The sequence below is a fragment of the Streptomyces sp. NPDC004435 genome, assembly GCF_042873895.1.
In the GTDB taxonomy this organism is placed as follows: Bacteria; Actinomycetota; Actinomycetes; order Streptomycetales; family Streptomycetaceae; genus Streptomyces.
This window is the reverse complement of sequence record NZ_JBIAMB010000022.1, coordinates 73,212-128,726: the sequence shown is the minus strand read 5'-3', so window position 1 is coordinate 128,726 and position 55,515 is coordinate 73,212. Positions and strand designations below refer to the sequence as shown.

General features: G+C 73.2%; 53 protein-coding genes, 1 tRNA gene and 1 riboswitch (1 of these 55 cut by a window edge). Of the genes, 23 read left to right on the top strand and 31 right to left on the bottom strand.

Annotation, left to right across the window (positions count from 1 at the left end; all coding sequences use genetic code 11):
• On the bottom strand, positions 1-229 hold the 5' portion of the coding sequence (locus ACFYT9_RS32180) for a MauE/DoxX family redox-associated membrane protein (RefSeq protein WP_389169293.1). Its footprint begins 347 nt before the window's first position; the window shows 229 of its 576 coding nt (coding positions 1-229); its start codon is at positions 227-229; its stop codon lies off the left edge, out of view.
• A gap of 98 nt (positions 230-327) precedes the next feature.
• Positions 328-528 carry a hypothetical protein gene (locus ACFYT9_RS32175; protein ID WP_321193488.1) on the bottom strand — a complete coding sequence of 67 codons (201 nt, stop codon included), beginning with the start codon at positions 526-528 and terminating at the stop codon, positions 328-330.
• A 399-nt stretch (positions 529-927) separates the two neighbouring features.
• Between ACFYT9_RS32175 and ACFYT9_RS32170 the strand changes: the two genes are divergently transcribed.
• Both ACFYT9_RS32170 and ACFYT9_RS32165 read left to right on the top strand, forming a co-directional pair.
• On the top strand, positions 928-1,323 hold the full coding sequence (locus tag ACFYT9_RS32170) for a hypothetical protein (RefSeq protein ID WP_389169291.1): 396 nt from the start codon (positions 928-930) through the stop codon (positions 1,321-1,323).
• 21 nt (positions 1,324-1,344) lie between these two features.
• Entirely contained in the window at positions 1,345-2,070 is a 726-nt protein-coding gene (locus tag ACFYT9_RS32165; protein ID WP_387278140.1) for a transporter substrate-binding domain-containing protein, read from the top strand.
• Positions 2,071-2,089: 19 nt separating this feature from the next.
• On the opposite strand, the gene ACFYT9_RS32160 is transcribed toward ACFYT9_RS32165, so the two are convergent.
• A complete protein-coding gene (locus ACFYT9_RS32160; RefSeq protein ID WP_389169289.1) occupies positions 2,090-3,079 on the bottom strand; it encodes an NAD-dependent epimerase/dehydratase family protein in 990 nt (329 codons plus the stop codon).
• A 111-nt stretch (positions 3,080-3,190) separates the two neighbouring features.
• The gene (locus tag ACFYT9_RS32155; protein ID WP_389169287.1) at positions 3,191-6,274 is read right to left on the bottom strand and encodes an FG-GAP-like repeat-containing protein; all 3,084 of its coding nucleotides are present in this window, start codon (positions 6,272-6,274) and stop codon (positions 3,191-3,193) included.
• Positions 6,275-6,504: 230 nt separating this feature from the next.
• On the opposite strand from ACFYT9_RS32155, the gene ACFYT9_RS32150 reads away from it, so the two are divergent.
• Positions 6,505-6,837, top strand: coding sequence for a deoxyxylulose-5-phosphate synthase (locus tag ACFYT9_RS32150; RefSeq protein WP_387278136.1), 333 nt, complete (start codon positions 6,505-6,507; stop codon positions 6,835-6,837).
• Between the two features lie 117 nt (positions 6,838-6,954).
• On the opposite strand, the gene groL is transcribed toward ACFYT9_RS32150, so the two are convergent.
• The 4 genes from groL to thrC form a co-directional block, all read right to left on the bottom strand.
• Positions 6,955-8,577 carry a chaperonin GroEL gene (groL, locus tag ACFYT9_RS32145; protein WP_389169285.1) on the bottom strand — a complete coding sequence of 541 codons (1,623 nt, stop codon included), beginning with the start codon at positions 8,575-8,577 and terminating at the stop codon, positions 6,955-6,957.
• Positions 8,578-8,889: 312 nt separating this feature from the next.
• Positions 8,890-9,093 carry a cold-shock protein gene (locus ACFYT9_RS32140; protein WP_030498267.1) on the bottom strand — a complete coding sequence of 68 codons (204 nt, stop codon included), beginning with the start codon at positions 9,091-9,093 and terminating at the stop codon, positions 8,890-8,892.
• Between the two features lie 424 nt (positions 9,094-9,517).
• A complete protein-coding gene (locus ACFYT9_RS32135) occupies positions 9,518-9,796 on the bottom strand; it encodes a MoaD/ThiS family protein (RefSeq protein ID WP_376603830.1) in 279 nt (92 codons plus the stop codon).
• A gap of 17 nt (positions 9,797-9,813) precedes the next feature.
• Positions 9,814-11,133 carry a threonine synthase gene (gene thrC / locus ACFYT9_RS32130; protein ID WP_376603832.1) on the bottom strand — a complete coding sequence of 440 codons (1,320 nt, stop codon included), beginning with the start codon at positions 11,131-11,133 and terminating at the stop codon, positions 9,814-9,816.
• Positions 11,118-11,260, bottom strand: a riboswitch (SAM riboswitch). It overlaps the preceding gene by 16 nt.
• Before the next feature lie 121 nt (positions 11,261-11,381).
• On the opposite strand from thrC, the gene ACFYT9_RS32125 reads away from it, so the two are divergent.
• From ACFYT9_RS32125 to ACFYT9_RS32115, 3 genes are all read left to right on the top strand, one after another.
• Positions 11,382-12,323: a glucosyl-3-phosphoglycerate synthase gene (locus tag ACFYT9_RS32125; protein WP_389169326.1), complete on the top strand. Its 942-nt coding sequence runs from the start codon at positions 11,382-11,384 to the stop codon at positions 12,321-12,323.
• Between the two features lie 38 nt (positions 12,324-12,361).
• Complete coding sequence (locus tag ACFYT9_RS32120; protein WP_389169282.1) at positions 12,362-14,299, top strand: hypothetical protein; 1,938 nt, start codon at positions 12,362-12,364, stop codon at positions 14,297-14,299.
• A gap of 83 nt (positions 14,300-14,382) precedes the next feature.
• A complete protein-coding gene (locus tag ACFYT9_RS32115) occupies positions 14,383-15,831 on the top strand; it encodes a trehalose-6-phosphate synthase (RefSeq protein WP_389169280.1) in 1,449 nt (482 codons plus the stop codon).
• A 191-nt stretch (positions 15,832-16,022) separates the two neighbouring features.
• On the opposite strand, the gene ACFYT9_RS32110 is transcribed toward ACFYT9_RS32115, so the two are convergent.
• Positions 16,023-16,379, bottom strand: a complete 357-nt coding sequence (locus tag ACFYT9_RS32110) for a winged helix-turn-helix transcriptional regulator (RefSeq protein ID WP_389169279.1) — start codon at positions 16,377-16,379, stop codon at positions 16,023-16,025.
• Positions 16,380-16,474: 95 nt separating this feature from the next.
• Here ACFYT9_RS32110 and ACFYT9_RS32105 point away from each other — a divergent pair, with 95 nt between their 5' ends.
• Entirely contained in the window at positions 16,475-17,368 is an 894-nt protein-coding gene (locus tag ACFYT9_RS32105) for an NAD(P)-dependent oxidoreductase (protein WP_389169277.1), read from the top strand.
• Between the two features lie 112 nt (positions 17,369-17,480).
• Here the strand turns inward: ACFYT9_RS32105 and otsB are convergent, their stop codons facing one another.
• The 3 genes from otsB to ACFYT9_RS32090 form a co-directional block, all read right to left on the bottom strand.
• On the bottom strand, positions 17,481-18,329 hold the full coding sequence (gene otsB / locus ACFYT9_RS32100) for a trehalose-phosphatase (protein ID WP_389169275.1): 849 nt from the start codon (positions 18,327-18,329) through the stop codon (positions 17,481-17,483).
• 75 nt (positions 18,330-18,404) lie between these two features.
• Positions 18,405-18,767, bottom strand: coding sequence for a DUF3263 domain-containing protein (locus tag ACFYT9_RS32095; protein WP_389169273.1), 363 nt, complete (start codon positions 18,765-18,767; stop codon positions 18,405-18,407).
• A gap of 12 nt (positions 18,768-18,779) precedes the next feature.
• Positions 18,780-20,063 (bottom strand): extracellular solute-binding protein, encoded by a 1,284-nt coding sequence (locus tag ACFYT9_RS32090; RefSeq protein ID WP_389169271.1) that lies wholly within the window; start codon positions 20,061-20,063, stop codon positions 18,780-18,782.
• 230 nt (positions 20,064-20,293) lie between these two features.
• Between ACFYT9_RS32090 and ACFYT9_RS32085 the strand changes: the two genes are divergently transcribed.
• From ACFYT9_RS32085 to ACFYT9_RS32075, 3 genes are all read left to right on the top strand, one after another.
• Positions 20,294-21,244: an ROK family protein gene (locus ACFYT9_RS32085; RefSeq protein WP_389169269.1), complete on the top strand. Its 951-nt coding sequence runs from the start codon at positions 20,294-20,296 to the stop codon at positions 21,242-21,244.
• Complete coding sequence (gene nagA / locus ACFYT9_RS32080) at positions 21,244-22,413, top strand: N-acetylglucosamine-6-phosphate deacetylase (protein ID WP_376603059.1); 1,170 nt, start codon at positions 21,244-21,246, stop codon at positions 22,411-22,413. Before ACFYT9_RS32085 ends, nagA begins: the two co-directional genes overlap by 1 nt.
• 109 nt (positions 22,414-22,522) lie before the next feature.
• Entirely contained in the window at positions 22,523-23,431 is a 909-nt protein-coding gene (locus ACFYT9_RS32075) for a 1-phosphofructokinase family hexose kinase (protein WP_389169267.1), read from the top strand.
• Positions 23,432-23,447: 16 nt separating this feature from the next.
• Here the strand turns inward: ACFYT9_RS32075 and ACFYT9_RS32070 are convergent, their stop codons facing one another.
• The gene (locus tag ACFYT9_RS32070; protein WP_389169265.1) at positions 23,448-24,416 is read right to left on the bottom strand and encodes a CBM35 domain-containing protein; all 969 of its coding nucleotides are present in this window, start codon (positions 24,414-24,416) and stop codon (positions 23,448-23,450) included.
• 84 nt (positions 24,417-24,500) lie between these two features.
• Complete coding sequence (gene cdgB, locus ACFYT9_RS32065; protein ID WP_389169264.1) at positions 24,501-26,216, bottom strand: diguanylate cyclase CdgB; 1,716 nt, start codon at positions 26,214-26,216, stop codon at positions 24,501-24,503.
• A gap of 324 nt (positions 26,217-26,540) precedes the next feature.
• Here cdgB and ACFYT9_RS32060 point away from each other — a divergent pair, with 324 nt between their 5' ends.
• Positions 26,541-27,104, top strand: coding sequence for a flavin reductase family protein (locus tag ACFYT9_RS32060; protein ID WP_389169262.1), 564 nt, complete (start codon positions 26,541-26,543; stop codon positions 27,102-27,104).
• A gap of 99 nt (positions 27,105-27,203) precedes the next feature.
• On the opposite strand, the gene arfB is transcribed toward ACFYT9_RS32060, so the two are convergent.
• Entirely contained in the window at positions 27,204-27,632 is a 429-nt protein-coding gene (gene arfB / locus ACFYT9_RS32055; protein WP_389169260.1) for an alternative ribosome rescue aminoacyl-tRNA hydrolase ArfB, read from the bottom strand.
• A gap of 126 nt (positions 27,633-27,758) precedes the next feature.
• Between arfB and ACFYT9_RS32050 the strand changes: the two genes are divergently transcribed.
• A complete protein-coding gene (locus ACFYT9_RS32050) occupies positions 27,759-28,334 on the top strand; it encodes a TerD family protein (protein ID WP_043226150.1) in 576 nt (191 codons plus the stop codon).
• A gap of 65 nt (positions 28,335-28,399) precedes the next feature.
• Positions 28,400-28,924 (top strand): GNAT family N-acetyltransferase, encoded by a 525-nt coding sequence (locus ACFYT9_RS32045; RefSeq protein WP_389169258.1) that lies wholly within the window; start codon positions 28,400-28,402, stop codon positions 28,922-28,924.
• Positions 28,925-28,952: 28 nt separating this feature from the next.
• Here the strand turns inward: ACFYT9_RS32045 and ACFYT9_RS32040 are convergent, their stop codons facing one another.
• The 3 genes from ACFYT9_RS32040 to ACFYT9_RS32030 form a co-directional block, all read right to left on the bottom strand.
• Positions 28,953-30,275 carry an FG-GAP repeat domain-containing protein gene (locus ACFYT9_RS32040; protein ID WP_389169256.1) on the bottom strand — a complete coding sequence of 441 codons (1,323 nt, stop codon included), beginning with the start codon at positions 30,273-30,275 and terminating at the stop codon, positions 28,953-28,955.
• Between the two features lie 113 nt (positions 30,276-30,388).
• Positions 30,389-31,816 (bottom strand): M1 family metallopeptidase, encoded by a 1,428-nt coding sequence (locus ACFYT9_RS32035; protein ID WP_389169324.1) that lies wholly within the window; start codon positions 31,814-31,816, stop codon positions 30,389-30,391.
• Between the two features lie 186 nt (positions 31,817-32,002).
• Positions 32,003-32,545, bottom strand: coding sequence for a heme-binding protein (locus ACFYT9_RS32030; protein WP_389169254.1), 543 nt, complete (start codon positions 32,543-32,545; stop codon positions 32,003-32,005).
• A gap of 529 nt (positions 32,546-33,074) precedes the next feature.
• Here ACFYT9_RS32030 and ACFYT9_RS32025 point away from each other — a divergent pair.
• The 4 genes from ACFYT9_RS32025 to ACFYT9_RS32010 all read left to right on the top strand — a co-directional run bounded on the left by ACFYT9_RS32025 (position 33,075) and on the right by ACFYT9_RS32010 (position 36,720).
• Positions 33,075-34,205 (top strand): sensor histidine kinase, encoded by a 1,131-nt coding sequence (locus ACFYT9_RS32025; RefSeq protein ID WP_376599671.1) that lies wholly within the window; start codon positions 33,075-33,077, stop codon positions 34,203-34,205.
• Entirely contained in the window at positions 34,202-34,822 is a 621-nt protein-coding gene (locus ACFYT9_RS32020) for a response regulator transcription factor (protein WP_150230132.1), read from the top strand. Before ACFYT9_RS32025 ends, ACFYT9_RS32020 begins: the two co-directional genes overlap by 4 nt.
• A gap of 57 nt (positions 34,823-34,879) precedes the next feature.
• The gene (locus ACFYT9_RS32015; RefSeq protein WP_376599665.1) at positions 34,880-36,094 is read left to right on the top strand and encodes an FAD-dependent monooxygenase; all 1,215 of its coding nucleotides are present in this window, start codon (positions 34,880-34,882) and stop codon (positions 36,092-36,094) included.
• Between the two features lie 125 nt (positions 36,095-36,219).
• Positions 36,220-36,720, top strand: coding sequence for a hypothetical protein (locus tag ACFYT9_RS32010; RefSeq protein WP_376599663.1), 501 nt, complete (start codon positions 36,220-36,222; stop codon positions 36,718-36,720).
• 21 nt (positions 36,721-36,741) lie between these two features.
• Here the strand turns inward: ACFYT9_RS32010 and ACFYT9_RS32005 are convergent, their stop codons facing one another.
• Entirely contained in the window at positions 36,742-37,398 is a 657-nt protein-coding gene (locus ACFYT9_RS32005) for a pentapeptide repeat-containing protein (protein WP_389169252.1), read from the bottom strand.
• Between the two features lie 116 nt (positions 37,399-37,514).
• On the opposite strand from ACFYT9_RS32005, the gene ACFYT9_RS32000 reads away from it, so the two are divergent.
• Entirely contained in the window at positions 37,515-38,513 is a 999-nt protein-coding gene (locus ACFYT9_RS32000) for a zinc-binding dehydrogenase (RefSeq protein ID WP_387272467.1), read from the top strand.
• A 10-nt stretch (positions 38,514-38,523) separates the two neighbouring features.
• Here the strand turns inward: ACFYT9_RS32000 and ACFYT9_RS31995 are convergent, their stop codons facing one another.
• From ACFYT9_RS31995 to ACFYT9_RS31980, 4 genes are read right to left on the bottom strand one after another with little or no spacing between them, the layout of a single operon-like run.
• Positions 38,524-38,886, bottom strand: a complete 363-nt coding sequence (locus tag ACFYT9_RS31995) for a hypothetical protein (protein ID WP_376599657.1) — start codon at positions 38,884-38,886, stop codon at positions 38,524-38,526.
• Between the two features lie 9 nt (positions 38,887-38,895).
• Positions 38,896-39,378 carry a GNAT family N-acetyltransferase gene (locus ACFYT9_RS31990; protein WP_376599655.1) on the bottom strand — a complete coding sequence of 161 codons (483 nt, stop codon included), beginning with the start codon at positions 39,376-39,378 and terminating at the stop codon, positions 38,896-38,898.
• A 4-nt stretch (positions 39,379-39,382) separates the two neighbouring features.
• The gene (locus ACFYT9_RS31985) at positions 39,383-40,267 is read right to left on the bottom strand and encodes an aminoglycoside phosphotransferase family protein (RefSeq protein ID WP_389169322.1); all 885 of its coding nucleotides are present in this window, start codon (positions 40,265-40,267) and stop codon (positions 39,383-39,385) included.
• A 42-nt stretch (positions 40,268-40,309) separates the two neighbouring features.
• Entirely contained in the window at positions 40,310-41,035 is a 726-nt protein-coding gene (locus tag ACFYT9_RS31980) for a DsbA family protein (protein WP_389169250.1), read from the bottom strand.
• 141 nt (positions 41,036-41,176) lie between these two features.
• Between ACFYT9_RS31980 and ACFYT9_RS31975 the strand changes: the two genes are divergently transcribed.
• Positions 41,177-42,610: an NAD(P)/FAD-dependent oxidoreductase gene (locus ACFYT9_RS31975; protein ID WP_389169249.1), complete on the top strand. Its 1,434-nt coding sequence runs from the start codon at positions 41,177-41,179 to the stop codon at positions 42,608-42,610.
• 89 nt (positions 42,611-42,699) lie between these two features.
• Here ACFYT9_RS31975 and ACFYT9_RS31970 read toward each other — a convergent pair whose 3' ends face one another.
• On the bottom strand, positions 42,700-44,754 hold the full coding sequence (locus ACFYT9_RS31970; RefSeq protein WP_387272474.1) for a restriction endonuclease: 2,055 nt from the start codon (positions 44,752-44,754) through the stop codon (positions 42,700-42,702).
• Between the two features lie 95 nt (positions 44,755-44,849).
• A tRNA-Thr gene (locus ACFYT9_RS31965) sits at positions 44,850-44,924 on the bottom strand.
• A gap of 253 nt (positions 44,925-45,177) precedes the next feature.
• Here ACFYT9_RS31965 and ACFYT9_RS31960 point away from each other — a divergent pair.
• The 3 genes from ACFYT9_RS31960 to ACFYT9_RS31950 all read left to right on the top strand — a co-directional run bounded on the left by ACFYT9_RS31960 (position 45,178) and on the right by ACFYT9_RS31950 (position 47,666).
• A complete protein-coding gene (locus ACFYT9_RS31960; RefSeq protein WP_376599648.1) occupies positions 45,178-46,275 on the top strand; it encodes an ABC transporter ATP-binding protein in 1,098 nt (365 codons plus the stop codon).
• Positions 46,276-46,486: 211 nt separating this feature from the next.
• Positions 46,487-46,903 (top strand): hypothetical protein, encoded by a 417-nt coding sequence (locus ACFYT9_RS31955; RefSeq protein WP_376599646.1) that lies wholly within the window; start codon positions 46,487-46,489, stop codon positions 46,901-46,903.
• A gap of 46 nt (positions 46,904-46,949) precedes the next feature.
• On the top strand, positions 46,950-47,666 hold the full coding sequence (locus ACFYT9_RS31950; RefSeq protein WP_376599644.1) for an NDP-sugar synthase: 717 nt from the start codon (positions 46,950-46,952) through the stop codon (positions 47,664-47,666).
• Between the two features lie 248 nt (positions 47,667-47,914).
• Here the strand turns inward: ACFYT9_RS31950 and ACFYT9_RS31945 are convergent, their stop codons facing one another.
• From ACFYT9_RS31945 to ACFYT9_RS31920, 6 genes are all read right to left on the bottom strand, one after another.
• Positions 47,915-49,501, bottom strand: a complete 1,587-nt coding sequence (locus ACFYT9_RS31945; RefSeq protein ID WP_389169246.1) for a DoxX family protein — start codon at positions 49,499-49,501, stop codon at positions 47,915-47,917.
• 118 nt (positions 49,502-49,619) lie between these two features.
• A complete protein-coding gene (rlmB, locus tag ACFYT9_RS31940; RefSeq protein ID WP_376603036.1) occupies positions 49,620-50,576 on the bottom strand; it encodes a 23S rRNA (guanosine(2251)-2'-O)-methyltransferase RlmB in 957 nt (318 codons plus the stop codon).
• Between the two features lie 90 nt (positions 50,577-50,666).
• The gene (gene cysS / locus ACFYT9_RS31935) at positions 50,667-52,064 is read right to left on the bottom strand and encodes a cysteine--tRNA ligase (RefSeq protein ID WP_376603037.1); all 1,398 of its coding nucleotides are present in this window, start codon (positions 52,062-52,064) and stop codon (positions 50,667-50,669) included.
• A 74-nt stretch (positions 52,065-52,138) separates the two neighbouring features.
• On the bottom strand, positions 52,139-52,636 hold the full coding sequence (gene ispF, locus ACFYT9_RS31930; protein ID WP_387272479.1) for a 2-C-methyl-D-erythritol 2,4-cyclodiphosphate synthase: 498 nt from the start codon (positions 52,634-52,636) through the stop codon (positions 52,139-52,141).
• Entirely contained in the window at positions 52,626-53,375 is a 750-nt protein-coding gene (ispD, locus tag ACFYT9_RS31925) for a 2-C-methyl-D-erythritol 4-phosphate cytidylyltransferase (RefSeq protein ID WP_387272481.1), read from the bottom strand. Before ispD ends, ispF begins: the two co-directional genes overlap by 11 nt.
• Before the next feature lie 279 nt (positions 53,376-53,654).
• Positions 53,655-54,137: a CarD family transcriptional regulator gene (locus tag ACFYT9_RS31920; RefSeq protein WP_003953493.1), complete on the bottom strand. Its 483-nt coding sequence runs from the start codon at positions 54,135-54,137 to the stop codon at positions 53,655-53,657.
• Positions 54,138-54,766: 629 nt separating this feature from the next.
• Between ACFYT9_RS31920 and ACFYT9_RS31915 the strand changes: the two genes are divergently transcribed.
• The gene (locus tag ACFYT9_RS31915) at positions 54,767-55,408 is read left to right on the top strand and encodes a DUF461 domain-containing protein (protein WP_389169243.1); all 642 of its coding nucleotides are present in this window, start codon (positions 54,767-54,769) and stop codon (positions 55,406-55,408) included.
• Positions 55,409-55,515: the final 107 nt, after the last annotated feature.

The window sequence follows — 55,515 nt, the reverse complement described above, 5'->3', positions numbered from 1 at the left end:
AGAGGGCGAAGGCCCAGGTGGTGAGGGCCGGGAACCAGACGGCGACGGCGAGCGCCGCCTCCAGGACGGGCACCGCCACGGCGATCGCGCCGACCGTGCCCAGCGGCACGATCCGCATCTCCCGGACGGTCGCGCGGAACTCCCGGGGGGCGCGCGCCTTGCCCAGCGCGGAGGCGGCGAGGACGACGGCCACGACGCACCGGAAGGCGAGGATCAGGGAATCGGTCACGGGCTCTCCTCCGTCGGACGGTCCGGGCCGGGAGCCTCCCCGGGCCGCGCGGGGCGGCACCGGGGAGGGCGCTTCACGGAAGGGTGCGGAAAGCGGTGTCAGCAGTCGCCCGGGTAGGACTTGGTGACGCAGGTGGGCGCCGCCGCGCAGTTCCAGGAACAGCAGACCTTGACGTAGAGCGTGGAGCCGGAGCACCAGCTGCTGCCGCCCGCGGGGCAGGCGCAGTACGCCTCGGCGCTCTCCTCGCGGAGAACGCGACCGAGCACGCGGTCCGCCATGCCGACAATTGCCTTGACCATAGGATCCCTCACAAACTGAAGACGGATTTCGGGTCGTGCAAACGTTCACGAGAACTCGCGTTCCGCAACCTACCCGCCTTCCGGAATAAATGTCTAGACCAACTCTGATCTTCATGTCCTCTATATGAGAAACCCAAGGTCAGGCCGGATAAAATGCCATCCGGAAGGATCACCGCCGAATGGAATTAATACCTCCGAAAGCACGTGCACATGGCTGAAAACATGCGGACGGGGACCCATGAAATTCGGCCACACCCGGCCATTCCTCCGCGTAGGCTCCCGCTCATGCGCCCTCGCACCCACCACCCCGCGGCCCGGAAACGCGTCACGCGCGGGCCCCGTGGCTTCCGTTAGCCCGCCAGGACCTCCCCGGCGGTGACCGACGGACGGAGCCCTTCCGTGACCCGCACCGCACACCACCTCTCCCACCCGCGACACGACCGATGGGACACACCCGGAGGGGGGCTCTTCCGTGCCGTCGTCCTGTACGACCTCCGGTACAGCGCCCGCACTCTCGCCGACGCCGAACGCGCCGGCCGCCGCCCCCGCCCCGTACGCGTCCGCCGCCACGTGCGCGTGTACCGCCTGCCCCGCTACCAGCACGACGCCTCCGTCGCCCACGGGGCCGCCAGGCTCGAACGCCGCGCCCGCCAGGCCCTCCGGGCCCGCCTCACCACCGCCCGCCGCCTCGCCGACGCCCCCGGCCCCCGCCCCGGCCCGCTCGGCCCCGGCGCCGCCGACATCGTCGACATCCCGCCCGCCCTGCACCGCCACAGCGCCCTCTGGCTCGCCTGACGGTGCCTAGACTCCGCAACCATGACGACCACGCACCACGACATCGCCGCGATCGCCGCCGACCTCGCGCCCACCGGGGTCCTGCGCGCCTCCATCAACCTCGGGAACCCGGTGCTCGCCCAGGGCACGCCGGAGGCGCCCGCCGGCATCACGGTCGACCTCGCACGGGAGATCGGCCGGCGGCTCGGGCTCTCCGTCGAGACGCTCTGCTTCGACGCCGCGCGCAAGTCGTTCGAGGCGATGGCCGACGGCCGCGCCGACCTCTGCTTCCTCGCCGTGGACCCGGCTCGTGAGAAGGAGGTCGCCTTCACCGCCCCGTACGTCGTCATCGAGGGCGTGTACGCGGTCCCCCGCGACTCGGCGCTCGCCACCGTCGAGGACGTGGACGTGCCCGGTGTCCGGGTCGGCGTCAAGCAGGGCTCCGCGTACGACCTCCACCTCACCCGCTCCCTCGCCCACGCCACCGTCGTCCGGGGCGCGGAGGGCGTCGAGGTCTTCCGCACGCTCGACCTGGAGGCCGGCGCGGGCATCCGCCAGCCGATGGCGGCCTATGTCGCCGCCCACCCCGAAGTCCGCCTGATCGACGGCCGGTTCATGGAGATCCGGCAGGCGGTCGGCACGACGAAGGACAGGGCGCCGGAGACGGTGGCGTACCTCCGCTCCCTCGTCGAGGAGCTGAAGAGGAACGGCTTCGTCGCCGACGCCCTGCGCCGCTCGGACCAGGACCCGGCCCTGGTCGCCCTGTGACCGTGTGACCGTGTGACCGCTACTCCGCCAGCAGGGCCAGCAGTTCGGCCTCGCGCGCCGGGCTCAGCCCGGCCCGGCGCTCCCGGTCGAGGCCCTGCTCGCGCTCCCAGGCCAGCGTGTCGGCGATCACCTCGGCCCGGGGGCGCTGGCGCAGCCCCGCGGCGGCGGCAGCGGCACCCGACCGCGCCTGGAAGCCGCCCCAGTCCTCGGCCACGATCCACAGCGGCAGCGACTCGGGCCCCATGAACTCCGTGACGCCCCGCTCCAGCAGCCACGCCGACCCGGCCGGCACCACGGCCCCCGTGTGCCCGGCCAGCTCCCGCGAGAGCGCGATCCACTCCCCGAGCGGCATGTTCGGCCCGACGGTGTCGTAGGCGCCGCCCACGCCCTTCTCCGCCGAGTCGAGGATCCAGTCGACCAGATCCCGCACGTCGATGACCCGCGTCGGCAGCTCCGGCTCGTCCGGCACCAGCATCGGCGTCCCCGGCTCCCGCGCGGCCCGCGCCGCCCAGTAGCCGGTGCGGCCGCTGACGTCACCGGGCCCGCCGATGAGCCCCGCCCGTGCGACCAGCAGCCGCTCCCCGAGCGCGGCGGCCGACGCCAGCTCACAGGCCGCCTTCGCCTCGCCGTACAGCTCCCGCCCGACCTCGTCGAGTGCGGTCGGCACCATCAGCGCCGCGGACTCGTCCGCCCCGATCTCCGCCTGCGAGGCGTACACGTTGCCCGACGACACGTACGTCCAGTGCCGGGCCCGCCCCGCGAGCGCTTCCAGCGCCCCCCGGACGAACCCCGGCTGCCACGACACCTCGACGACGGCGTCCCAGTCGCGCCCGGCCAGCGCGTCGTACGCCCCCGCCTCCCGCCGGTCCGCGACGACCAGCTCGGCCCCCTCCGCGACCTCCCCGCTCTCGCCCCGCGCCAGACACGTCACCGCGTGCCCCCGCGCCAGCGCCCGCCGCGCCACCTCACGTCCCACCCACGCCGTACCACCGAGCACCAGAATGTCCATGCGCCCCAGTCGACCACCGAACCCGCCTCCCCGAGAACGCAGTTCGCCGTCGGCGCACGGAATGCGCCGACGGCGAACGGGGGACGGGCCGGTGCCCAGGTGCCCAGGTGCCTAGAACAGAGCCTTGAAGCCGTTCCAGCCACCGCTGCCGATCAGCACCCGGCCGCCGTACCCACCGGCGCCGGTCGAGGCGTACCGCCACAGCTTCCCGGCCGTGTCCCGCGCGAGCAGATCCGCCCGCCCGTCCCCGGACAGGTCGCCGACGCCGACGAGCGCGGTGTACCCGCCCCAGCCGCCGCCGACCTTCACACGTGCGGTGACGCCACCGCTCGCGGTGCCGTAGTACCGCCACAGCACACCCGCGGCGTCGACCCCGAGCAGGTCGCCCCGCCCGTCGCCGTTCAGGTCCCCGGCCCCGACGAGCTTCCTGTACAGCTTCCAGTTGGTCCCGATCCGCACCCGCGCCTTGAGGGTGTGGGTCGAGGTCCCCCCGTAGAAGTAGACGTCCCCGTTGGACGCCTGCCGCGCGACGAGGTCCGGATACCCGTCGCCGTTCACGTCACCCGGCGAGGTGAGGACGTCGTACGCACCCCACCCGGCCCCGACGAGCGTGTACGGCGACGAGGCCGTGACGACCTTCCCGCATCCCGGCCGGTACGCCCGCAGCTGGTCCCCGACCCGCGCGTACACGTCGGCGCAGCGGTCGCCGTTCAGGTCACCGGCGGGGGTGAGGAGGGTGCCGGCGGCGAACTTGCTCCCGACCCCTGCGGTGCGGGCCGCCAGCGCGCCCGTCCCGTTCCCCCTGTACAGCGACGTCGCCCCGGTGGCGTCCACCGTCAGCAGATCGCCGAACCCGTCGTCCCCGGCCATGTCCCGCCACACGGCGGCAGCGCCGGAGACGGCGACGGTCCCGGAGGCCGTCAGATCCGCCCCGTGCCCGTCGGCGGGCCTCACGGCCAGGCTCCAGGCGTACGCCCCGTTCCGCACGTACTTCCCGGCCGTGTCCTTTCCGTCCCACGAGGGGGCCACGATCCCGCGCGCCTCACCGCCGGTGAGGGTCCGCACGACCTTGCCGCTGATCTTGTGCTTCAGCGTCAGCGTCCAGGAGGAACCCGGCTTGGAGAGCCACCAACGCGGCTTCCAGGCACCGGCCTTGATGTTCGCGGCGGGGGTGTCGGCGTCGATGGCGGCGAGGCGGCCGGTGACGCCGCCGAGCCCGGTGACGCGGACGGACTCCCAGGTGTCGACGAAGGCGATGCCGCCGCCGAAGCGGTCGACGGTCCAGCTCTGGCCATCGAAGTCGTTGCGGTCGGCGGCCAGTTCCCCGAGGGGCCGCTCCCGATCGGTGCCGGAGCGGACGTCCACCGCGTACAGCTCCTCACCCCAGGAGGCGGCCGGGAAGGCGAGGAACCCGTCGCCGAGGCGGGGACGGACGTCGTCGGGGATCCGGGTCCACACCGACCGGCGCTTCTCCCGGTCGTGGACGATCACGGCGCCCGGGTCGTCGGCGCACCGCCGCTGAATCCACTGGCCGACGACCTCGATGCCGCTGAACTCGCAGCTCGTGCCGAGGTCGGCGGTCGCGACGGTCGCTCCCGTGCGGACGTCGACGGCGGTGGCCTTGCCGTCGGTGGCGGAGCCGGTCCACAGCAGGCGGCCCCACAGCGACTGGTTCAGGTTCGTGGAGTCCCGGAGCACGGCACCGGTCTCGATGTCCACGACGAGGGAACGGCGGACCGCACCGGCGTCGGCGTGGAAGTGCACGTAGCGGCCGGAGGCACGGACGAGGGTGTCCGGCGTCAGCTTGCTCGCGTGCTGGACCACGACGCCGCGCGTGGTGCCGCCGCTGCCCGGGGTCGTCACGCGTACCGCGATCGCGCAGTCCGCGCAGCCGGGACGGTCGGCGCTCTCCAGGGTGACCAGGCGGCCGTCCCCGGTGTCCGTCCACCAGCGCGGGTAGGTCGCGCTGGGCAGGATCTGCGGGCAGTTCGCGGCCGGGACGAGGGAGTCGCAGCTCCACCGCGCGGTCGCCGCGCGCGTGCCCGTCAGGGCGAGGTCGTATCCCTGGAGGACCCGGTCCGAGACCGCGTTGACGGTCTGCGCGACGAGCCGTCCCTGGGACAGCGTCAGGCTCTCACGGGGGGAGGCCCCGGTCAGGGCCAGGAACCGCTTGGCGGCCGGCGCGCCGTCGGCTCCGGGGGCGATGCGCTGCACGCCGATCGCTCCTGCGTCCGGCGTGCCCACCACGTACACCGCGCCGTCCGTCCCGCGCTCGGCCGGCTCCTCTCCCTGGAGGGTGATGCCGAGGTCACGGGCGACACCGCCGGCCAGCGGTACGGCGTACAGCTCGGTGTTCCGGACGTTCTCGTCCGACACGGGGAGCGCCGCCCGGCCGATGAGCCACTCGCCCACGAGGTCGAGCTGCGCCGTGCCGTCCGTGACGGGCTCCGGGAGCGCGAGGACGCGGCCGGGGGCGGCCGGGTCGGTGCGGGAGAGGACGACGGCCTCCGTCGTGCCCCCGAGGACGACGCGCCGCGCGTCGAGCGCGGCGGACCGTGCCGCGGGGTACGGCAGGGGGGTGACCGTCCCGGTGGCGAAGTCCATCAGTCCGACGGCCCTGTCCTCGCCGACGTCGTAGCCGAGGACCGCGCTCGTGCCGTCCTGGGCGAGGACCCGCGGTGCCGACGAGGCACCCGGCAGGAGCACCTCGCGGTCGGCGGGGGCGTTCTCTCCGTAGCCGAGGAGGAGCAGGGTGACGCCGTCGGAGCCGACCTGGGACCGGACCAGGTGCCGGCCGGCGACGACCGGCACCCACGCCTCGCCGGATTCGTTGTACAGCTCGGAGGTCCGTCCGGTCGCGAAGTCGTGGACGGTGGCGGCACCGCCCCAGGAGTCGCGGCAGACGAACACGTCCCCGGACCCGTACCACTCCTCCGGTTCGCAGCTCGGCGCGTAGGCGATGCGGCCGCCGCTCAGGCCGTGCCAGCGGACCTGCCGGGGGCCGGACACCTGCACGCCGGTTCCGGCACCCACGACCCTTCCGTAGACCGGCGCCTCGGGGTCGGCCGGAGCCGGGACCGTCACCTCGTACGGTGCCGTGTCGGCCGCCGTCGCGGCCGGGGCGGTGACGGCCGCGAGGCCGGTGAGAGCCAGGGTCGCGCTCAGGGCGAGCGCGACGGTTCTTCGTACGGACAAAGAAGGGGTCCCCTCGTGCGGATCGTCGGTGGCGGCAGACGACGCGGGGGCACGCGGGACCGTGGCACGACGGCCACCGACGTCTCGCGCGGGCGCCGGCCCGATGCCCCCACCTGCCGGCTGGCGTGATCGTACAACTGGCCGAATCTAGACGGGAAGCGGAGGAGGCCCGTCCGGCCCTGGAGCCGAAATCGCGGGCGTGGTCCGGCCCCGGCACCTACCCTGCCCCCATGCGCATCCACAGGACCTCGTACGTCTGTCTGCCCTGCCGGGCCTCGTACAAGCAGGGGCGGGAGCACGGTGCCGAGCGGAAGTGTCCGCGGTGCGGGGAGCCGATGACCGGCGTGGGGTCGGCCTTCCAGCCTCCTCGGCGGAACGACACCGAGGGGTGGCGGGTGCTGTCGGTGCTGCTGCACGCGGGGGTGCGGTTCCACACGAGCTGCTGTCAGGGGTGCGGGCCCGGCTACCGGCCGCGGACGCTCGCCGAGGTGAAGGCGCGCGTCGCGCTGGCCCGGCGGACCGGGGAGCCGCTCGCCGAGGTCCTCGTACGGCCCGTGGTCTGAGCGTCCGGGAGAACGCGCCGAGGGCGGCACCCCCCTGCTGGGGAGTGCCGCCCTCGGCGTTCGCTTTCAGCTCGCGATCAGCTCGCGCGCCGCGATGAACCGCTGATCCCTTCGGGATCAGAAGTCCATGTCACCGCCCGGCATGCCGCCGCCGGCCGGCGCGGCGGTCTTCTCCGGCTTGTCGGCGATGACGGCCTCGGTGGTGAGGAAGAGCGCGGCGATCGACGCGGCGTTCTGCAGCGCGGAGCGCGTCACCTTGGCCGGGTCGATGATGCCCTCGGCGACCAGGTCGACGTACTCGCCGGTCGCGGCGTTGAGGCCGTGACCCGGGGTGAGGTTGCGGACCTTCTCGACCACGACGCCGCCCTCGAGGCCGGCGTTGACCGCGATCTGCTTGATCGGGGCCTCCAGGGCGAGCTTGACGATCGCGGCACCGGTGGCCTCGTCGCCGTCCAGCTCCAGCTTCTCGAAGACGCTGGAGGCCTGGAGCAGGGCCACGCCGCCGCCGGCGACGATGCCCTCCTCGACGGCCGCCTTGGCGTTGCGCACGGCGTCCTCGATGCGGTGCTTGCGCTCCTTGAGCTCGACCTCGGTCGCGGCACCGGCCTTGATGACCGCCACGCCGCCGGCGAGCTTCGCGAGGCGCTCCTGGAGCTTCTCGCGGTCGTAGTCGGAGTCGCTGTTCTCGATCTCGGCGCGGATCTGGTTCACGCGGCCCGCGACCTGCTCGCTGTCACCGGCACCGTCGACGATGGTGGTCTCGTCCTTGGTGATGACGACCTTGCGGGCGCGGCCCAGCAGGTCGAGACCGGCCGACTCCAGCTTGAGGCCGACCTCCTCGGAGATGACCGTGCCGCCGGTGAGGATGGCGATGTCCTGGAGCATGGCCTTGCGGCGGTCGCCGAAGCCCGGGGCCTTGACCGCGACGGAGCGGAAGGTGCCGCGGATCTTGTTGACGACCAGCGTCGACAGGGCCTCGCCCTCGACGTCCTCGGCGATGATCAGCAGCGGCTTGCCCGACTGCATGACCTTCTCCAGGAGCGGGAGGAGGTCCTTCACGGAGGAGATCTTGGAGTTGACGATGAGGATGTACGGGTCCTCGAGCGCGGCCTCCATGCGCTCCATGTCGGTCGCGAAGTACGCCGAGATGTAGCCCTTGTCGAAGCGCATGCCCTCGGTGAGCTCGAGCTCCAGACCGAAGGTCTGCGACTCCTCGACGGTGATGACGCCTTCCTTGCCGACCTTGTCCATGGCCTCGGCGATGAGCTCGCCGATCTGGGTGTCGGCGGCGGAGATGGAGGCGGTGGAGGCGATCTGCTCCTTCGTCTCGACCTCCTTCGCCTGGTCGAGCAGGGCGCCGGAGACGGCCTCGACGGCCTTCTCGATGCCGCGCTTGAGGGCCATCGGGTTGGCACCGGCGGCGACGTTGCGGAGGCCCTCGCGGACGAGCGCCTGGGCGAGGACGGTGGCGGTGGTCGTACCGTCGCCGGCGACGTCGTCCGTCTTCTTGGCGACTTCCTTGACCAGCTCGGCGCCGATCTTCTCGTACGGGTCCTCGAGCTCGATCTCCTTGGCGATGGAGACACCATCGTTGGTGATCGTGGGGGCGCCCCACTTCTTCTCGAGGACGACGTTGCGACCCTTGGGGCCGAGGGTGACCTTGACGGCGTCAGCGAGCTGGTTCATGCCGCGCTCGAGACCGCGCCGGGCCTCCTCGTCGAACGCGATGATCTTGGCCATGTGAAGTGGTCCTCCCGGACATGGGGTGGATAACGCTCCAGGACCGCGCCGACGCCCGCGACGGACGGCCTCCGCACTCCGCGTGGTTCCTTGCCCCACACGGCCGGCGGCCTCGTCATGCCCGGTCCTCGTAGCACTCTCACCTTCCGAGTGCTAACGCCAATGATTAGCACTCGACCCATGCGAGTGCAAGCGACTCTCAAGGATCAGACCCGTCGGCGGCAGGTGTCCGGGAACGCGTGAGGGGCCCGCATCCCCCGGGGGATGCGGGCCCCTCGACGACGAGACGTCGGTGGCCGATCGCGCCGCGCCTCAGGCGGTCACCTTGACCATGTCCGCCTGCGGACCCTTCTGACCCTGCGAGATCTCGAACTCGACTCGCTGGCCCTCTTCGAGGCTGCGGTACCCATCCATCTGGATGGCGCTGTAGTGGACGAAAACATCCGCACCACCGTCGACCGCGATGAAGCCGTAGCCCTTCTCCGCGTTGAACCACTTGACGGTGCCCTGAGCCATGCCTAACTCCCCTATTACGTACTGGCCCTTGAGCGGATCCGCACTTCACGAACCCGGGTCAGAACCTGCGCCGGAACGCGTCGACCGCCGCTGAATGTATCTGTCCAACTGCCCTCTGCAACAGGGCAATCCACCGGGAATTCTCGGCGGAGCGGAAAGGGGAATCCGGAAGAAATACTTGAATTGCGGGGCAAGTCGGGCCGGGCGAAAGGCACATAAGGGGCAGAGTGTGCGCGCTTTCCGGCCGCCGGTTGTCGCATTCTTGTCAGGTCCCGGGCCGGGCTCATATGCGCCTGGCATGAGCGGCGGAGGGGACTTCCCCAACTCTACCGCGCTCAACCATGCAGAATTGCCCCCTCCGCTTTCTCTCGCGGAAGGGGCAATTCAGTGAGGACGGGCAGGGCTCGGGTCGAGCCCGGGGAGATCAGCAGCCGCCGGCGACCGCGGGGATGATCGAGACGCCCGCGCCGTCCGGGGTGGCGGTCTCCAGGCCCTGCTCGAAGCGGACGTCGTCGTCGTTCACGTAGACGTTCACGAAGCGGCGCAGCTTGCCCTGGTCGTCCAGGACGCGGGCGGCGATGCCAGTGTGGTTCTTCTCCAGGTCGGCGATGACCTCGGCGAGGGTCGCGCCCTCGGCGGCGACCTCGGACTGCCCGCCGGTGTAGGTGCGGAGGATGGTGGGGATGCGGACGTTCACGGCCATGGTGTCTTCGGGACCTTTCAGTGGGCCAGGCCCGCGTCGCGGAACGCGTCCAGGCTCGGGCGGATGGTGGCGGTCGCCTGAGAGCTGTCGGCCACGGCGTCCAGGGTCTTGAGGCCGTCGCCGGTGTTGAGGACGACGGTGGTGAGGTTCGGGTCGATGACGCCGTTCTCGACGAGCTTGCGCGTCACGCCGACGGTCACGCCGCCCGCGGTCTCCGCGAAGACGCCCTCGGTCCGGGCGAGCAGCTTGATCGCGTCCACGACCTGCTCGTCGTTCACGTCCTCCACGGCGCCGCCGGTGCGGCGGGCGATGTCGAGGACGTAGGGGCCGTCGGCCGGGTTGCCGATCGCGAGGGACTTGGCGATGGTGTTCGGCTTCTGCGGGCGGACCACGTCGTGCCCGGCCTTGAAGGCGGCGGAGACCGGCGAGCAGCCCTCGGCCTGGGCGCCGAAGATCTTGTACGGCTTGTCCTCGACCAGGCCCAGCTTGATGAGCTCCTGGAGCCCCTTGTCGATCTTGGTGAGCTGGGAGCCGGAGGCGATCGGGATGACGAGCTGGTCCGGGATGACCCAGCCGAGCTGCTCGCAGATCTCGTACGCGAGCGTCTTGGAGCCCTCGCCGTAGTACGGGCGGAGGTTGACGTTGACGAAGCCCCAGCCCTCGCCGAGCGGGTCGCCGATGAGCTCCGAGCAGAAGCGGTTGACGTCGTCGTAGTTGCCCTCGATGGCGACCAGGTCACCGCCGTAGACACCGGCCATGACGACCTTGCCCTGCTCCAGGTCGTGCGGGATGAAGACGCAGGAGCGGAAGCCGGCGCGGGCGGCGGCGGCGCCGACGGCGCCGGCCAGGTTGCCGGTGGAGGAGCAGGAGAGGGTGGTGAAGCCGAAGGCGCGGGCGGCCTCGATGGCCTGCGCGACGACCCGGTCCTTGAAGGAGTGGGTCGGGTTGCCGGAGTCGTCCTTGACGAAGAGCTTGCCGGGGGCGACGCCGAGCTCGCGGGCGAGGTTGTCGGCCTTGATCAGCGGGGTCCAGCCGGGGTTCAGGTTCGGCTTCTCGGCGACGTCGGCCGGGACGGGCAGCAGGGGCGCGTACCGCCAGATGTTCGCGGGGCCGGCCTCGATCCGCTTGCGCAGTTCCTCGGGGTCGCTCGCCGGGAGGTCGTAGGCCACTTCGAGAGGGCCGAAACACAGCTCACAGGCGAAGATCGGGCCGAGGGCGAAGACCTCTCCGCACTCCCGGCAGGAAAGCCCGGACGCGGGACCGAGGTCGACGGTGGTGGCGGGAGCGGCAGTCTGTACAGACATGGAGGGGAGGCCCTTTCTCCTCATCTTCCTCATGGCGCATTTCGCCACGAGACGGATTTGGCACCTTCCCTAGCCGGGGGCCTCGCTGGCGCAAGACAAACCGACTGGAGGGTTGCCGGGGCTTCAACGGGCCGTATCCCTCTGCCCCTCTGGATGAGCGGTATTCGATTGTGAGACGCGGGTGGCACCCCGACATGCATCGGGCGTCCGCGTTGTTCAAGACTGTAACCGAAGGCTTCGAAGGTGGAGACGGTCGTCCGATCCGCGAGATGGAGATCACGTTGCTGGAAGAAGTGGAGCGCTGGCTGACCCGGCGGTCCTGGTCCGTGTCCGACCGGCCGCTGGAGCGGGTGCTCGCCGCCAAACGGGGGACGTCGGTCAGCGTGGTGCTGCCCGCGCTCAACGAGGAGGCGACCGTCGGGGACATCGTCAGCGTGATCCGGCGCGAGCTGATGACCGACGCGGTGCCGCTGGTGGACGAGCTGATGGTGATCGACTCGGGTTCCACGGACCGCACCGCCGAGGTCGCGGCGGCGGCCGGCGCACGGGTGGTCGCGCGGGACGACATACTCCCCCGGATCCCGGCGGTCCCGGGCAAGGGCGAGGTGCTGTGGCGGTCACTCATGGTGACCAGCGGGGACGTGGTGTGCTTCGTCGACGCGGACCTGCGGGACTTCTCGGCCGACTTCGTCACCGGGATCGTGGGCCCGCTGCTCACCGACCCGGAGGTGGACCTCGTCAAGGCCATGTACGACCGCCCCTTCGGTGACACCCCTGGTCAGGGCGGCCGGGTGACCGAACTGGTGGCCCGCCCGCTGCTCAATCTGCACTGGCCGCGGCTGGCCGGCTTCGTCCAGCCGCTGGGCGGGGAGTACGCGGCGCGGCGCTCGCTGCTCGAACGGCTGCCCTTCCCGGTCGGTTACGGAGTGGAGCTGGGGCTCCTGGTGGACGCGCTGCACACGGTGGGCCTGGACGCGCTGGCGCAGGTGGACGTGGGGGTGCGCAAGCACCGGCATCAGGACGGGCAGGCGCTGGGCCGGATGGCGGCGGCGATCTACCGGACGGCGCAGCTGCGGCTCTCCCGGGGCCAGCTCGTCCGCCCCCGGCTGACCCAGTTCGAGCGGGGCGCGTCGGGCTTCGAGCCGCGGACGTACGCGGTGGACACCGAGGAGCGTCCGCCGATGGCCGAGATCACGGAGTACGCGCACCGCCGCGTGGCGTAACACCCCAGAATCGTACGCTTTGCATACATTGCCCTTTTATGCGATTCGTACGATCTCACCCCTCCCGCGTGGCCCGGGTGCTCGCGGCGGGCCTGCTCGCCGCGGGCCCGCTCGCGGCGGCGGCCGGACCGGCCGCCGCGGACGTCGTCGAACCCTTCGGGCAGCGGTACCAGGAGTCCCTGTACGGGGACTTCAGCACGATCGGCAACACCGTCACGGTCTGCCCGGTGGCCCCCGCCGACCTGGCCGCCCGGTGCGCCGCCGCCACGAGGGGCGAGGGCTCCGACACCGCCGACACCTTCGTGATGCGCCGGTCCGACACCGACGGCGGCGGCGACGCCTACGGCTCCAGCACCGCCCGGGTCCGGATCCCCGAGGGCGCCGAGGTGGCCTACGCCCGGCTCTACTGGGGCGGCAACGACGGCACCTACCGGGGCCCGAGCGGGGCGCCGCTGAAGCGCTGCGACAGCTCCGGCGCCGATGCGGACCCCTCTCCCGGGGACCCGGCGACGACGACCCCGCGGCTCACGGTCGGCGCGAGGGCGGCCGTGCCGGTCGCGATCGACAGCATGGTCGTGGACCCGCCCGACATCGGCGGGCCGCACTACTACACGGGCGAGTCCGACGTGACCGCCGCCTTCGCGGGCGTCTCGGGGACGGGCGCGCCGGTGGAGGTCGGCGTGGGCGGGGTGTGGGCGCCCGCAGGGAAGGGCTGCGTCGCCGGCTGGTCCCTGACCGTCGTCCACCGCTTCCCCGGCCCCGACCCGGCGGAGGCGCCGGAGCGGCGCAGCGTCCACGTCCACGGCGGGCACGTGATCCAGCGCCCGGCCTCCCCCGCGACGACGGTCACGGTGGACGGCTTCCACCGCTCCCCGGGCAGGGCGCGGGCGGGCGTGACGGCGTACGAGGGCGACCGGAACACGCCCGGCGACAGGTTCCTGGTGGGCGGGAAGAGCGTCACCGGGGCCCGCACGGGCTCCACCGACAACTTCTTCGCCGGTGAGGACGACGGCGCGGTCTCCCCGGACCTGACCGACAACCTCTCCCTCGACGCGAAGCGGTTCGACGTCCCGGAGGGCGCCGTCCCGGCGGGCGCCACCTCGGCGGAGCTGACCTTCTCCACCAGCGGCGACACCTACGTGCCCGCCGGCCTCGCCTTCTCGGTGCCGGTGCCGGACCTGGAGGTCACCGGGACGGCGAAGCCGCGCACGGTGAAGCCGGGCGACACCCTCACGTACACGATCACCGCGAAGAACGTCAGCGGGATCGACCACCCGGCGGTCTCCTTCGCCGACGACCTGACCGGCGCCCTCGACGACGCCGACTACGCGGGCGACGCGAAGGCGGACCTCGGCGAGGTGGCGTACGGGAAGCCGCGGATCGGCTGGACCGGTGCCCTCCCGGCCGGGAGGACGGTGACCCTGACGTACTCGGTGAAGGTGAGGGACCCGGCCACCGGCGACGGGAAGCTCCGCACCGCGGTCGCGGTGCGCTCGCCGCGCTCGAACTGCGGCGGGGGCGGCGAGGGCAGCGAGGATCCGGCGTGCGCGGTGACCCGGGCGGTGGAGCTCCCGGACCCGGCACCGTCCACCCCGTCCGCGTCTCCGTCAACCCCGTCCACCCCTTCCCCGTCCACCCCGCCCCGGTCCACGCCGACCCCGTCCGGGGATGCGGCCCCCTCCACCCCGACGCCGGCCGGGGACACGGACCCGGCCGCCCCGGGGGCCGGACCCTCGAAGCGGCCCACCGCGGAACCCACCGACCCGGCCCCCTCGCCCTCCGTGACCACCGCCGTCGCCCCGGCTCCCGGACCGGGGCACGGCGGCGGCGCGGGCGGGACCGGCGGGGGCGGCGGCTCGATGGCCGAGACCGGCGGGGGCGGCGAGCGGCTGTGGCTGCTCGGCGCGCTCGCGGTGGTCCTCGCGGCGACGGGCCTGGTCGCGAAGGCGGCGATGCGCGGCCGGCGGATCCGTTAGGACGCCGGCGGCCGTGCGTATCCGGCCGACCGCCGACCGTATACGTACGTTTGAGCGTTTACGTGACGGGCTAGGTTCGCCACATGGTTTCGGTACTGGTGGCATCCAACCGAGGGCCCGTCTCGTACACGCTCGGTGACGACGGCGCGCTCTCCTCCCGCAGGGGCGGCGGCGGCCTCGTGTCCGGCCTGAGCGCCGTGGACTCCGAGGACAGCCTCTGGGTGTGCGCGGCACTCGGCGACGGCGACCGCGAGGCCGTCCGGCGCGGCGTCGCCGAGCCCGGCGTGCGGATGCTGGACATCGACCCCGAGGTGTACGCCGACGCGTACAACGGCATCGCCAACTCGGTGCTGTGGTTCCTCCACCACCACCTGTACGACATCCCCCGCGAGCCCGTCTTCGACGCCGCCTTCCGGCGCCGCTGGGAGGCGTACCGCGCCTACAACCGCGCCTTCGCCGAGGCCCTGGCCGCCGAGGCCGCCGAGGGCGCGGCGGTCCTGGTGCAGGACTACCACCTGGCGCTCGTGCCCGGCATGCTCCGCGAGCTCCGCCCCGACCTGCGGATCGGCCACTTCACGCACACGCCGTGGGTGTCGTCGGCATACCTGCGGATGGTGCCGGACGACATCGTCGAGGAGCTGCTCTGGGGCATGCTCGGCGCCGACGAGCTCGGTTTCCACACCTGGTCATGGGCCTCGTCCTTCATCAGCTGCTGCTCCCAGCGGGACGACGCCACGGGCACGGCCCAGGGTGTCTGGCCGAGCGGCGACCCCTGGCGCGGGGTGGAGTGGCGCCGCCACGGCGTCGGCAAGGGCCGCACCCGGGTCCAGGTGTACGCGCTCGGGGTCGACGGCGACGACCTGCGCGCGCTCGCCCACCGGCCCGAGGTGGACGACCGGCTGGCCCGGCTCCGCGAGGAGGTCGGCGGCCGGAAGACCATCGTCCGCGTCGACCGCACCGAGCTGTCCAAGAACATCCTGCGCGGCCTGCTGGCCTACCGGGAGCTCCTCGTCACGCACCCGGAGTGGCGCGAGGAGGTCGTCCACCTGGCCTCCGCCTACCCCTCCCGGCAGGACCTGGAGACGTACCGGGCGTACACGGCCTCCGTCGAGGCGCTGGCCCAGGAGATCAACGAGGAGTTCGGCACGCCGGACTGGCAGCCGGTGCTGGTCTCCGTCGAGGACGACTTCACCCGCTCCCTCGCCGCCTACCGCCTCGCGGACGTGGCCCTGGTGAACCCGGTCAGGGACGGCATGAACCTGGTGGCGAAGGAGATACCCGTGGTCTCCGACGCGGGCTGCGCGCTCGTCCTGTCGACCGGCGCGGGCGCCCACCGGGAGCTGGGCCAGGACGCCCTCACCGTCGACCCCTTCGACGTCTCGGCGACCGCCGAGGCCCTCCACACGGCCCTGAGCATGCCGGCGGACGAGCGGTCCGAGCGCACCAAGCGCCTGGCCGCCGCCGCCACCGCCCTCCCCCCGCAGCGCTGGTTCCTCGACCAACTCGCGGCCCTGCGGGAGCCGGCGGACTAGGGCGTGTTTCGAAAGTAGCGCCGTCCGCCCGGAGGGCGGGCCCCGCGGCGTCTGGTGCGTGCGATCGCAAGGCGGAGGGTCGTCCTCGTACCGGGCGTACTCGGACGACCCCGACAACGCGGCTGGGGGTGCCCCCTCTGGGGGAGTGCGTGCCAGGCGTCGCGGGGCAGGCGGGACTTTCGAAACACGCCCTAGGGCCGGTCGGCGGCGGCGCGCTCGCCCCGCTCGCGGCCCCAGGCCGCGAGCGGTTCCAGGGCGTCGTTGAGGCGCAGGCCGTCCTTGGTGAGGGCGTACTCGACGCGCGGCGGAACCTCCTCGTAGGAGACGCGGCGGACGATCCCGTCCGCCTCCATCTCCCTCAGGTGCGAGGCGAGGACCTTCTCCGTGATGCCCGGCACCATCCGGCGCAGCTCGCCGAAGCGCCGCTCCGTGCCCTCGTGGAGGGCCCAGAGGATGAGCACCTTCCACTTGCCGCCGATCACCGCCATCGCGGTGTCGATGCCGCAGACGTGTTCCCCGTCGGCCTCCGGCCGGTTCGGCGTCGCCATCCCTCACCCTCCTGACCTGCTCGCTCACTTCAGGGTAACCACCCACTCCGAAGTGGGTACTTGAGCGCTCAACGGCCCGGTCGCAGGCTGGACCCATGAACACGACGACCTCGACGAACGCGCAGAAGACCCCCGTCACCCTCCTCGGCCTCGGCGCGATGGGCACCGCCCTCGCCCGCACCTGGCTCGCCGCCGGGCACCCGCTCACCGTCTGGAACCGCACCCCCGGCCGCGCGGAGGCGCTGGCCCCCGAGGGCGCGAAGGTCGCGGACAGCGCGGCCGAGGCGGTGGCGGCGAGCACCCTCGTCATCGCCTGTCTCCTCGACGACGCCTCGGTGGGCACCGCCCTGGACGGCGTCGACCTGACCGGCAAGGACCTGGTGAACCTGACCACCGGCACCCCCGCCGAGGCCCGGGCCCGCGCCGCGTGGGCCGAGGAGCGCGGCGCGCGCTACCTGGACGGCGGCATCATGGCCGTCCCGCCGATGGTCGGGGTCCCGGAGGCCGGCGGCTACGTCTTCTACAGCGGCTCGCGGCAGCTGTTCGACCTGCACCGGGCGACCCTCGCGGTGCCCGTGGGCACCACCTACGTCGGCGAGGACGCGGGCTTCGCGGCCCTGCACGACGTGGCCCTGCTCAGCGCCATGTACGGGATGTTCGCCGGGGCCACGCACGCCTTCGCCCTGATCCGGCGGGAGAACATCGACCCGGTGGCGTTCGCCCCGCTGCTCGGCGACTGGATCAAGGCGATGGTCGACCCGTCGGTCGGGCAGACGGCCCACCAGCTGGTGAGCGGCGATTTCACCACGGACGTGGTCTCCAACCTGGCGATGCAGGTGGCCGGCGCGAAGACCCTGCTGACCACCGCCGAGGAACAGGGCGTCAGCCCGGAGCTGATCCGCCCCCAGTTCGACCTGATGCGCCGCCTCCTCGCCACGAGCACCGGCAAGGAGGACCTGACGGGCACGGTGGACCTGCTCCTCAAGTGACCCGCAAGCGATCCGAAAGCGATCCGAAAGCGATCCGCCCCGAGCGGGCACGAGAGGGGCCGCCCGGGTCCTCCCGGGCACCGCGCGCGGGAGGTGGCCGTGCGGCGGGGGTTCAGTCCTCTCGTACCGCTACCGCCTCGGCCAGCCCCGCGAGGAGGGCGACCACGCCCGCCGGGCCGTTCACCGCGAGGTCGGCGCGCTCGGCGAGTTCCGGGACCTCGGAGGAGCCGGAGCAGACCAGCAGGCCGGGCAGCCCCTCGCCGCGCAGCTTCTCCACGGCGGCGAAGGCCGGCAGGTCGCCCAGGTCGTCGCCCGCGTAGAGCACGGACCCGGCGCCCCGCTCCCGTACGAACTCCGCCAGCGCGACCCCCTTGTCCATGCCGGGGGGACGCAGTTCCAGGACCAGTCTGCCGGGCTCCAGGACCAGGCCGTGTGCGGCGGCCAGGTCGCCCAGCGGGCCCTTCAGGGCCTCGAAGGCGCCCTGCGGGTCCCGGGCCCTGCGGGTGTGGACGGCGACCGCGCGCCCCTTCTCCTCGATCCAGACGCCGGGCCAGGCGCCGTGCCGGTCGAGGAAGCCGGGGAGTTCGGCCCGGACCGAGGCGACCCCGGGGTGCGGGGCGGCGGCGGTGACGGTGCCGGTGGCGGCGTCCCAGCGCTCGGCGCCGTAGTGGCCGAGGACGGTGAGCCGGCCGAGGCCGGGCACACCGGCGAGGCCGCCGTGGCGGACGGCGACCCCGGCGGGGCGGCCGGTCACGATGACGACGGCGGCGACGTGCGGGGCGAGCGCGGCGAGCGCGGGGACGGCGCCCGGGTGGGCGCGGGCCTGCTCGGGGTCGGGGACGATCTCGGCGAGCGTCCCGTCGAAGTCGAGGGCGACGACGGCCTCTGAGGGGCGCGCGAGGAGCGCGTCCAGGCCGTCGCGGCCGGTGGGTGTGGCCGGGTGCGGAAGGCTGCTGACCATACCGCCGACCCTACCGACGCGGGCGGCGCCCGTCAGCGTGGCCGGACTCACCCGTGGAAGCGGGCTCCGCCGGGTTCACCGCCTCCGCCGCTTCTCCTCGCGGACCCGGCGCAGCCGGTTGACCGTGACGGGGTCGTGGGCGAGGGCGCGCGGGTCGTCGAGGAGGGCGTTGAGGAGCTGGTAGTAGCGGGTCGGCGAGAGGCCGAGGCCCTCGCGGACGGCCCGCTCCTTGGCGCCGGGGCCGGGCCAGGAGCGGCGCTCGACGGCGAGCACGGCCCGCTCCCGCTCGCCGAGGCCACCGCCTCCGGCGGGACCGTCGCCCTCTGCGCCGAGGCTGCTGTCGTGGCCCGGACCGGCGTCCTCCCCGCGGAGGCCGCCGTCGTCGCCCGGACCGGCATCGTGGCCCGGACCGCCGCCGTCCGCCGTCTCTTCGCTCATACGGTCAACCTATTACTCGGCCGCCTCCGCCGTCGTCGCGGTGCGGGCGATGGAGGTGAGGACGTCGTCGGGGCGGCCGGCGGGCGTGACGGCCTTGCCGATCTCCTGCTTGATGGTCTCGCTGACCTTGGCCCAGGAGGTCTTGCCGACGGGCGGGAGCTGGGCGGTGGGCAGCGCCTTCAGGAACTCGCGCAGCCCCGCGTGCTCGCTCCCGGTCTCCATGCGGGCGGAGGCGCTGACGGTGACGGGCAGCAGGTCGTTGTCGCCGGCGAACTTCAGCACGTTCTCGTCGCTGAAGACGAAGTCGAGGAAGGTGCCGATCTCCTTGCGGTGGCCGTTCTGCTTGAAGCCCATGATCCAGTCGGCGACGCCCATGGTGGCCTTGGCCGGGCCGTCGACGCCGGGCAGCGGGGCCTGGCCGACCTTGACGCCCTGCTTGGCGGCCTCCTGGACGAGCGAGGGGTGGCCGTTGAGCATGCCGACCTCGCCGCGCGCGAAGGCGGCGAAGGCGGCCTTGCGGTTGAGCTTGCCGGGGGCGATGGGGCCGGTGAGGCCGGGGGCGACGAGCTTGTCCTTCAGCCAGGTGAAGGTCCTGGTGTTGGCCTCGGAGTCGATGGCGTACCGGTCGGACTCGTCGGTCCAGCCGCCCTCGCCGGCCAGCAGCCACATCAGGGACTCGGCCTGGGCCTCCTCCGGGCCGAGGGGGAGCGCGAAGGGGGTGCGGACGCCCTCGTCCTTGAGCTTCCTCGCGGCCTCGGCGAGCTCGTCCCAGGTGGTGGGCGCCTCGATGCCGGCCTTCTCGAAGAGCTCGGCGTTGTAGAAGAGGGGGCGGGTGGAGGCGACGAACGGCAGCCCGTACTGGGTGCGGCCGTTCTCGCCGGCCTCGGCGAGCGCCGGGACGAAGTTGGCCTGCACCGGGATGGTGAGGAGTTCGTCGGCGGAGTAGAGCTGCCCGGCGGCGGCGTAGTCGGCGTAGGCGCCGATCTGGGCGACGTCGGGGGCCTGGCCGGCCTTCACCATCTCGGCGACCTTGCGGTCGACGTCGTCCCAGGACTCGACCTGGACCTGGACCTTGATCCCCGGGTGGCCGGCCTGGAAGGCGGCGACGAGGTCGTCCCAGTACTTATTGGTGGTGTTGCCGCCGGTGAGGTCGTAGTCGGCGGCGACCAGGCGCAGGGTCACGTCCCCGCCGTCACCGCCGAGGGTGCCGCAGCCCGCGACCGTGGCGGTCAGTCCCAGTGCGGCGGCGGCCGCGGTCAGTCCAAGGAATCGTCGCCGCTCCACGGCTTCATCCACCTTTTGCTCGTCGTTGAGCAGCAGTGAGCTGCATGTACATCGGGGTGAGGGCCGAAAGTCTCTCCGATACCCGAACAAGAGGTCTACACCAGTCCGGTATCACTTCCGCAACTCCGGGGGGACCTTCGCCACAAACCCCCCACACCCTGGGGCCCGAATTTGTATCCGAGCGCAACAATCCTCGGCAGTGGACTAGACCTTTTGGGTGGTCGCGGGCGAGACTGTTCTCCGTGAGACACGTCATCGCCCTGGATGTGGGCGGCACCGGCATGAAGGCCGCCCTCGTCGGGGCGGACGGCACCCTGCTCCACGAGGCCCGCCGCGCCACCGGGCGCCGACGCGGCCCCGACGCCGTGGTGGAGACCATCCTCGGCTTCGCCGAAGAGCTCCGCGCCCTCGGCCAGGAGCGGTACGGCGAGCCCGCCGCTGCCGCCGGGGTCGCCGTCCCCGGCATCGTCGACGCCGAGAACGGCATCGCCGTCTACGCCGCCAACCTCGGCTGGCGCGACGTCCCCCTGCGCGCCCTCCTCAGCGCCCGGCTCGACGGCGTCCCCGTCGCCCTCGGCCACGACGTCCGCACCGGCGGCCTCGCCGAGGGCCGCATCGGCGCGGGCCACGGCGCCGACCGCTTCCTCTTCGTGCCCCTCGGCACCGGCATCGCCGGCGCCATCGGCATCGGCGACCGCATCGAGGCCGGCGCCCACGGCTACGCCGGCGAGATCGGCCACATCGTCGTCCGCCCCGGCGGCACCGACTGCGCCTGCGGCCAGCGCGGCTGCCTGGAGCGGTACGCCTCCGCCTCCGCCGTCTCCCTCGCCTGGGCCGAGGCGTCCGGCGACCCCGAGGCGGACGCCGCCGACTGCGCCAAGGCGGTCGAGTCCGGCGACCCCGTAGCCCTGCAGGTCTGGCAGGACGCGGTGGACGCCCTCGCCGACGGCCTGGTCACCGCCCTCACCCTGCTGGACCCGCGCACCCTCGTCATCGGTGGCGGTCTCGCCGAGGCCGGGGAAACCTTGTTCACACCCCTTCGGGCCGCGGTGGAGGCACGCGTGACCTTCCAGAAGCTGCCCGCCATCGTCCCGGCGGCCCTCGGGGACACCGCCGGATGCCTGGGCGCGGGCCTCCTCGCCTGGGACCTGCTCGCCGACCAGCGCACCACCGACCCGGAGGTTTCCGCCTGATGTCCGATCACAAGGTTCTCGCCGGCGCACGCGTCGTGCTGCCCACCGGGATCGTCGAGAACGGACGCGTGATCGTCGACGGCGGCCGGATCGCGGGCTCCGCCCCGGAGGACGCCCCCGTCCTGGACCTCACCGGCCACTGGCTCGTGCCCGGCTTCGTCGACATGCACAACCACGGCGGCGGCGGCGCCTCCTTCACCTCCGGCACCGTCGAGGACGTCCTCAAGGGCGTCCACACCCACCGGCTGCACGGCACCACCACCGTCGTCGCCTCCTTCGTCACCGGCGACATGGACTTCCTCACCGCCCGGGCCGGGCTGCTCTCCGAGCTCGCCGAGCAGGGCGAGATCGCCGGCCTCCACTTCGAGGGCCCGTTCATCTCCCCGTGCCGCAAGGGCGCCCACGACGAGACCCTGCTGCGCGACCCGCACCCGGCCGAGGTCCTCAAGCTGATCGACGCCGCCCGCGGCCGGGCCAAGATGGTCACCCTCGCCACCGAGCTGCCCGGCGGCCTCGACTCCGTACGCCTCCTCGCCGAGCACGGCGTCATCGCCGCCATCGGCCACACCGACGCCAGCTACGAGCAGACCGTCGAGGCCATCGACGCCGGCGCCACCGTCGCCACCCACCTGTACAACGCGATGCCCGCCCTCGGCCACCGCGCGCCCGGCCCGATCGCCGCGCTCCTGGAGGACGAGCGGATCACCGTCGAGCTCATCAACGACGGCACCCACCTCCACCCGGCCGCCCTGGAGCTCGCCTTCCACCACGCCGGCCCCGAGCGCGTCGCCTTCATCACCGACGCCATGGACGCGGCCGGCTTCGGCGACGGGCGCTACATGCTCGGCCCGCTGGAGGTCGAGGTGAAGGACAGCGTGGCCCGCCTCGTCGAAGGCGGCTCCATCGCCGGCTCCACCCTCACCCTGGACCGCGCCTTCAAGCGCGCCGCCACCGTCGACGGCCTCCCCGTCGAGTCCGTCGTCCAGGCCATCTCCGCCAACCCGGCCCGCCTCCTCGGCGTCTACGACCGGGTCGGCTCCCTGGAGCCCGGCAAGGACGCCGACATGGTCGTCCTCGACGCCGACTTCGACGTGAAGGGCGTCATGCGCAAGGGCGAGTGGATCGTCGCCCCCCAGGGCATCCCCGTCCGGGTACCGCAGACCGCCTGATCAGGCCGAAAGGGGACGGCGATCGGGCCGAGGGCTGGGCCGATCGCCGTTCCTTTGGCATGATCGCGCCTGTCTCCACAGGTCTTACCGGAAGTACGGGGGTGGACAGGTGATCCTCACGGTCACCCTCAACACGGCGCTCGGCCTCACCCACGAGGTCCCCGCCCTCGTCCCGCACACCAGCCACCGCGTCGGCCACGGCGCCGAGCGGCCCGGCGGCAGAGGCGTCGACGTGGCCCGGGTGCTCGCCGCCCTCGGCCACGAGACCGTCGTCACCGGCTTCGCCGGCGGACCGACCGGCGACAGGGTCCGCGCCCTGCTCGCCCCCGTCCCCCGGCTGACCGACGCGTTCGTCGCCACCGAGGCGGCCACCCGCCGCACGCTCGCCGTGGTCGACACCCGCGCCGGGGGCACCACCCGGTTCGACGAGACCGGCGCCGCCGTCACCTCCGCCGAGTGGACCGCCTTCCGCGAGCGGTACGCGGACCTCCTCGACGGGGCCGCGGCCGTCGCGCTCTGCGGCAGTCTCCCGCCGGGCGTCCACGTCGGCGCGTACGCGGAGCTGGTCCGTACGGCCCGCGCGGCCGGCGTGCCGGTCCTCCTCGACACCGGCGGCGAACCGCTGCGCCGCGGCATCGCCGCCCGCCCCGACCTGGTGAAGCCCGACGCCGACGAACTCGCCGGCCTCACCGGCTCCCGCGAACCGCGCCGCGCCACCCAGGACGCGCGCCGCCGCGGCGCCCACGCGGTCGTCACCTCGCTGGGCCCGGGCGGCCTGCTCGCCGCCACCCCGGACGGCCTCTGGCGCGCGACGCACCCGGCCCCCGCCGACCCGACGGCCGCCGGCGCCCCGGTGGCCGCCGCCCTCCTCGCCGGCCTGGTCGACGACACCCCCTGGCCCGACCGCCTGACCCAGGCGGCCGTCCTGGCGGCGTCCTCCCCGGCCCCCGGCGAGTACGACGAAAAACGCCACGCGGACCTGCTTCCGCAGGTCCGCGTCACGGAGGAGAGCGCCTAGGAGCGCCCGGGGCCGGCTAGCCCTTCTTCGGCGGGGTGACCTCGACCCAGTCGAGGAGCGCGTCGCACTGGTTGCCGGCCTCGCACGAGATCTTGATCTCGTTGTCGCCCTTCTGGAGTTCGACCGGCGCCCAGGTGGTCTGCCAGTTCTTCTCCAGGTTGGTGTCCGTGGAGTGGATGAAGTTCTTCAGGCCGAGCGGCGACGGGTTCGCCTTGCCGTTGATCGTCAGCGTGGCGTTGGCGTCGGCCGCGGGGATCGCGTACCGGACCGTGAGCGAGTAGCTGCCGCCCTCGGGCATGTTCGCCTTCCAGGTGACCGACGAACCCTGGGCGTTGAAGCCCGCCACGTAGGCGCCGTCGGCGCCCTCGGCGCCCTTGACGTCCTTGGCGAGGGTGGCGCTGCCGCCCAGCGTGAGGGTGGCCGCGTCCTGCTTGGGGAGGGGGGCCTCGGTCGGCTCGTCGGTGGGGTCGGCGGAGCCGGTGGGCTCCTCGCTGGGCGGGGCCGGGGCCGTGGTGGCGGTGTTGCCGCCGGCGTCGGTCCCCTTCTTCTCGCCCTGGTTGCCGATGATCGCCGCCGTGATGCCGGCGACGACGACCGCGACGACCGCGACCGCGCCGATCAGCAGGCCCTTGGTGTTCGGGCCGCGGCCGCGCTGGGGCGGCATCGGGGCCTGGCGGGTCCGCTCGTTCCCGGGGTACGTCTCCGGCGCCGCGTACTGCGGATGCGGCTGGCCGTACGGCGCCTGCTGCTGATGCTGCGGCGGCACGTAGGGCTGCGCGGGCTGCTGCCCGTACTGGCGCTCGCCGACCGTCCTGACCTGGTTGTACGAGGTTCGGGGCACGCCGGGCTGGGAGGGGGCGGGACCTGGGTAGCCGTAGCCGCCGCCCTGCGGGGCGCGACCGGCCGCCGCCTGTCCGTCCGCGTACAGGTAGCCGAACGGATCGTCGTCCTCGGGCTTGTTCGCGCCGTCGTTACCGGCAGCCATCCGGGTCATCCTCTCCATGATCGCCAGCCGTCGCCGACCCGGCGAGCCTACCCCGAACGAATGAACCGGCCGTGCCGGGAAGGGTCAGCCCGCCCGGCGCTGCACCTTGGCGCGGGACCGCTTCTCCACGTACATCCGCTGGTCGGCGGAGTTCAGGACCTCTTCCACGGTCATCCCGCATTCGGCCCAGCCGATGCCGAAACTGGCCCCGACACGGACCGCGCGGCCGTCCACCCGGATGGGCGGGATGATCGCGTTCCGCAGCCGGACGGCGAGGTCGGCGGCGTCGGCGGCACCGAGTCCGTCGGCGAGGACGACGAACTCGTCACCGCCCAGACGGGCGACGGTGTCACCGTCCCTGACGCCCGTCGTGAGCCGCCGGGCCACCTCGATGAGGACGGCGTCGCCGGTGTGGTGCCCGAAACGGTCGTTGATCGACTTGAAGCCGTCGAGGTCGCAGAAGAGGACGGCGAGCCCCTTGGTGCCGTCGTCGACGTCGCCGCCGGTCGGCGCGACCGTGTGCACGTGGTGGTCGTACGCCCCGCCGCCGGCCGGCTCGAATCCGAAGCCGTGCTCGTGCTCGTGGTCGTACCCGTAGCCGCCCTCGTACGCGACGGGCAGCGGGTCCGGGCCGTGGCCGAAGCCCGCGTCGTGGCCGGGCCCCTGGAAGGAGCCGGTGTGCGCGGGGCGCTCGCAGAGCCGGGCGGAGAGCCGGGAGCGCAGCTCGGCGCTGTTGGGCAGCCCGGTGAGGGCGTCGTGGGAGGCGCGGTGGGCGAGCTGGAGCTCGTGCCGCTTCCGCTCCTCGATGTCCTCGACGTGGGTGAGGAGGAAGCGGGGTCCGTCGGCGGTGTCGGCGACCACCGAGTTCCGCAGCGACACCCAGACGTAGGTGCCGTCGCGCCGTCCGAGCCGCAGCTCGGCGCGGCCGCCCTCGGCGGAGGTGCGGAGCAGGGTGCCGATGTCCTCGGGGTGGACGAGGTCGGCGAAGGAGTAGCGGCGCATCGCGGAGGCGGGGCGGCCGAGGAGCCGGCAGAGGGCGTCGTTGGTGCGGAGCAGCCGGCCGTGCTGGTCGCCGCCGAGTTCGGCGATGGCCATGCCGGAGGGGGCGTACTCGAAGGCCTGCCGGAAGGATTCCTCACTGGCGCGGAGGGCCTGCTGCTCGCGCTCCAGGCGGACCAGGGCGCGCTGCATGTTGGAGCGGAGCCGGGCGTTGCTGATCGCGATGGCCGACTGGGAGGCGTACATCTGGAGGGCTTCCTGCCCCCAGGGTCCCGGGTGCCGGCCGTTGCGCGGGCGGTCGACGGATATGACGCCGAGGAGTTCACGGCCGGCGCCCGGGGGTCCCCCCGGGTGAGCGGGGCGGGCTCCGGGGGAGTACATGGGGGCGTAGAGGCGGTCGTGGGGGTGCCACTCGTCCTCGAAGCGGGGGGCGGGGCCGTCGGTGTGCCACTGGGGCACGTCGTCGTCCATCAGGACCCAGCCCTCGGTGTGCGGGATGAAGCGCAGGGCGCCCCAGGGGACACCCATGGTGAGCCGGCGCTCCCAGGCGTCGCGGGAGCCGACGCGGCCGGTGATGAGGGCTTCGGCCGCGGGGTCCCCGGCGAAGGCGGCGACGACGAGATCACCGTCGGGTCGGACCAGGTTCACGCAGGCCAGCTGGTAGTTGAGGCCGGCCACGACGCCGTCGGCGACGGTCTGAAGGGTGTCCGCGAGGCTGCGGGCGGTGTTGAGGTCCGCCACGACCTGATGCAGCTGCCGCAGGGTCGAGAGACGGACGTAAGGCTCCGACTCGGTCTCCATCGCTCGCTCTCCCCGAGACCTCGACAGCAACTCCAGGGTTCTCATCGGCTTCGTGCGTACTGTCTTTGCCACTGAATCACAGCGAGCTGCGCAGCCGGTACACAGGGTCAGCAAATAGTGCCCTGTGTGACTCAAGTCACAGCATTTCATGGCGAGATCCGGCGGGTCGCGAATGACCGACGCGCACCCTGCGGCCTCGGTACGGGGCGGGGGTACGGGCCGGGGGCGGTGCGGTCGGGGTGTGGGTCCTAGGACCCGGGCCGGGCGCCGGGCTGGTCCCAGGGCCCGATGCGGCCCTGTCGGGGCCGGGGCTAGCGTTCCGGTGTGCTGCAGAAGACCCCGCCCTCGCCGCCCGTCACCGACCTCGCCATCCCTCATGCTGAGGGGGTGAGTGACGACGAGTTCCGGGCGGCCATGTCCCGCCTCGCGGCCGGTGTGGTCCTGGTGACCGCGCACGACCCCGACGACGGCCCGCGCGGCGAGGACGTCGGCATGACCGCCACCGCCTTCCTCTCCGTCTCGCTGGACCCGCCGCTGGTCCTGGTCAGCCTGCGCAACGGCTCCCGGATGGACGACCTGCTGGACGAGGTCCCGGTCTGGGCGGTGTCCGTGCTCGCCGAGAGCCAGCGGCACGTCGCCGGCCGCTTCGCGATGAAGGGCCGCGTCTCGGACCGCCTCCTCTTCGCCGACCTGCCGTACACGCGGGGCGAGGTGAGCGGGGCACCACTGCTCGGCGGGGCGCTCACCACCCTGGAGTGCCGCACGGAGAGCCGGGTGGTGGCGGGCGACCACACCCTGGTGATCGGCCGCGTCCTGTCGGTCGGCCCGCCCTCGCAGGACGGGGAGCCCCTCGCGTACTTCCGCGGCCGCTACCGCCGCCTGGGCTGACGGCCCCGGCAGCCCCCGAAGGCCGCCCGGATCCCGCCACGCCCCGCGCGGAGTAGTGCCCGCCGCAGCCCGCCCGGGGAGCGGGCCCCGGACCCCCGGTCAGCCCCAGTCGCGGCCCTGTCGGCCGCGCTTGGTCTCGGCGCGCTGCTTCTTCTCCCGCAGCCGGCGCTCGTTGATGCCGCGCGGGATGCGGGTGGCCCTGCGGGGCTTCGGCGGCGGGGCCGTCGCCTCGGCGAGCAGCGCGGCGAGGCGGACGGCGGCCGTCTCGCGGTTGCGCCACTGGGAGCGGTGCTCCGAGGCCCGTACGGTCAGCACGCCGTCCACCAGCCGGGAGGCGAGCCGTTCCAGGGCGCGGGACTTCCACACCTTGGGCAGCGCCTCGGTCGCGGCGAGGTCGAAGAGCAGCTCGACGCGCGAGTCGGAGGTGTTGACGTGCTGGCCGCCGGGACCCGAGGAGCGCGAGAAACGCCACTGGAGCTCGGCCTCGGGAAGCGAGACGGAGCCGCGGATCTGATACGGACCTGACATGTGTCCATGTTCGCCGCGGCGGGCCCCGACCGTCATCCTGTTTTCACGCCTCCGGGAACCGACGGGCGGTCTGCGGCGTTTCTCCGGGCGAAGACAGCGTGTGAACCACGATGAAAGGGACTTCCCATGGCAGTGAGCCTCTCCAAGGGCGGCAACGTCTCCCTCACCAAGGAGGCGCCGGGTCTGACGGCCGTCACCGTGGGCCTGGGCTGGGACGTCCGCACGACGACCGGCACCGACTTCGACCTGGACGCCTCCGCGATCGGCGTGGACGCCGCCGGCAAGGTCGCCTCGGACGCCCACTTCGTCTTCTTCAACAACAAGTCGACCCCGGACCAGACCATCGTCCACACGGGTGACAACCGCACCGGCGAGGGCGGCGGCGACGACGAGCAGATCAACGTCAACCTGGCGGGCCTCCCGGCCACCGTCGACAAGATCGTCTTCCCGGTCTCCATCTACGACGCGGTCTCCCGCTCGCAGAACTTCGGCCAGGTCCGCAACGCGTACATCCGCATCGTGAACCAGGCCGGTGGCGCCGAGATCGCCCGCTACGACCTCTCCGAGGACGCCGCCGTCGAGACCGCCATGGTCTTCGGCGAGCTGTACCGCAACGGCGCCGAGTGGAAGTTCCGCGCGGTCGGCCAGGGCTACGCCTCCGGCCTGGAGGGCATCGCCCGCGACTTCGGCGTGAACCTCTGACGCTCCCCAGGTGATCCCCCGAGCCCCGGCCGGTCTCCCGACCGCCGGGGCTCTACCCTTGCCGCGTGATCGTCGAGACCCTCGCGCCCAGGGCCCTGGAGGACGGCGCCGCGCTGCCCGGGCCGCTGCTCACCGAACTCACCGCGCTGTACGCGTCGAACCGGGCGTTCCAGCAGCTCAGCGGCGATTTCCCGGACCCGGACGACATCCGGCCCGAGCAGGTCGCCACCGCCCTCGCCGACGAACTGGCCCAGCCGGGCGCCGAGGTGCTGCTCGCCCGCTCCGAGGGGCGGCTCGTCGCCGTGGCCGTCACCCTCGCCCACCACCCCGACCAGGCCGACCCGGACCCCTGGCTCGGCCTGCTCCTGGTCCACGCCGAGGAACACCGCGCGGGCCACGGCCGCTGCCTCGCGGCGTACGTCGAGAACCATTTCCGCATCGAGGGCCGCACGGGCCTGCGCCTCGCGGTCCTGGAGAACAACCCCGAGGCGCTGGCCTTCTGGACCTCCCAGGGCTACGAGGAGATCGCCCGCCGCCCTGACCTGGACCACGGCCGCCCGTGCGTGGTGATGCGCAAGAGCCTCACCTGACGGCGCCGCCGCCCCACGCCACCGTCTGTCAGGACAGGTCGGTGAACTTGGATTCCTCGCCGACGAACAGCTCCGTGGGCGAGTTGCTGAAGAGGGGAATGTCATCGCGCGAGTCGTGGGCGGGGTGCGAGTTGAAGACGGTCACGCCCGGTCCGTACCCGATCATGTCCCCGTGCCCGTCGTTGTCGAGGTCGCCGGCGCCGATGATCTGGCGGTAGCGGCCCCAGCTGCCACCGACCCGCTGGGGGGCGGAGAAGGTGCCGCGCCCCGTGCCCCGGTACAGCCACAGGGCGCCCCTCGTGTCGCGGGCGACCAGGTCGCCGTCGGCCGTCCCTGAGACGTTCCCCACGGCGACGATGTGGTTGTAGATGCCCCAGCCGCCACCGATGCGCACACGGCCCGCGAAGGGGGCGGAGGCGGAACCCGTGCCCTTGTAGAACCACAGCACGCCCCGGGTGTCCGCCGCGACGAGGTCCGGACGGCCGTCGCGGTCGAGGTCCGAACCGCCGGTGATCCTGCTGTAGACCCCCCAGCCGCCGCCGACCCGGATGCGGGTCGTGAACGTGCCGTCGCCCCTGCCGAGGTACTGCCAGAGCACGCCGTGGGCGTCGACCGCGAGCAGGTCGGGGTTCTTGCCGCCCGCGATGTTCCCGACGGCCTCGATGTGCTTGTACGCGTTCCAGCCGCCGCCGATCCTGGAGCGTCCAAGGGCCTTGGTGTGTCCGGCGGCCCCGTACCACCACTCGTCGGGCCGGTTGTCCATCTCGACGCGCCACAGCACGCCGGAGGCGTCCCTCGCGAGGACGTCGGTGGCGCCGTTGTCCGTGTAGTCGTGCGGGTTGGCGTCGCGGGTCACCTTGATCCGGCTCTTCGCGGTGACCGGCTCGCCGGTGCCGTCGAGGAGCCTCGCCACGGCCTCCACGACGTACTCGCCGTTCGGCCCGTCCAGGCCCCCGGTGATCTCGCCGAACCAGCGGAGGGAGAAGCGTAGGCCGGAGTCACGGGTCCCCGCGTTCCTGGACAGCGTCTTGCCCGTGGCCACGTGCGTGATCGTGATCTTCAGTGAGGCGTCGCGGGTCGACAGAACCCATCCCATGTCCACCTCACCCTCGAGGACCTGGTCGAGGTTCACGGCCGCGGGGATCTCGACCCGGTCGATCCTCAGGGCGGCCGCCTGCTCCGCGTCGGCCACGGTGGTGACCTGAGTGGCGGCGAAGGCGGCCGGGGCGGCTGCCCCGGCTCCCGTGACCACCGCGAGGGTGACCGCGAGGGCGGTGGCGAAGCGTGTGGTGCGCGACTGCAAGGTGAACCCCCACGAGAAGATCCGGAAGATCCGGCACGAAAGTGTCATGCCGTCAGACTCGCGAGAACATCGCATGGTTGTACGAGACATTACGGAGAATTCGGCAGCCGTACGAGGCGCTCGGCCTTACGAGGCACTTGGCCGTACCGGCCCGCCCACCGCTACGGCTCGGCCGGCTTCCCGTCGCCGTACAGCCAGACCTTCCACAGTCCGGCGAGCTCCTCCTTCAGGCCCTCCCCCGCCACGCTCTCCACGTACGCCGTGAAGTCCTCCGTCGACGCGTTCGCGTGGCGGTACTTGGTGGGCCAGCCCTGGAGGATCTCGTCGAAGACCTTGTCGCCGACCGTCTCCCGCACCTTGTGCAGGACCATCGCGCCGCGCTGGTAGACGGGCGGGCCGAAGAGGTTCTCGGCGGCGGGCGGATCGGCGGGCGGGAAGGCCCAGTTGGCGTCCTGGGCGAAGGCGTCCTCGAAGCTGCTCCGGGCCGGGACGCCGTCGTGGTCCTCCGCGTACAGCCACTCGGCGTAGGTGGCGAAGCCCTCGTTCAGCCAGATGTCCTGCCAGCTCTCGGGGGTGACGGAGTTCCCGAACCACTGGTGGGCCAGTTCGTGGACGAGGGTCGGCCGGTCGAAGGAGGAGGCCGGGAAGACGGGCCGGGTCTGGGTCTCCAGGGCGTAGCCGAGGAGGCCGTCGGCGGTGACGACGGCGCCGGCCGCGCCGAAGGGGTACGGGCCGTAGCGTTCCCGCTGGTCGGCGAGGAGCGCGGGCAGTTCGGCGCGGAGCGCGGCGGTGGCGGCGGAGAGCGAGGGGTCGACGGCGGTGACGACGGAGATGTCGCCGAGCGCGGTGCCGGTGGTGGTCTCGTACCGGCCGATCATCACGGTGGCGAGGTAGCTCGCCATCGGTTCGGTCTGGCGCCAGACCGTGCGGGTGCGGTCGCCGGAGACGGGGTCGGCGGAGACCTTGACGCCGTTGGAGAGGGCGGACAGGCGGGTGGGGGCGGTCAGCGCGATCTCGTAGGACGCCTTGTCGGAGGGGTGGTGGTTGCCGGGGAACCAGGTCATGGAGCCGGCCGGTTCGCCGACCGCGACGGCCCCGTCGGTGGTGTTCATCCAGCCCTCGGTCGAGCCGTCGGGGTCGGTGAGCGGCTCGGGCACCCCGGAGTAGCCGACGGTGACGGTGAACTCGTCGCCCCGGCGCAGTTCGTCGCGGGGGCGGAGGGTCAGCTCGTCGCCGGCCCTGTTGGCGGAGGCGGGCGCGCCGTCGACGGTCGCCTCCGCCACGGTGAGGCCGGCGAGGTCGAGGTTGAACGCGGAGAGGTCCTGGGTGGCGCGGGCGGTGATCCGCGCGGTGCCGTCGAGGCGGCCGGCGGCCGGGTCGAAGGCGAGGTCGAGGGCGTAGTGGGTGACGTCGTAGCCGCCGTTGCCGAGCCGGGGGAAGTACGGGTCCTGGACCCCGGACGCGCCGGGCGTGCCCCGCACCCCTCCGGCCGCCGGGGTGCAGCCGCCGGCGAGGAGGGCGAGCGCGGCGAGGGCCGCCACCGTGACGGCGGCGGCCCCGGGGGACCGTCCGGTCCGGCCCGCCTCGATCGCCTCGGTCAGGTACGTCCCGCGCTTCACGCGCTTCGCATACGTCACATAAGGATCCTAGACAAGCCGGACAGAAGGTGACGGTGAAGGCGCCCGCCGGGGGGAGCCGGGCGCCTTCACCGGTCTGTGGGTTCAGCCGGGCGCCTTCACCGGCCTGTGGGTTCCCGGGGGAACACCCCGCGGGGGTTACTTCGCGAGCTCGGCGACACCGGCGCGGGCGAACTTCTCGTCCAGGTCGCCGGAGGGGGCGCCGGCCACGCCGATGCCGGCGATCGGGCCGCCGTTGGCGGTGACGGGGGCGCCGCCGCCGAGGAAGAGGGTGCCGGGGATGTCCTTCAGGTTCGGGGCCTGCTCCAGGCGCTTGGCGAGCTCGGAGGTCGGGGCGTTCCAGGAGACGGCCGTGAACGCCTTGCGGACCGCCGACTCGTAGGACTGCGGGCCGGCGCCGTCGCCGCGCAGGGTGACGATGGTGTTGCCGTTGCGGTCGACCACGGCCACGGAGACGCGCTGGTTCTCCTTCTCGGCGGCCTCCAGGACGGCCTCGGCGGCGTCGGTGGCGGCGTCGATGGTGAGGTGGGTGGTCTGGCGCAGGTTGCCACGGTCGGCGTCGGCCTTGGCGACGGCGGCGGGGGCGGCGGCCGGGGCGGTCGCGTTCGCCGAGACGGCGCCGAAGGTGCCGGCGGTCAGGAGGGCGGCGGCGGTGGCACCGAGAACGAGCTTCTTCTTCATGGTGGGCTCCCGAGGAGGTCGTGGCGGACCTGACCGGTCCGGTGGAGGAGGGCGTCGACGAGGGCGGTGAGGAGTCCTCGACGGGGCCGGTCGGGCGGCCTCCGGGAGGGTGTCTCCTTCGCTCTGCCTCCATCCTGGGTCCGTGTCCGGCACCGTACGGTCCACGGTCCGGCTGCCCTCCCGGCGCGCACCGGACGATGCCCGGGTCAGCCGATCGGCTGATGCCGGTGTGGTCCCCGCGGGTCAGCATGGATACGTAGACCCAGGTCAGCACGGTCGCACCGGACCGGCGCCCGGGTGGAGGGACCGCGAAGGAGGCGAGACGGTGGACCGGACCGGCCGGCACGCGCGGCACGCGCCGCACAGCCCGCAGCCCCGGGAGCCCCGGGAGCCCCAGGAGCCCGCGGAGGTCGCGTACGGCTCCGGCGCCCCGTACGACTCCGGTACGGCCTACGGCCCCGACGCGGCGTACGGCCCCGACCCGCGCGGCCGGGCCCACGACCCGGACGCCGGCTGGCTCGCGCGCGTCATGCACGTGGCGTTCTTCCTGCTGCTCGGCGCCTCCCTCGCGCGGTTCCTGCTGCGCCACGAGTGGGAGGACCGCAGCCCCTGGATCATCGCCCTCAGCGGCGCGCTCGCCGCCCTCTACCTGCTCGGCCCGGTCCTCGGCACCCGCGCCACCCCGCGCCGGATCGCCTGGCTGTGCACGGTCGTCGCCGTGTGGGTGCTGCTCGTCGTCCTCGCGCCCAGCTTCGCCTGGTGCGCGGTCCCGCTCTTCTACACCGGCCTGCGCACCCTGCCGGCGAGGGCCGCGATCGTCCTCGTCGCCCTCCTCACCGCCTTCGTCGTCTTCGCGCAGGTGCAGCTCTCGCACGGCGGCTGGGACCCCAACCTGATCGTCGCCCCGCCGGCCGTCGCCGCGATCGCCACCGGCGTCTTCGTCCACGCCGACCGGCAGGCGGCCCGGCAGCGGGCCCTCATCGACGACCTGATCCGCACCCGCCGCGAACTCGCCGCGATCGAGCGCCGCGAGGGCACCCTCGCCGAGCGGCAGCGGCTCTCCATGGAGATCCACGACACCCTCGCCCAGGGCCTGTCGAGCCAGCAGATGCTGCTCCAGGCCGCCGACCGCACCTGGGACACCGATCCGGGCACCGCCCGCCGGCACGTGCGGACCGCCGAGTCGATCGCCGAACGGAACCTCGCCGAGGCCCGCCGCTTCGTCCACGACCTGGCCCCCGCCGACCTCGCCGAGGGCGGCGGCCTGGAGCAGGCCCTGCGCGGGCTCGCCTCGCGCGAGTCGGCCGCCTTCCGGGTCGACGGCACGCCGGTGCCGCTGCCGGACCGCGCCCAGTCGGCGCTGCTGCGGATCGCGCAGGGCGCGCTCGCCAACATCCGCGAGCACGCCGCCGCCACCTCCGCCGCGCTCACCCTCACCTACCTCGACGACCAGGTCGTCCTCGACGTCGCCGACGACGGCAGCGGCTTCGACCCGGCCGCCCCCCGCGCCGACGAGGGCGTCCGCGGCCACGGCCTGCCCGCCATGCGCGTGCGCGCCCAGCAGCTGGGCGGCACCCTTACGGTGGAGTCGACCCCCGGCGAGGGCACGGTGCTCTCCGCCGCCATCCCCCTGGCACCCCCCGCGGAGGCCCGCCCGTGACCGTACGCATCCTCCTGTGCGACGACCACGTCGTCGTCCGCGCCGGGCTGCTCGCCCTCCTCGGCTCCACCCCCGACATCGAGGTCGTCGGGGAGGCCGGCAGCGGCGAGGAGGCCGTCGCGATGGCCGCGAAGCTGAAGCCGGACGTGGTCCTGATGGACCTCCAGCTGGGCCCCGGCATCGACGGGGTGGAGGCGACCCGCAGGATCGCGCCGACCGGCGTCCACGTCCTCGTCCTCACCACCTACGACACCGACGCCGACATCACCCGGGCCATCGAGGCGGGCGCCACCGGCTACCTCCTGAAGGCCGAGCGGCCGGAGGAGCTGTTCGCGGCGATCCACTCCGCCGCCCAGGGCCGCACGGCCCTCTCCCCGCCGGTCGCGAGCCGGGTCATGGACCGGATGCGGGGTGCGGCGGGCCCGTCCCTCACCGACCGGGAGCGGGACATCCTCGGGCAGCTGGCGCACGGCCTCGGGAACAAGGAGATCGCCCGCGCCCTCTTCATCAGCGAGGCCACCGTCAAGACCCACCTGGGCCGCATCTACGCCAAGCTCGGCGTCGACACGCGGGCCGGCGCCGTGGCGGTCGCGAAGGAACAGCGCCTGCTCCCCTGAGGCTGCTACCGTGCGCTGTCGTTCCAGTGCACAGCGTCACGCCTTCGGGGAGCACGTGTGAAGATCGCCGTCGTCGGTGGCGGGCCCGCCGGCCTCTACCTCTCGATCCTGCTCAAGCGCCAGGACCCGTCGCACGAGATCGCCGTGTACGAGCGGAACGCGGCCGGCTCCACCTACGGCTGGGGCGTCACCTACTGGGCCGGGCTCCTCGACAAGCTGCGGGCCGGCGACCCGGAGTCCGCCGCCGCGGTCGCCGACGCCTCGGTCACCTGGACCGACGGGCTCGCGATCGTCCGCGACGAGCGGACCGTGCACCGCGGCGACGCGGGCTTCGGCATCGGCCGCCGCCGCATGCTGGGCCTGCTCGCCGACCGGGCCGCCGAACTCGGCGTCGAGGTCGCGTACGAGCACCCGATCGACGGCCCGGACGCGCCCGAGCTGGCCGACGCCGATCTGGTCGTCGCCGCCGACGGCGTGCACAGCGTCCTGCGCGAGGCCCACCCCGGGCACCACGGCACCGCTTTCACGACCGGCCGCAACCCCTACATCTGGCTCGGCACCAGCAAGGTCTTCGACTCCTTCAGCTTCGCGTTCAAGGAGACCGAGCACGGCTGGATCTGGTGCTACGCCTACGGCTTCAGCGGCGAGCGCTCCACCTGCGTCGTCGAGTGCGCGCCCGGCACCTGGACCGGCCTCGGCCTGGACACCATGGGCGAGGGCGACTGCCTGGCGCTCCTGGAGAAGCTCTTCCACGACCTGCTCGACGGACACGAGCTGATCGGCCGTGACCGGGGCGCCGAACCCGCCCAGTGGCTCCGCTTCCGCACCCTCACCACCAGGAACTGGCACCGCGGCCGGACCGTCCTCCTCGGCGACGCCGCCCACACCACCCACTACTCGATCGGCGCCGGCACCACCCTCGCCCTGGAGGACGCCCTCGCCCTCGCCGACGCGCTCCGCACCCGCCCCGCCGACCCGGCCGCCCTCGACGCGGCCCTCGCCTCCTACGGCAGGCGGCGCCGCGGCGAACTCGTCTCCGCCCAGAGCGCGGCACGCCTCAGCGCCCAGTGGTACGAGAACCTGCCCCGCTACATGGGCCTGGAGCCGGACCGGATGTTCGCCCTCCTCGGCCAGCGCCACTCCCCCCTGCTGCCGTACGTCCCCCCGCAGCTCTACTACCGGATCGACCGCGCCGCCGGCCGCCTGGAGGCCCTGCGCCGCCTCAAGCGCTGGCTGGGCCCGAGGGTCGCCCGGGCGGTCCACCGCGCCTGACGCGCGGGCCGTACGAGGACGGCCCGACCCGCCCGTGGCGCACGGCGACGGCCGGCGCACCGGTCGGCGACGGTCCGCCGCACCGGTGGCGTACGAGGACGCCGGGGCCGTGACACCATCGGTGCGTGCTCGACATCGGCTACTCCCTCTCCCGGCGCTTCCCCGACCCCCCGCAGACCGACTACCGGCGGGCGGACGTGCACGCGCTGCGGCACGACCTCTTCTGCGGGGACGTCTACCTCGCGGACACCAAGGAGGACCGGGAGGTGTCCACAGCCTGGGGATGGGTGCCCGTCCTCGACTTCGCGTGGGCGCTCTGCGACATCGTCGAGCAGCTCGACCGCGACCCCCGGGGCAGCCGCGCCTCCCGCCCCCAGTACGCCGAGCTCGACTTCACCGAGTCCTCGGACCGGATGCTCTTCGAGCGCCGCTTCGGCTGGGTCGACGTCGAGGCCGACTGGATGCCCGGCGAGGAACCGCCGCTCACCTTCTCCCACACCGCGCTGCGCCGCGAGGCCCGCGACTTCCTGCACGACCTGATCGCCGACCTCACCGACATGCACGAGGGCCTCGCCGACAACCCGGCCGTCTGGGACCTCCAGGCCCGCTTCCCCCGCCTGCGATAGCCCCCGCACCCCCCGCCGGCCTCAGTCCTCCACCCGCACCCCCAGCCGCGCCGCGAACACCGGCGCCAGGTCCAGCAGCTGCGCCGAGGAGATCACCGCGCCCGCCAGCGACTCCACCCCGCGCGCGATCTCCAGCCGGCGCACCCCGCGCAGATCCACGTCGACCAGCTTCGCCCCGGAGACGTCCACCCCGGTCAGCTCGCAGTCCACGAACGAGACCCGCTCCAGCACCGCCCCGCCGAAGTCCGGCTCCACCAGGACGCAGCCCTCGAAGACCACGTCCCGCAGGGTCGCCGCCCGCAGGTTCGGATAGTCCCACTTGCCGCCCCGGACCAGCACCCGCTCCCACGCGGAGCCGTGCAGCTGCGTCCCCCCGAAGCGCGCGTCCACCACCTCCGCGTCCCGCAGCCGAGCCCGCGCCAGGTCGGTCCCCACGCCCCGTACCGCCTCCAGGCGCGAGTCCAGGAACCCGGCGCCCGTCAGCCGCGCCTCGTCCAGCACGCACTCCCGCACCGCGCAGTCCAGGAACCGCGCGCCCTCCCCCGAGGCGCCCGTCAGATCGAGCCCGGCCAGCTCCAGGCCGTCATAGTCACCGTCGGGCCCGAGCCCGCCCCCGTACGGCTCCAGGGGCGGCAGCCGCAGCTCCACCCGGCGGGGCGCCCTGGTCTTTCGCTTCATGCGCCCATCGTGGCGCACGCCACCGACAATCCACCGCGACCCGCCCTTGACCTCAAGGAAGCTCGAGGTACGAGGCTTGTGCCGTCAGCCCGCGAACGACGTCAGGGGAAACCGCCATGCACGCCATCCGCCTCCACGCCTTCGGACCCGCCGAGAACCTCGTCCACGAAGAGGTCCCCGACCCCGTGCCCGGCCCCGGCCAGGTCCGGATCGCCGTCACCGCCGCCGGCGTCCACCTCCTCGACACCGCCCTCCGCGAGGGCGCGCCCGGCCCCTTCCCCGTCCCCGCCGAACTCCCCACCGTCCCCGGCCGCGAGGTCGCCGGCACCGTCGACGCCCTCGGCGAGGGCACCGACCCCGGCTGGCTCGGCAAGCGCGTCGTCGCCCACCTCGGCATGAACCCCGGAGGCTACGCCGAACGCGCCGTCACCGACGCCGCCCGCCTCCACGAACTCCCCGACCACCTGGGCGAGGCCGAGGCCGTCGCCATGATCGGCACCGGCCGCACCACCCTCGGCATCCTCCAGTTCACCGCACTCGGCCCGGACTCGGTCGCGCTCGTGCCCGCCGCCGCCGGCGGCATCGGCACCCTCCTCGTCCAGTACGCCAAGAACGCCGGCGCCACCGTCGTCGGCCTCGCCGGCGGCCCCGCCAAGACCGCCCGCGTCCGCGAGAACGGCGCCGACCTCGCCGTCGACTACACCCGCCCCGACTGGCCCGCCGAGGTCCGCGCCTTCCTCGGCGACCGCACCGCCACCGTCGTCTTCGACTCCGTCGGCGGTGCCACCGGACGCGCCGCCGTCGACCTCCTCGGCAAGGGCGGACAGCACCTCGTCTTCGGCTGGTCCAGCACAGGACTCCACGACGGCGAACCCCTCACCTACACCGAGGAGGAACTCACCGCGCGCGGCATCACCTCCGGCTCCGTCCTCGGCCCCGTCATGATCCAGAAGGCCGGCGGCGACGTCCGCAACCTCGAACTCGCCGCCCTCGCCGCCGCCGCCGACGGCACCCTCCGCCCCGCCGTCCACCGCTTCCCCCTCGCCGAAGCGGCGAAAGCCCACCGCGCCCTGGAGACCCGGGGCACGATGGGCAAGGTGGTCCTGATCCCGTAGCGAGGGCGGCTCAGACGCCGAGCACGTCCCAGGAGTGCGCCTTGAACTCCTTGCGGAAGTCCTCGTGGTCCTCCCACATGCGGGCGATGGAGCGCAGCGCGTCCCAGTTGTGCTCCAGCGCCTGCTCCACCACCTGGCGCAGCTCCGGCGCCGTCTCCCGCTTCTCCACCAGGCCGGAGACCTGCGAAGCGGCCTGCACCGTGTAGCGCAGCGCCCGCAGGGCCCGGGAGGTGTCGTCCATGCCGAAACCGTGGTCGCTGCCGTTGTCGGGGTCGAAGAGCGGGGTCAGCCGGGCCTCGACGAATGCGGTGATCCGCCGGAAACGGGCCTCGACGCCCAGGTCGTCTGCGTGATCGCTGTGGTCGTTGCACATGAGGACTTCCTACACCGTCGCCGGGGCGCCCAGCGCCGCCAGGGCCCCGTCCGTCAGCCGGTACACCGACCACTCGTCCTGCGGACGGGCGCCCAGCGACTCGTAGAAGTCGATCGACGGCCTGTTCCAGTTCAGCACCGACCACTCCAGCCGCTCGTAGCCGCGCTCCACGCAGATCCGCGCCAGCTCGGTCAGCAGCGCCTTGCCGTGACCGCCGCCCCGCGCCTCCGGACGGACGTACAGGTCCTCCAGGTAGATGCCGTGCACCCCGCGCCACGTCGAGAAGTTGAGGAACCACAGCGCGAAGCCGACCGGCTCGCCGGCCGCGTCCTCCGCGAGGTGCGCGAAGGCCGCGGGCCGCTCGCCGAACAGCGCCTCGTGGAGCTGCTCCTCGGTCGCCCGGACCTCGTCGAGCGCCTTCTCGTACTCCGCGAGGTCACGGACCAGGGCATGGATGACCGGCACATCGGCCGGGGTGGCGGTACGGATCATGGGGTCAGCGTGCCAGCAGCGCCCGGGCGATGACCACCTGGTCCCCGTCCAGACCCGGCTCGCCGTCCTCCACGTCCCACAGCCCGTTCTGCAGCACCCGCCCCAGCGTCCACGCCAGCGCCCGCTCCCGGTCGAGGCCCAGCCGCTCGGTCAGCAGGTCGAAACGCCACCGGATCTCCGCCGGATCCGGATTCCACAGGTCCGTCAGCGCCGGCAGCAGCTCGAAACCGGGATCACCGGCGAGCGGCTTCGGATCGATCACCAGCCACGGCTCCCGCTCGGCCCCCAGCACGTTGTCGTAGTGCAGATCCCAGTGCAGCAGCCGGTCACCGGGCTCCCCGCTCACCTCCCGCACGGCCGCCGCGCAGTCCGCGAGCAGCGCCGCGTCCTCGTCGTCCAGCCGCGCCGCCGCACCGGGCACCTCCGCGAGCATCCCCGCGGCGACGTCCCCGAGCCGCCGCAGCCCCGCCGGCGCGGGCCGGTCGGACAGCCGCGCCAGCAGCCCCGCCAGGATCCGCACCGCCTCCCGCTCGTCCCCGAGCCGCGACAAGTGCCGCCGGTGATCGGCCCGTTCGAGGAGCATCGCGCCGGTCTCCGGATCGTGTTCGAGCAGCCGGACCACCCCGTCACCGCCCCACGCGCGCAGCGCGACCGGCTCGCCCTCGCTCTCCTCGTCCAGGAGCTGGAGCTTCAGCGCCGCCGGCGTGCCGTCCGTCCGCTCCACCGGCAGCACCAGCGACGCCACGCCGTGCATCGAGTCCCCGGCGAGCCGCAGCCCCCACCGGTCCAGGAAGTCCCGGGCCAGACCGGGCAGCGAGGCGATGAACGCCCGCCCCGCCTCGCCGTTGTACTTCGCCTGGGAGACGGCGAGTTCCCCGGGTACGTGAATGTCGACGGGTCCATGGTTCACGCCCCCGACCCTACGACCCCGTCACCCCAGCGCGCCGTCCAATATCCGCCCGAAGTCCCCCGCGTCGTACAGCCCGGCCCCGCCGTCCAGCGCCTTCCCGTCCACCAGCACCGACGGCGTACCGCCCACCCCCGACTCCTGGAACGCCCGCTCCGCCGCAGCCACCCACGCCTTGTGCGTCCCGCCCCGCACCGCCGCGTCGAAGGACTCGCCGCGCAACCCCTCCACCCCGTCCGCGATCCGCAGCAGGTGATCGGTGGTGAACGCGTCCGTCGGCTCGCCCGCCGGCTGCGCCGCGAACAGCGCCGCCTGGAACGCCGCGAACTTCCCCGGGCCCGCGTCCGCCGCCGCCCGCAGCGCGTTCGCCGCCCGCGCCGACGCCGTGCCCCCGGTCCGCCCGTCGAGGAAGGAGGCGACGACGTACTCGACCCTCACCTCACCCCTGGCGGCCCGCTCCGCGAGCACCGTGCCGCCGCTCGCCTCGAACTTCGCGCAGTACGGGCAGCGGGGGTCCGCGAACACCGTCACCGTGTGCGGGGCGCGCGCGTCACCGACGACGATCTTCGTGCTCTCCGCCCGCGACGGCAGCACGCTCAGCGTCCCCGCCTGCCCCGCGGGCGCCGCCGCGACCTTCCCCGCCGCGTCCGGCGACCCGCCCCCGCCCGACGAACACCCCACCGCCGCAAGGCCGATGAGACCCGCCGCCACCGCGACGGCGAGAGCACGCCCAGTCCTGCGCACAGCCATGGAGGGATCCTTCCGGAACGACGAGATCCGTAGCTCCGAACCTAGGCGCGGCCCCGGCCGCCGCCGCCCGCCGAAAGACCCGTATCCACGGGACCAACGCCCCCGGTAGCCTCCCGCCACGCACCGGGAAGAAGGACAGGGATGAACAGCAGCACGAGCAGCGCGGGCGGTACGGGCACGGGCGGCCGGGACACGGTCAACGGCGGCATCTCGTTCTGGTTCGCCCAGGAGGGCCTGCCGGACCCCCGCGAACCGCTGCCCGGCGACCGCACCGCCGACGTCTGCGTCGTCGGCGGCGGCTACACCGGCCTGTGGACCGCCTACTACCTGAAGAAGGCCGCGCCCTTCCTCGACATCGTCGTCCTGGAGGCCCGCTTCTGCGGCTACGGCGCCTCCGGCCGCAACGGCGGCTGGCTCTACAACGGCATCGCCGGCCGCGACCGCTACGCCAAGCTGCACGGACACGAGGCCGCCGTCCGCCTCCAGCAGGCCATGAACGCCACCGTCACCGAAGTCCTCGACGTCCTCGACACCGAGAAGATCGACGCCGACCAGCACCGCGGCGGCGTCCTGGAGGTCGCCCTCACCCCCGCCCAGCTCACCCGCCTCAAGGAGTTCCACGCCGCCGAACACGCCTTCGGCGAAGCCGACCGCGAGATCTACGGCGCCCGCGAGACCGCCGAACGCGTCCGCGTCGCGGGCGCCGTCGGCTCCTCCTGGACCCCGCACGGCGCCCGCCTCCACCCCGTGAAACTCCTCCACGGCCTGCGCGCCGCCGTCGAGGCCCTCGGCGTCACGATCCACGAGTCGACCCCGGTCACCGAGATCAGGCCCCAGCACGCCGTCACCCCCTACGGCACCGTCCGCGCCCCCTACGTGCTCCGCTGCACCGAGGGCTTCACCGCCTCCCTCGCCGGCCAGCGCCGCACCTGGCTCCCCATGAACTCCTCCATGATCGCCACCGAGCCGCTCAGCGACGCCCAGTGGGACTCCATCGGCTGGAACGGCCGGGAGACCCTCGGCGACATGGCCCACGCCTACATGTACGCCCAGCGCACCGCCGACGGCCGCATCGCCCTCGGCGGCCGCGGCGTCCCCTACCGCTACGGCTCGAAGACCGACAACGACGGCTGCACCCAGCCGCAGACCGTCCGGGCCCTCCACGACCTCCTCGTCCGCTTCTTCCCCCAGCTCGCCGGCATCGGCATCGACCACGCCTGGTCCGGCGTCCTCGGCGTCCCCCGCGACTGGTGCGCCACCGTCACCCTCGACCGCACCACCGGCATCGGCTGGGCCGGCGGCTACGTCGGCTCCGGCGTCGCCACCACCAACCTCGCCGCCCGCACCCTGCGCGACCTGATCCGGCAGGACTCCGGCCAGTCCGGCGCCACCGACCTCACCGCCCTCCCCTGGGTCGACCACAAGGTCCGCAAGTGGGAGCCCGAACCCTTCCGCTGGCTCGGCGTCCAGACCATGTACGCCGCCTTCCGCGGCGCCGACCACCGCGAGGCCACCCACCACACCGCCACCACCGACCGCGTCGCCGTCTGGGCCAACCGCATCGCCGGCCGCTGACCCCACGACGAAGGCCCCGGCCCCCTCACGGGACCGGGGCCCTCGCGCTCACCCGCGCGTCACCGGTCGTACGCGGAAGCCCCGCCCCCTCACGCCACGTCGATCCCGAAATCCCCCACCAGCTCGGCCAACCCGCCCCCGTACCCCCTGCCGCCCACCACGAAGTCCCAGTCCCCGCCGGCCCTCCGCCGGAACGACCCCAGGACCAGCGCCGTCTCCCCCGGCCGCCCGTCCGACACCACCAGCCGGTCCAGCTCCGCCCCCGCGTCGTCCCGCAGCACGATCCCCGCGTCCACGAACCCCGACAGATCCGCGTCCGGATTCGCCTCCGGGTCGATCGCCGCCACCAGCACCAGCCGGTCCGCCGCCGCGGGCAGCGCCCCGAACCCCACCCGGACCGCCGCCCGGTCACCGGCCGGCGCCGCCACCATCGCCACCGAACCGTCCGGCGTCGCCCCGTTGTTGTAGAACACGAACCACTCGTCCGCCAGCACCCGGCTCCCCGCGCACACCAGCGCGCACACGTCCAGGGCCACCGCCCCCGACCACACCATCCCCAGCACGTTGAAGTCCTCGTCGGCCTCCGCCGACCGCTCCACCGGCGCGGGCCCCGGCACCGGGCCCCCGGCCCCCAGCCGCCCGCGCAACCCGTGCCGGTGCAACAGCTCCACCAGCTCCGTGCCCGGGATCAGCGTCAGCGGCTTGCCGTCGGCGAAGGCGTACGACCCGGGGCCGAACTTCGACGTCGTGACCAGCACGCCCTTGTTGGCCCCCGCCCCCTGCACCGTCCCGAAGAGATCACGCACCGCGCTCGGCGGCACCGTGTTCCGGTACCGCTTCACCTGCACCACGATCGACCCGCCGCTGATCGGATCGGGATCCAGCGCCTCCACGTCCACACCGCCGTCGTTCGACCGGCGCGTCGTCACCGCCTGGAGCCCCCGCGCCCGGAACAGCTCCGCGACCAGCCCCTCGAAGGCGATCGGATCCATGGACAGCAGATCGGGCTCCTCCCCGTCCCCCTGGACCACCACCTCCGACCCGACCTGATCGGGAGACCGCAACGCCGCCACGGCGACCCGCTCCTCCGGCTTCCCGGACAACCGCCCCGACAGCGCCCCCGTCAGACACTCCACCCCGTCCACCAGACCCAGGTTGAGCCGGTCGAAATCCCGCCGCGCCACCACCACGGACGCCACGCACACCCGGGAGTCGAGCCCGGTCCCCGGATCGACCCCGCTCACGTACCCGTTGAGCGCGACGGACTCCAGAGCCCCGAAACGGTCCGCGGCGAACAGCTCCCGCACCGCGAGCAGCACGCTCTGGGCGAGGACGCTCCGGTACAGCGCCCGCCGCTGCGTCACCGGCCGCGGCACCTCCTTCTCCTGGTCGGTGCTCGGCAGGTACTTGATCCCCTTCACCTCGGGAACGACCTCGTACCCCGGCAGATCCCAGTCCAGGACGAAGCCGCGCCCGCCCCGGTCGTAGGCCGCCGACACCTCACGGGGAAACCCCTCCGGCCAGGCGCCGGACGCGAAGAGCACGGCGGAGAAGTACTCGACCACGGTCTCCGGCTCCCCGGCCGACAGGGCGTCACCGGTCCCGGCGACCCCCCGGTTGTGCTCCCTGATCTCGGCGATCCGGGCGGCCGCCCAGGCGTCGTACTCCCTCCGGTACGCGGCCAGCGACTCCAGGCGCCGCGCCTCGGCCGCCTGGGCCGCGTACCAGTCCTGCTCGAACCGCACCCGGCCGCCACCGCCGAGACCGTGGTACGACCGCTGGTCCGGCATCGGCACGGGCTGCCCCAGCGGCCCCGGCGCGAACGGCTCGACCTCCTCCGCCCGCCGCAGCGCGTCCACCCGGAACTCCGGCGCCCGGCACCCCGCCGCGAGCAGCCCCTCCAGCACCGCGACCCGCTCGTCGATCTCCCGCGTCCGCCGCAGGGCGTCCGCCTCACGATGCCGCCGGTACTCCGCCCGCTGCTCCCGCTGCATCCGGGACACGTCCCGCTCGTACGCCCGCTGCGCCCGCTCGGCGTCCCGCTGCTGCCGCAGCAACGCCTGCTGCCGCCCCTCCCTCTCCCGCTGCGCCACCCGCTGCTGCTCGGCCCAGATCCCGATCAGCCCACCGGAACGCCGACCCATCGACCGCACCCCTCCCCGAGAACCCCACGCCACGTACCCACCCCGTAACGCACAAGTGTCCCGGACCGCAGTGGTCCGGGACACGAGTTCGGCGGAGCCCCCTGTCGGATTCGAACCGACGACCTACGCATTACAAGTGCGTTGCTCTGGCCGGACTGAGCTAAGGAGGCACACACGCGTTCTCACGCGCGAGTGGCCCCCACTCTACACAGCGCCACCAACCACCCCGAAGGACTTCCGGCGCCCGCGGCCGGCCGCCCCGCCCCAGCCGGGCGGCCTCCGGAAATCTCCTCGTCTGCGACTACTGACAGACCCGACACCGCCAAGGTAGCGTCGAGCGGAGTTCACCCAGGTGGACTAGACCCATCCTTCCTTCCACTCGGATCGTCCGGCACGTTCCTGCCGGTGAAGGGATCTATCACCATGGCTTCTGTCACCTTCGACAAGGCGACCCGGATCTACCCCGGCGCCAAGACCCCCTCCGTCGACCAGCTCGACATCGAGATCGGCGACGGCGAGTTCCTCGTCCTCGTCGGCCCCTCGGGCTGCGGCAAGTCGACCTCGCTGCGCATGCTGGCCGGCCTGGAGGACGTGAACGCGGGCGCCATCCGCATCGGTGACCGCGACGTCACCCACCTGCCGCCGAAGGACCGGGACATCGCCATGGTGTTCCAGAACTACGCGCTGTACCCGCACATGACCGTCGCCGACAACATGGGCTTCGCCCTCAAGATCGCCGGCGTCAACAAGAGCGAGATCCGCGCCAAGGTCGAAGAGGCCGCGAAGATCCTCGACCTCACCCAGTACCTGGACCGCAAGCCGAAGGCGCTCTCCGGCGGTCAGCGCCAGCGTGTCGCCATGGGCCGCGCGATCGTCCGCGAGCCGCAGGTCTTCCTCATGGACGAGCCGCTGTCGAACCTCGACGCCAAGCTCCGCGTCTCGACCCGTACGCAGATCGCCGGCCTCCAGCGCCGCCTCGGCATCACCACGGTCTACGTCACCCACGACCAGACCGAGGCCCTCACCATGGGCGACCGCGTCGCCGTGCTGAAGGACGGTCTGCTCCAGCAGGTCGACACCCCGCGCAACATGTACGACCGCCCGGCGAACCTGTTCGTCGCCGGCTTCATCGGCTCCCCCGCCATGAACCTGATCGAGGTCCCGATCACCGAGGGCGGCGTGAAGTTCGGCAACAGCGTCGTCCCGGTCTCCCGCGACGCCCTGGCCACCGCCGCCGCCAACGGCGACACCACCGTCGTCGTCGGCGTCCGCCCGGAGCACTTCGACGTCTCGGGCCCGACGAGCAAGGACGGCGTGGCCGTCACGGTCAACGTCGTCGAGGAGCTCGGCTCCGACGGCTTCGTCTACGGCTCCACCCGCGTCGGCGGCGAGGACAAGGACATCGTCATCCGCGTCGGCGGCCGCGAGATCCCCGCGAAGGGCTCCACGCTGCACGTCGTCCCGCGCGCCGGCGAGCTGCACGTCTTCTCCAAGTCGACGGAGCTCCGCATCAGCGAGTGACCCCGACCTGAAACGGTCGGTGGCGAACGGCCCCGTATCCCTTGCGGATGCGGGGTCGTTCGTTTAAGCGGGCCAACCCCGGAAAACCCCGGCATTCGGGGCCCTCCCCACCGCCCCGCGTCAACACGGGATTCGAAAAGGCGCGTCGAACCATCCCTCGCGAGAGTGACTAAATGTCGCCATATCACTACCGCCCGCTACGCTCGCCGGTGTGACGCACACTGCCCGCCGAATCGGCCGCTCCCTCGCCCTCGTCCTGCCCGTCGTCCTGGTCCTGTCGGGAACGCTCGCGGTGTCCGCCGTCCCGTGGGCCGGCCAGGACGCCGAAGGCCAGATGCTGACCGCGTCCGCCGCGGACGTCTCCCAGCGCGCGAAGTCCCGCGCCCCGCAGGACGTCCTGCGGGACCGGCTCCTCGCCGAGCTCCAGGAGAAGGACCCGGGCGTCGCCCTCACCCACCTCCAGCGCGAGGTGGAGAACCGCCCCTCGCTCGCCGAGCACTGCGTGTCGATCGCCCGCGCCCTCGGCCGCGCCGCCGTCGAGCACTACGGCCCGTCCCGCGCCCAGGCCTTCTCCCGGCCGGTCTGCGACACCGCGTACGCGACCGGCGTGATGCGCGCGACGGGCTGAGCGCCGTCACCGCGTCCGCGCCCGCGGGGCACCTATCGTTCCCCGTATGCACACCACTCCGACGCAGGCCGTGGTCCTGGCGGGCGGCCAGGGCTCGCGGCTGCGCCCCTACACCGATGACCGCCCCAAGCCGATGGTCGAGATCCCGGGCACCGGGACCCCGATCATCGGCCATCAGCTTTCCTGGCTGGCCACCGAGGGCGTGACCGACGCCGTCGTCTCCTGCGGACACCTCGCCGAAGTCCTCCAGGAGTGGCTGGAGGAGGCGGACCTCCCGCTCAAGGTGACCACGGTCGTCGAGTCCGAGCCGCTGGGCCGGGGCGGCGGCCTCAAGTACGCCGCCGCGCACCTGCCCGCGCCGGACCGGCCCTGGTACGCGACCAACGGCGACATCTGGACCCGCTTCTCGCTGCGCGAGATGGCCGCCTTCCACGACGAGCGGGACGCCACCGCCACCCTGGCCCTGGCCCGTCCCCGGATCCCGTGGGGGGCCGTGGAGACCGACACCTTCGGCCACATCACCGACTTCGTCGAGGCGCCGCCGTCGCCGTTCCTCATCAACGCCGGCGTGTACGTCTTCTCCCCCGCCTTCACCGAGCTCCTGCCCGACCTGGGCGACCACGAGCGGACCACCTTCCCGCGCCTCGCCCGTGAGCGGCGCCTGGCCGGCTTCCCGCTGCCCCAGGGGGCGTACTGGCGGGCCATCGACACCGCGAAGGACCTCACGGAGGCCGCGAAGGAGCTCGCCGCGCAGGGACTCTGAAGCGGGACACGGGAAGAGGCGGGCCCCGCCCCCCGGGGGCGGGGGCGCCCCAGGGGGGCCCCGGCCGTCGCGGGTATTGGGGGGGGGGGCACCCCCCCCCGGGGGGGCCCGCCGCGGGGGCGGGGGGGGGGGGCCCGGCGCGGGGCGCCGGGGGGGGGCGGGGGGGGGGGGGGCCCCCGCCCGGGGGGGGGGGGCCCCGCCTCTGTCGTCCGCGGACGTACGAGGATCTTGCGGGTACGGCTCCGGGCTCAGCCCAGCAGGCCGCCGATCGGGTTCCGCGGAGCCTCGCCGCCGCCCGAGCCGGCCTCCTCGGTCGGCGTCTCCTGGCTGGGGGTACCGGTGGACGAACCGCCGCCGCCGGAGGAGGAAGAAGAGCCGCCGGTAGCCGTGGCGCTGGGGCTGTCGCTGGTGGCCGGCGGCGGGGCCGGCTCGGACTGGGCGGGGGTGCGCCCGCCGGTGCCGCCGGTGCCCTCGGTGGCGGTCGGGCGGCTGCTCTCCCGGGTGGGGGTGGAGGAGGTGCCGGAACCGGTCTCGGTCGGCCGGGTGGCCTCCTGGGTGGCCTCCCGGGTCTCCTCCTCCTCGCGCGCCTCGGTCGTGGCCGGCGCGGCGGGCTCGGTCCGCTCGCCGCGCGGCGACTCGGACGGGGTGCGGCGGCGCTCGGTCTCGGAGGGGAGCGGCTGGCCGGGCAGGTGGTTGATCGGGTCGTCGTTCGGGCCGGGGACGGTCACCATCTCGGTGGAGCGGACGGCGCCGCCGAGGACGGAGCCGACCAGCAGCGTGAGGCCGACGGCGACGGAGGCGAAGAGGAGCGAGCGGCGCATCACCCGGCGGCGCAGCTCCCACAGTTCGGCGCGCGGTCCGAGGGTCCGCCACGCCTCGCCGGCGATCCGTCCGTCGAGGGAGTAGACGGGGGCGCCGGCGATGATCAGCGGCGACCAGGCGGCCAGGTAGATGATGTCGGGCGCGTCGTAGACGGGGACGGTCCGCCAGCTCACGGTGAGGATCAGGGCGGCGGACAGGAGGGCGCCGACGACGGCGGCGACGCGCTGCCAGAGGCCGAGGACGGTGAGGACGCCGACGACGACCTGGAGGAAGGCGACGGTGAGTCCGGCGCCGACGGGGTGCTGGAGCGCGAAGTCCCGCAGCGGCTCGGCGAGCGGCCACGGGTGGAGCTGGGTGAGCCACTTGACCATGGAGCCGCGCTCGCCGCCGTCGAAGTAGACGGGGTCGCAGAGCTTGCCCATGCCGGCGTAGATGGAGATGAAGCCGAGGAAGACGCGCAGCGGCAGCAGCACCACGCCGAGGTTCATCCGGCGGCCCGGGTAGTAGGCGTGGCGGACCGGGTCGGTGCCGGGCCGCTGGGAGCCGGGGCGGGCCTCCTCGTACGCCTCGGGCTCGGGCCGCGGCTCGTACACGTCGTCGTAGGCGCCCTCGGCCCGTCGCATGGGCGGGAGGATCGGCGCGACGGCGTCGGCCGGGACGACGGGGGTGGGCATCGTGTCGTCGATGCGCGGGATGGTCTGGGTGGCCGGCTCCAGCGTGGAGACCGCGGGGCCCGAGGACGCGCGTACGGCCTGGAGGAGTCCGGTCGCGCCCGGCGTGGCCTTTCCGCTCCACACGACGGGTCGGCGGCGCGGCGCCCCCGCGCCTGCGGCGCCGGAGAGGGCGGCCACGCGGGGGTTCGCGGCGAACTTCGGCTGCTGGGCCGGCGCGAGCCGCACACGGAAGCTGGCGTGGTTCACGATCACCTGGGCGGGATCGGAATCCACTTTGACCATGCTCAGCGCGGGCTGGTCGTCGAACCCCGGCCGGGGCGTTCTGGTGTCCACACTCATCTAACCGAGTGACGCGCGGTTTGGACACTGCCTTGACATGCTCGGAATGTCCGAGGTCCGTCAAGATCACGGCCGGGGCGGGTCCCCCGTGCGGGTCAGCCCGTACGGGGGAGGCGGGTCAGACCATGCGGCGGCGGGCGGCCTCGTAGAGGACGACGCCGGCGGCGACGCCCGCGTTGAGGGACTCGGCGCCGCCGGGCATCGGGATGCGGACGAGGATGTCGCAGGTCTCGCCGACGAGGCGGGAGAGGCCCTTGCCCTCGGAGCCGACCACGATGACGACGGGGCCCGCGAGGGCCTCCAGCTCGTGCACCTCGGCCTCGCCGTCGGCGGCCAGGCCGACGACGGTCACGCCCGCCTTCTGGTACTCCTGGAGGCAGCGGGTGAGGTTGGTGGCGCGGGCCACCGGGGTGCGGGCGGCGGTGCCGGCGGAGGTCTTCCAGGCGCCGGCGGTCATGCCGGCGGCGCGGCGCTCGGGGACGACGACGCCGTGTCCGCCGAAGGCGGAGACGGAGCGGACGATCGCGCCGAGGTTGCGCGGGTCGGTGACGCCGTCGAGGGCGACGATGAGCGGGTCCTCGTGCTCGTCGTAGGCGGCCGCGGCGAGGTCCTCGGGGTGCGCGTACTCGTACGGCGGGACCTGGAGGACGAGGCCCTGGTGGTTCAGGCCGTTGGTCATCCGGTCCAGCTCGGGGCGCGGCGCCTCCATGATGTTGATGTTGCCGCGGCCGGTGGCGAGGTTGAGGGCCTCGCGCACGCGCTCGTCGTTGTCGATGAACTGCTGGACGTAGAGGGTGGTGGCGGGCACGCCGTCGCGCAGCGCCTCGAAGACGGGGTTGCGGCCGACGACCATCTCGGACTGGCCCTTTCCGCCGCGGCGGGCGACGGGCTTGCGCTTGGCCGCGTTCCTGGCCATCGCGTTGGAGACGCGGAACGCCTTGTGGCCCTTGCGGTCCTCGGCCTTGGGCGTCGGGCCCTTGCCCTCCAGGGCGCGGCGTCGCTTGCCACCGCTGCCGATCGTCGCGCCCTTCTTGTTGGACGTGCGACGTCCCCTGCGCTGGCTGTTCCCGGCCATGACTGCTACCTGTTCCTCTGGCGTACGTGCGGAAGCTTGTTAAGTGAAGTGTGCCGCCCGGGGCTCCGGGCGGCACATCATCGGGGTGTTCTATCGGTTGGCGATGGTCCAGCGGGGGCCGTCGGGGCTGTCCTCGACGACCAGGCCCGACTGGGTGAGCTGGTCGCGGATGGCGTCGGCCGTGCCCCAGTCCTTGCGCTCGCGGGCCGCCTCGCGCTGCTGGAGCACGAGCCGGACGAGGGTGTCGACGACGCCGTGGAGCTCCTCGCCGCCGCCGGACTCGTCGGCCCACCGGGGGTCGAGCGGGTCGAGGCCGAGGACGCCGAGCATGGCGCGGACCTCGGCGAGGCGGGCGATGGCCTCGTCCTTGTCGTCGGCGCCCAGCGCGCTGTTGCCCTGCCGGACGGTGGTGTGGATGATCGCCAGGGCGTGCGGGACGCCGAGGTCGTCGTCCATGGCCTCGGCGAAGGCCGGGGGCACCTCGGCGGCGGGCGCCACGGTCCGGCCGGCCTTCTCGGTGGCGCGCTGGACGAAGCCCTCGATGCGGCCGAAGGCGGCCTCGGCCTCGCGCAGGGACTCCTCGCTGTACTCGATCATCGAGCGGTAGTGCGGGGTGCCCAGGTAGTAGCGCAGGACGATGGGGCGCCAGTTCTTGACCATCTCGGAGACGAGGACGGAGTTGCCGAGGGACTTCGACATCTTCTCGCCGCTCATGGTGACCCAGGCGTTGTGGACCCAGTAGCGGGCGAACTCGTCACCGAAGGCCTTGGCCTGGGCGATCTCGTTCTCGTGGTGGGGGAAGATCAGGTCGAGGCCGCCGCCGTGGATGTCGAAGGCGGAGCCGAGGTACTTGTGGGCCATGGCCGAGCACTCCAGGTGCCAGCCGGGGCGGCCGCGGCCCCACGGGGTCTCCCAGTCGGGCTCGCCGGGCTTGGTCGCCTTCCACATGGCGAAGTCGCGGGGGTCGCGCTTGCCGGAGACGCCCTCGTCGGGCTGGCGGAGGTCGTCCAGGTCCTGGTTGGAGAGCTCCAGATAGCCGGGGAAGGAGCGGACGTCGAAGTAGACGCTGCCGTCGGCCTCGTAGGCGTGGCCGCGCTCGATGAGGCCGCGCATCATCTCGATCATCTCGGGCACGTGGCCGGTGGCGCGGGGCTCGTACGTGGGCGGGAGGCAGCCCAGGGCGTCGTAGCCGGCGTTGAAGGCGCGCTCGTTCTCGTAGCCGATGGACCACCAGGAGCGTTCCTGGTCGCGGCCCTTGGCGATGATCTTGTCGTCGATGTCGGTGACGTTGCGGACGAACGTGACGTCGTAGCCGCGGTAGGCGAACCAGCGGCGCATGATGTCGAAGTTCAGCCCCGACCGGATGTGTCCGATGTGCGGGGCCGCCTGGACGGTGGCACCACAGAGGTAGATCGAGACGCAGCCCGGCGTGAGCGGGGTGAAGTCACGGATCTGCCGGGCGTTGGTGTCGTACAGGCGAATAGTCACGGGGTCCAGGGTAGTGGTCGTGCGGTGGTGCCCCGCGACCGATTCCCGGTCGCGGGGCACGTTTTTCCGGTGTGTCAGCGGGCGACGGGGTAGACGAGCGCGGTCGCCAGGGCGGCGAGGCCCTCGGCGCGGCCGGTGAGGCCGAGTCCGTCGGTGGTGGTGCCGGAGACGGAGACGGGGGCGCCGGCGGCTTCGCTCAGGGCCTTCTGGGCTTCGTCGCGGCGCTTGCCGATCTTGGGGCGGACGCCGACGACCTGGACGGCGATGTTGCCGATCTCGTACCCCTCGGCGCGGACGATCCGGGCGGCCTCGGCGAGGAGGGTGACGCCCGAGGCGCCGGACCACTCGGGGCGGGAGGTGCCGAAGTGGGCGCCCAGGTCGCCGACGCCGGCGGCGGAGAAGAGCGCGTCGCAGGCGGCGTGGGCGGCGACGTCACCGTCGGAGTGCCCGGCGAGGCCGTACTCCTCCCCTTCCCAGAGGAGGCCGGCGCACCAGAGTTCGCGGCCTTTCTCGAAGGCGTGGACGTCGGTGCCGATGCCGGTGCGGGGCAGTACGGGGAGCTCAGAAGCCATCGTTGGCCCTCCTGCGGGCGAGTACGGCCTCGGCGAGGACGAGGTCGAGGGGGCGGGTCACCTTGAACGCCTCTTCGTGGCCGGGCACGACGACGACGGGCGCGCCGAGCCGCTCGACCATGCCGGCGTCGTCGGTGGCTCCCTCGCCGGCGAGGGCGATGGTGGCGTGGGCGTCGGCCAGGGTGTCGTGGTCGAAGCCCTGGGGGGTCTGGACGGCGCGGAGGCGGGCGCGGACGGGGGTGGCGACGACCTGCTCGGGGTCGCCGGGGGTCCCGGCGGGCTCGACCTCCTTGACGGTGTCGGCGACGGGCAGCGCGGGGACGACGGCGACGGCTCCGTCCCGGACCGCCTCGATGACGGCGTCGACGGTGTCGACGGGGACGAGGGGGCGGGCCGCGTCGTGGACGAGGACGGTGGTGATGCCGGCGGGGAGCGCCTTGAGGCCGAGGTGGACGGACTCCTGGCGGGTGTCGCCGCCGGCGACGACGAGGTAGTCGGTGCGCTCGGGGAGGGCGTGGGCGTCGAGGAGGTGCTTGACCTCGGTCACGCCGTCGGCGGGGGCGACCACGACGACGAGCTGGACCGCACGGGAGGCGGCCATGGCGCGGACGGCGTGGACGAGCATGGGCGTGCCGTTCAGCGCGCGCAGCGCCTTGGGGGCGCCCGGGCCGAGGCGTACGCCCCGACCGGCGGCGGGGATCACCACTGCGGTGCGGTGGGGACGCGCTTCGTCAGACATCGGTTGCACTCCGGCAGGTTTGTTTCCGCGGGCGACGTGGGTATGGCGTCAGCAGGTTTTTTCGTACGACGCCTCGACCGGGCCCTTTCCGTGACGACGGTCGGGGCGTCGCCATGCGGGAGCAGCCGGTCGCGTGCTCCATGGGGAGGGAAAAGAGGAGACGAACATGCCGCAGTGCCCGGCGACGGCGCTGTGGAATCGATGGTGTGGATCGATGATTCACAGCGTGTCGGCGGGCACCGCGGCATTGCTACTGCTGGGCATGGTGTGCGCCAGGCGTCAGGACGCGAGCACCTCGTCGAGGAGGGCCTCGGCCTTGTCCTCGTTCGTGTTCTCCGCGAGGGCCAGCTCGCTCACCAGGATCTGCCGAGCCTTGGCGAGCATGCGCTTCTCACCTGCGGAGAGACCGCGCTCGCGCTCGCGGCGCCAGAGGTCGCGGACCACTTCGGCAACCTTGATCACATCGCCGGAGGCGAGCTTCTCGAGGTTCGCCTTGTAGCGGCGGGACCAGTTCGTCGGCTCCTCGGCGTACGGCGCGCGCAGCACCTCGAAGACCCGGTCGAGCCCGTCCTGCCCGACTACGTCGCGCACGCCTACGAACTCCGCGTTGTCCGCCGGCACGCGAACCGTCAGGTCGCCCTGCGCGACCTTGAGCACCAAGTAGGTCTTGTCCACACCCTTGATCTGGCGAGTTTCAATGGCCTCGATCAGCGCGGCCCCGTGATGGGGATAGACCACGGTGTCGCCAACCTTGAACGTCATGTGACAGGTACCCCTTCCGTGGCTATCCAGGGTAACACGGAAACTGCTTCTTCTGAATGGCGTTTCCGCAGGTCAGGGCATATCTCGGGGCTTGACAAGTGCGTCGCCCCCATGCTGCGGAGGGCTTCCGGAAGGCGGTATTCGCAGGTCGGAGCGGCTACGTCGACGGAGAGAAACGCGCACGTTACACACATCCGGAGACCCCCGGAGGGTGCGGTATGTCCTGTTTCGTCCAGCCCCGAGTGGCCTCCTTCACGTACTCCGTTCGAGGATCGACCACCCGTACGGAGGGATCGCGCCGAGAATCCGGAATTGATCAGCGGGCACCCCGTCCGTGCTTTTCCGTAAGGGAAGCGATGCGGAATGCGACACGGCCGCCGGAATTGATCACGTCGGTTATGTGAACGCCGGGCCAATGGGATGTGTTCCGGCCACGCCCGGGGCGCCCGACCGGCCGTCCCCGTGGGGACCGCGCGTGCGGTGCGGGACGCTTAGGGGCGGGTCGGGTGCGGGACGGAGAGTGCGGCTCGGTAACCTAAGCGCGCTGACGCACCTTTAGCTGGTCCTTAGTACCCCTGGTACCGCTCCGGTACCTCTCCCGTCCGTACGTCCTAGGAGTTGCCGCCGCCGTGAGCCGCAGCCTTCGACGCGGCGCTCTCGCCGCCACCGCCGTCGTGTTCTCGATCGCCGCGCTGTCCGCCTGCGGGGCGGGCAACGACGCCCAGACGCTCGGCATCAAGCCGGACAACGCCGCCGTCACGGTGGACGACGTCAAGATCCAGAACGCGCTCGTCATCACCCAGCCGACCCCCGGCGCCAAGGGCCCGGCGGTCGTCTCGGCCACCGTCTTCAACAACGGCCGCGCGCCGCAGACGCTCCAGTCGATCGCGCTGCCCGGCAGCAACGCGGCGGTCGTCCTCAAGACCGCGCAGGGCACCGGCCCGATCGTGGTCCCGGCCGGCGGCTCCGTCGTGATCGGCGGCCCGGGCAACGCCTCCGCCACCATCGAGAACGGCCACGAGGCCGCGAAGAACGGCGACGCGCAGAAGGTCGTCTTCAAGCTCAGCGAGACCGGCGACGTCTCCCTGGAGGCCTTCGTCGTCCCGTCGACGAGCTACTTCAAGGAGTTCGGCCCGACCGAGATCCCGCTCCCGCCCTCCGCCACCCCGTCCGCCGACGCCTCGGCCGACGCCGGGGAGCACGGCGCCGAGCACGGCGGCGAGGAAGGCGAGCACGGCGCCGGGGACGGCGACGCCGGCGCGGGCCACTGAGCCCACGCTCGTACGCACGTGGAGAGGGGGGGCCCCCGCCCGGGGGGGCCCCCCCCCCCGGCCCCGCCCCCCCCCCCCGGGGCGCGGGGGGCCCCCGCCCCCCCGCC

Excerpts from the sequence above, each read along its gene's own strand:
- ACFYT9_RS32175 (WP_321193488.1), bottom strand. The coding sequence starts at position 528 with ATGGTCAAGGCAATTGTCGGCATGGCGGACCGCGTGCTCGGTCGCGTT.
- ACFYT9_RS32165 (WP_387278140.1), top strand. The coding sequence starts at position 1,345 with ATGACGACCACGCACCACGACATCGCCGCGATCGCCGCCGACCTCGCG.
- ACFYT9_RS32160 (WP_389169289.1), bottom strand. The coding sequence starts at position 3,079 with ATGGACATTCTGGTGCTCGGTGGTACGGCGTGGGTGGGACGTGAGGTG.
- ACFYT9_RS32150 (WP_387278136.1), top strand. The coding sequence starts at position 6,505 with ATGCGCATCCACAGGACCTCGTACGTCTGTCTGCCCTGCCGGGCCTCG.
- groL (WP_389169285.1), bottom strand. The coding sequence starts at position 8,577 with ATGGCCAAGATCATCGCGTTCGACGAGGAGGCCCGGCGCGGTCTCGAG.
- ACFYT9_RS32140 (WP_030498267.1), bottom strand. The coding sequence starts at position 9,093 with ATGGCTCAGGGCACCGTCAAGTGGTTCAACGCGGAGAAGGGCTACGGC.
- ACFYT9_RS32135 (WP_376603830.1), bottom strand. The coding sequence starts at position 9,796 with ATGGCCGTGAACGTCCGCATCCCCACCATCCTCCGCACCTACACCGGC.
- thrC (WP_376603832.1), bottom strand. The coding sequence starts at position 11,133 with ATGAGGAAGATGAGGAGAAAGGGCCTCCCCTCCATGTCTGTACAGACT.
- ACFYT9_RS32120 (WP_389169282.1), top strand. The coding sequence starts at position 12,362 with ATGCGATTCGTACGATCTCACCCCTCCCGCGTGGCCCGGGTGCTCGCG.
- ACFYT9_RS32115 (WP_389169280.1), top strand. The coding sequence starts at position 14,383 with ATGGTTTCGGTACTGGTGGCATCCAACCGAGGGCCCGTCTCGTACACG.
- ACFYT9_RS32110 (WP_389169279.1), bottom strand. The coding sequence starts at position 16,379 with ATGGCGACGCCGAACCGGCCGGAGGCCGACGGGGAACACGTCTGCGGC.
- ACFYT9_RS32105 (WP_389169277.1), top strand. The coding sequence starts at position 16,475 with ATGAACACGACGACCTCGACGAACGCGCAGAAGACCCCCGTCACCCTC.
- otsB (WP_389169275.1), bottom strand. The coding sequence starts at position 18,329 with ATGGTCAGCAGCCTTCCGCACCCGGCCACACCCACCGGCCGCGACGGC.
- ACFYT9_RS32095 (WP_389169273.1), bottom strand. The coding sequence starts at position 18,767 with ATGAGCGAAGAGACGGCGGACGGCGGCGGTCCGGGCCACGATGCCGGT.
- nagA (WP_376603059.1), top strand. The coding sequence starts at position 21,244 with ATGTCCGATCACAAGGTTCTCGCCGGCGCACGCGTCGTGCTGCCCACC.
- ACFYT9_RS32070 (WP_389169265.1), bottom strand. The coding sequence starts at position 24,416 with ATGGCTGCCGGTAACGACGGCGCGAACAAGCCCGAGGACGACGATCCG.
- cdgB (WP_389169264.1), bottom strand. The coding sequence starts at position 26,216 with ATGGAGACCGAGTCGGAGCCTTACGTCCGTCTCTCGACCCTGCGGCAG.
- arfB (WP_389169260.1), bottom strand. The coding sequence starts at position 27,632 with ATGTCAGGTCCGTATCAGATCCGCGGCTCCGTCTCGCTTCCCGAGGCC.
- ACFYT9_RS32050 (WP_043226150.1), top strand. The coding sequence starts at position 27,759 with ATGGCAGTGAGCCTCTCCAAGGGCGGCAACGTCTCCCTCACCAAGGAG.
- ACFYT9_RS32040 (WP_389169256.1), bottom strand. The coding sequence starts at position 30,275 with ATGACACTTTCGTGCCGGATCTTCCGGATCTTCTCGTGGGGGTTCACC.
- ACFYT9_RS32030 (WP_389169254.1), bottom strand. The coding sequence starts at position 32,545 with ATGAAGAAGAAGCTCGTTCTCGGTGCCACCGCCGCCGCCCTCCTGACC.
- ACFYT9_RS32025 (WP_376599671.1), top strand. The coding sequence starts at position 33,075 with ATGCACGTGGCGTTCTTCCTGCTGCTCGGCGCCTCCCTCGCGCGGTTC.
- ACFYT9_RS32005 (WP_389169252.1), bottom strand. The coding sequence starts at position 37,398 with ATGAAGCGAAAGACCAGGGCGCCCCGCCGGGTGGAGCTGCGGCTGCCG.
- ACFYT9_RS32000 (WP_387272467.1), top strand. The coding sequence starts at position 37,515 with ATGCACGCCATCCGCCTCCACGCCTTCGGACCCGCCGAGAACCTCGTC.
- ACFYT9_RS31995 (WP_376599657.1), bottom strand. The coding sequence starts at position 38,886 with ATGTGCAACGACCACAGCGATCACGCAGACGACCTGGGCGTCGAGGCC.
- ACFYT9_RS31990 (WP_376599655.1), bottom strand. The coding sequence starts at position 39,378 with ATGATCCGTACCGCCACCCCGGCCGATGTGCCGGTCATCCATGCCCTG.
- ACFYT9_RS31980 (WP_389169250.1), bottom strand. The coding sequence starts at position 41,035 with ATGGCTGTGCGCAGGACTGGGCGTGCTCTCGCCGTCGCGGTGGCGGCG.
- ACFYT9_RS31975 (WP_389169249.1), top strand. The coding sequence starts at position 41,177 with ATGAACAGCAGCACGAGCAGCGCGGGCGGTACGGGCACGGGCGGCCGG.
- ACFYT9_RS31970 (WP_387272474.1), bottom strand. The coding sequence starts at position 44,754 with ATGGGTCGGCGTTCCGGTGGGCTGATCGGGATCTGGGCCGAGCAGCAG.
- ACFYT9_RS31960 (WP_376599648.1), top strand. The coding sequence starts at position 45,178 with ATGGCTTCTGTCACCTTCGACAAGGCGACCCGGATCTACCCCGGCGCC.
- ACFYT9_RS31950 (WP_376599644.1), top strand. The coding sequence starts at position 46,950 with ATGCACACCACTCCGACGCAGGCCGTGGTCCTGGCGGGCGGCCAGGGC.
- ACFYT9_RS31945 (WP_389169246.1), bottom strand. The coding sequence starts at position 49,501 with ATGAGTGTGGACACCAGAACGCCCCGGCCGGGGTTCGACGACCAGCCC.
- rlmB (WP_376603036.1), bottom strand. The coding sequence starts at position 50,576 with ATGGCCGGGAACAGCCAGCGCAGGGGACGTCGCACGTCCAACAAGAAG.
- ispF (WP_387272479.1), bottom strand. The coding sequence starts at position 52,636 with ATGGCTTCTGAGCTCCCCGTACTGCCCCGCACCGGCATCGGCACCGAC.
- ispD (WP_387272481.1), bottom strand. The coding sequence starts at position 53,375 with ATGTCTGACGAAGCGCGTCCCCACCGCACCGCAGTGGTGATCCCCGCC.
- ACFYT9_RS31920 (WP_003953493.1), bottom strand. The coding sequence starts at position 54,137 with ATGACGTTCAAGGTTGGCGACACCGTGGTCTATCCCCATCACGGGGCC.